56 protein-coding genes and 1 tRNA gene (2 of these 57 cut by a window edge) are annotated in these 57,671 nt (G+C 46.8%); 31 read left to right on the top strand and 26 right to left on the bottom strand.

Going from position 1 to position 57,671, the window contains the following annotated elements; translation table 11 throughout:
* The 7 genes from MF542_RS03950 to MF542_RS03920 form a co-directional block, all read right to left on the bottom strand.
* On the bottom strand, positions 1-310 hold the 5' portion of the coding sequence (locus MF542_RS03950) for a nuclear transport factor 2 family protein (protein WP_247016190.1). It extends 170 nt beyond the left edge of the window; 310 of the gene's 480 nt are visible here — the first part of the coding sequence; the start codon lies at positions 308-310; the stop codon falls past the left edge of the window.
* A gap of 50 nt (positions 311-360) precedes the next feature.
* Complete coding sequence (locus MF542_RS03945) at positions 361-1,863, bottom strand: alanine/glycine:cation symporter family protein (protein WP_370650596.1); 1,503 nt, start codon at positions 1,861-1,863, stop codon at positions 361-363.
* Between the two features lie 135 nt (positions 1,864-1,998).
* Positions 1,999-3,102, bottom strand: a complete 1,104-nt coding sequence (locus tag MF542_RS03940; RefSeq protein ID WP_247016186.1) for a hypothetical protein — start codon at positions 3,100-3,102, stop codon at positions 1,999-2,001.
* 117 nt (positions 3,103-3,219) lie between these two features.
* Complete coding sequence (locus tag MF542_RS03935) at positions 3,220-4,302, bottom strand: energy transducer TonB (protein ID WP_247016184.1); 1,083 nt, start codon at positions 4,300-4,302, stop codon at positions 3,220-3,222.
* Positions 4,303-4,544: 242 nt separating this feature from the next.
* Positions 4,545-5,075: a molybdenum cofactor biosynthesis protein B gene (gene moaB / locus MF542_RS03930; protein ID WP_343264844.1), complete on the bottom strand. Its 531-nt coding sequence runs from the start codon at positions 5,073-5,075 to the stop codon at positions 4,545-4,547.
* The gene (locus MF542_RS03925; protein WP_247016182.1) at positions 5,062-6,858 is read right to left on the bottom strand and encodes a lytic transglycosylase domain-containing protein; all 1,797 of its coding nucleotides are present in this window, start codon (positions 6,856-6,858) and stop codon (positions 5,062-5,064) included. Before MF542_RS03925 ends, moaB begins: the two co-directional genes overlap by 14 nt.
* Complete coding sequence (locus MF542_RS03920) at positions 6,858-7,661, bottom strand: uracil-DNA glycosylase (protein ID WP_247016180.1); 804 nt, start codon at positions 7,659-7,661, stop codon at positions 6,858-6,860. Before MF542_RS03920 ends, MF542_RS03925 begins: the two co-directional genes overlap by 1 nt.
* Before the next feature lie 285 nt (positions 7,662-7,946).
* Here MF542_RS03920 and MF542_RS03915 point away from each other — a divergent pair, with 285 nt between their 5' ends.
* Genes MF542_RS03915 through MF542_RS03905 form a run of 3 tightly spaced genes read left to right on the top strand, consistent with a single transcriptional unit; the run spans position 7,947 to position 12,254 of the window.
* Positions 7,947-9,605 carry an electron transfer flavoprotein-ubiquinone oxidoreductase gene (locus MF542_RS03915; protein ID WP_247016179.1) on the top strand — a complete coding sequence of 553 codons (1,659 nt, stop codon included), beginning with the start codon at positions 7,947-7,949 and terminating at the stop codon, positions 9,603-9,605.
* A 20-nt stretch (positions 9,606-9,625) separates the two neighbouring features.
* Positions 9,626-11,362: a tetratricopeptide repeat protein gene (locus MF542_RS03910; protein WP_247016177.1), complete on the top strand. Its 1,737-nt coding sequence runs from the start codon at positions 9,626-9,628 to the stop codon at positions 11,360-11,362.
* A gap of 10 nt (positions 11,363-11,372) precedes the next feature.
* The gene (locus MF542_RS03905; RefSeq protein ID WP_247016175.1) at positions 11,373-12,254 is read left to right on the top strand and encodes a 4-(cytidine 5'-diphospho)-2-C-methyl-D-erythritol kinase; all 882 of its coding nucleotides are present in this window, start codon (positions 11,373-11,375) and stop codon (positions 12,252-12,254) included.
* Here MF542_RS03905 and MF542_RS03900 read toward each other — a convergent pair.
* Positions 12,251-13,243, bottom strand: a complete 993-nt coding sequence (locus MF542_RS03900) for an NAD-dependent epimerase/dehydratase family protein (protein ID WP_247016173.1) — start codon at positions 13,241-13,243, stop codon at positions 12,251-12,253. The two genes, MF542_RS03905 and MF542_RS03900, sit on opposite strands and share 4 nt — an antisense overlap.
* Positions 13,244-13,408: 165 nt before the next feature.
* Between MF542_RS03900 and MF542_RS03895 the strand changes: the two genes are divergently transcribed.
* A tRNA-Gln gene (locus tag MF542_RS03895) sits at positions 13,409-13,483 on the top strand.
* A gap of 128 nt (positions 13,484-13,611) precedes the next feature.
* On the opposite strand, the gene MF542_RS03890 is transcribed toward MF542_RS03895, so the two are convergent.
* On the bottom strand, positions 13,612-15,684 hold the full coding sequence (locus MF542_RS03890) for a M13 family metallopeptidase (protein ID WP_247016170.1): 2,073 nt from the start codon (positions 15,682-15,684) through the stop codon (positions 13,612-13,614).
* A 244-nt stretch (positions 15,685-15,928) separates the two neighbouring features.
* On the opposite strand from MF542_RS03890, the gene MF542_RS03885 reads away from it, so the two are divergent.
* Positions 15,929-16,885 carry a DUF1835 domain-containing protein gene (locus tag MF542_RS03885; protein WP_247016168.1) on the top strand — a complete coding sequence of 319 codons (957 nt, stop codon included), beginning with the start codon at positions 15,929-15,931 and terminating at the stop codon, positions 16,883-16,885.
* Here MF542_RS03885 and kynB read toward each other — a convergent pair.
* Positions 16,882-17,508, bottom strand: coding sequence for an arylformamidase (gene kynB / locus MF542_RS03880; protein ID WP_247016166.1), 627 nt, complete (start codon positions 17,506-17,508; stop codon positions 16,882-16,884). The two genes, MF542_RS03885 and kynB, sit on opposite strands and share 4 nt — an antisense overlap.
* Positions 17,505-17,708: an NF038104 family lipoprotein gene (locus MF542_RS03875; RefSeq protein ID WP_247016165.1), complete on the bottom strand. Its 204-nt coding sequence runs from the start codon at positions 17,706-17,708 to the stop codon at positions 17,505-17,507. Before MF542_RS03875 ends, kynB begins: the two co-directional genes overlap by 4 nt.
* Before the next feature lie 120 nt (positions 17,709-17,828).
* On the opposite strand from MF542_RS03875, the gene MF542_RS03870 reads away from it, so the two are divergent.
* Together MF542_RS03870 and MF542_RS03865 are read left to right on the top strand one after the other, a co-directional pair.
* Positions 17,829-18,485: an MBL fold metallo-hydrolase gene (locus tag MF542_RS03870; RefSeq protein ID WP_247016163.1), complete on the top strand. Its 657-nt coding sequence runs from the start codon at positions 17,829-17,831 to the stop codon at positions 18,483-18,485.
* Positions 18,486-18,562: 77 nt separating this feature from the next.
* The gene (locus MF542_RS03865) at positions 18,563-20,020 is read left to right on the top strand and encodes a DUF3667 domain-containing protein (protein WP_247016161.1); all 1,458 of its coding nucleotides are present in this window, start codon (positions 18,563-18,565) and stop codon (positions 20,018-20,020) included.
* A gap of 61 nt (positions 20,021-20,081) precedes the next feature.
* On the opposite strand, the gene MF542_RS03860 is transcribed toward MF542_RS03865, so the two are convergent.
* The 3 genes from MF542_RS03860 to sppA form a co-directional block, all read right to left on the bottom strand.
* A complete protein-coding gene (locus MF542_RS03860) occupies positions 20,082-20,669 on the bottom strand; it encodes an FMN-dependent NADH-azoreductase (protein ID WP_247016159.1) in 588 nt (195 codons plus the stop codon).
* Between the two features lie 104 nt (positions 20,670-20,773).
* A complete protein-coding gene (gene msrB / locus MF542_RS03855) occupies positions 20,774-21,172 on the bottom strand; it encodes a peptide-methionine (R)-S-oxide reductase MsrB (RefSeq protein WP_247016157.1) in 399 nt (132 codons plus the stop codon).
* Complete coding sequence (gene sppA / locus MF542_RS03850) at positions 21,169-23,007, bottom strand: signal peptide peptidase SppA (protein ID WP_247016155.1); 1,839 nt, start codon at positions 23,005-23,007, stop codon at positions 21,169-21,171. Before sppA ends, msrB begins: the two co-directional genes overlap by 4 nt.
* Positions 23,008-23,133: 126 nt before the next feature.
* On the opposite strand from sppA, the gene MF542_RS03845 reads away from it, so the two are divergent.
* Positions 23,134-23,985, top strand: a complete 852-nt coding sequence (locus tag MF542_RS03845) for a TIGR00266 family protein (protein ID WP_247016153.1) — start codon at positions 23,134-23,136, stop codon at positions 23,983-23,985.
* Positions 23,986-24,065: 80 nt separating this feature from the next.
* Positions 24,066-24,491 (top strand): PaaI family thioesterase, encoded by a 426-nt coding sequence (locus tag MF542_RS03840; RefSeq protein ID WP_247016151.1) that lies wholly within the window; start codon positions 24,066-24,068, stop codon positions 24,489-24,491.
* Between the two features lie 45 nt (positions 24,492-24,536).
* On the opposite strand, the gene MF542_RS03835 is transcribed toward MF542_RS03840, so the two are convergent.
* On the bottom strand, positions 24,537-25,304 hold the full coding sequence (locus MF542_RS03835) for a peptidase associated/transthyretin-like domain-containing protein (RefSeq protein ID WP_247016149.1): 768 nt from the start codon (positions 25,302-25,304) through the stop codon (positions 24,537-24,539).
* Between the two features lie 124 nt (positions 25,305-25,428).
* Here MF542_RS03835 and MF542_RS03830 point away from each other — a divergent pair, with 124 nt between their 5' ends.
* A complete protein-coding gene (locus MF542_RS03830; RefSeq protein WP_247016147.1) occupies positions 25,429-26,073 on the top strand; it encodes a hypothetical protein in 645 nt (214 codons plus the stop codon).
* Positions 26,074-26,075: 2 nt separating this feature from the next.
* Here MF542_RS03830 and MF542_RS03825 read toward each other — a convergent pair whose 3' ends face one another.
* Entirely contained in the window at positions 26,076-27,389 is a 1,314-nt protein-coding gene (locus tag MF542_RS03825) for an FAD-dependent oxidoreductase (protein WP_247016145.1), read from the bottom strand.
* A 241-nt stretch (positions 27,390-27,630) separates the two neighbouring features.
* Here MF542_RS03825 and MF542_RS03820 point away from each other — a divergent pair, with 241 nt between their 5' ends.
* The 10 genes from MF542_RS03820 (at position 27,631) to MF542_RS03775 (ending at position 38,372) form a co-directional block, all read left to right on the top strand.
* Positions 27,631-30,141, top strand: coding sequence for a TonB-dependent receptor plug domain-containing protein (locus tag MF542_RS03820; RefSeq protein WP_247016143.1), 2,511 nt, complete (start codon positions 27,631-27,633; stop codon positions 30,139-30,141).
* 384 nt (positions 30,142-30,525) lie between these two features.
* On the top strand, positions 30,526-30,813 hold the full coding sequence (groES, locus tag MF542_RS03815) for a co-chaperone GroES (protein ID WP_247016141.1): 288 nt from the start codon (positions 30,526-30,528) through the stop codon (positions 30,811-30,813).
* A gap of 57 nt (positions 30,814-30,870) precedes the next feature.
* Positions 30,871-32,523 carry a chaperonin GroEL gene (groL, locus tag MF542_RS03810; protein WP_247016139.1) on the top strand — a complete coding sequence of 551 codons (1,653 nt, stop codon included), beginning with the start codon at positions 30,871-30,873 and terminating at the stop codon, positions 32,521-32,523.
* 159 nt (positions 32,524-32,682) lie between these two features.
* Positions 32,683-33,627, top strand: coding sequence for a M20/M25/M40 family metallo-hydrolase (locus MF542_RS03805; RefSeq protein ID WP_247016137.1), 945 nt, complete (start codon positions 32,683-32,685; stop codon positions 33,625-33,627).
* A gap of 119 nt (positions 33,628-33,746) precedes the next feature.
* A complete protein-coding gene (locus tag MF542_RS03800) occupies positions 33,747-34,871 on the top strand; it encodes an OprO/OprP family phosphate-selective porin (protein ID WP_247016135.1) in 1,125 nt (374 codons plus the stop codon).
* Between the two features lie 200 nt (positions 34,872-35,071).
* On the top strand, positions 35,072-35,632 hold the full coding sequence (locus MF542_RS03795) for a GNAT family N-acetyltransferase (RefSeq protein WP_247016133.1): 561 nt from the start codon (positions 35,072-35,074) through the stop codon (positions 35,630-35,632).
* Positions 35,633-35,690: 58 nt separating this feature from the next.
* Positions 35,691-36,260 (top strand): DUF1285 domain-containing protein, encoded by a 570-nt coding sequence (locus MF542_RS03790; protein ID WP_247016131.1) that lies wholly within the window; start codon positions 35,691-35,693, stop codon positions 36,258-36,260.
* Positions 36,261-36,878, top strand: coding sequence for a CoA pyrophosphatase (locus tag MF542_RS03785; RefSeq protein WP_247016129.1), 618 nt, complete (start codon positions 36,261-36,263; stop codon positions 36,876-36,878).
* Between the two features lie 2 nt (positions 36,879-36,880).
* Complete coding sequence (locus MF542_RS03780; protein WP_247016128.1) at positions 36,881-37,228, top strand: hypothetical protein; 348 nt, start codon at positions 36,881-36,883, stop codon at positions 37,226-37,228.
* Complete coding sequence (locus MF542_RS03775; RefSeq protein ID WP_247016126.1) at positions 37,200-38,372, top strand: CCA tRNA nucleotidyltransferase; 1,173 nt, start codon at positions 37,200-37,202, stop codon at positions 38,370-38,372. Before MF542_RS03780 ends, MF542_RS03775 begins: the two co-directional genes overlap by 29 nt.
* Here MF542_RS03775 and MF542_RS03770 read toward each other — a convergent pair.
* The 4 genes from MF542_RS03770 to MF542_RS03755 are packed head-to-tail and all read right to left on the bottom strand — an operon-like array spanning position 38,356 to position 40,768.
* Positions 38,356-38,928 (bottom strand): lipid-binding SYLF domain-containing protein, encoded by a 573-nt coding sequence (locus MF542_RS03770; RefSeq protein ID WP_247016124.1) that lies wholly within the window; start codon positions 38,926-38,928, stop codon positions 38,356-38,358. The two genes, MF542_RS03775 and MF542_RS03770, sit on opposite strands and share 17 nt — an antisense overlap.
* A gap of 56 nt (positions 38,929-38,984) precedes the next feature.
* On the bottom strand, positions 38,985-39,422 hold the full coding sequence (locus MF542_RS03765) for a YqaA family protein (RefSeq protein WP_247016122.1): 438 nt from the start codon (positions 39,420-39,422) through the stop codon (positions 38,985-38,987).
* A gap of 6 nt (positions 39,423-39,428) precedes the next feature.
* Entirely contained in the window at positions 39,429-40,295 is an 867-nt protein-coding gene (gene hemF / locus MF542_RS03760) for an oxygen-dependent coproporphyrinogen oxidase (RefSeq protein WP_247016120.1), read from the bottom strand.
* Positions 40,296-40,309: 14 nt separating this feature from the next.
* Positions 40,310-40,768 (bottom strand): tRNA (cytidine(34)-2'-O)-methyltransferase, encoded by a 459-nt coding sequence (locus tag MF542_RS03755; protein ID WP_247016118.1) that lies wholly within the window; start codon positions 40,766-40,768, stop codon positions 40,310-40,312.
* Positions 40,769-41,056: 288 nt separating this feature from the next.
* On the opposite strand from MF542_RS03755, the gene petA reads away from it, so the two are divergent.
* From petA to MF542_RS03730, 5 genes are all read left to right on the top strand, one after another.
* Positions 41,057-41,608, top strand: coding sequence for a ubiquinol-cytochrome c reductase iron-sulfur subunit (petA, locus tag MF542_RS03750; RefSeq protein WP_247016116.1), 552 nt, complete (start codon positions 41,057-41,059; stop codon positions 41,606-41,608).
* A gap of 10 nt (positions 41,609-41,618) precedes the next feature.
* Entirely contained in the window at positions 41,619-42,899 is a 1,281-nt protein-coding gene (locus MF542_RS03745; protein WP_247016114.1) for a cytochrome b, read from the top strand.
* Between the two features lie 13 nt (positions 42,900-42,912).
* Positions 42,913-43,707, top strand: a complete 795-nt coding sequence (locus tag MF542_RS03740) for a cytochrome c1 (protein WP_247016111.1) — start codon at positions 42,913-42,915, stop codon at positions 43,705-43,707.
* Between the two features lie 228 nt (positions 43,708-43,935).
* Positions 43,936-44,370 (top strand): glyoxalase superfamily protein, encoded by a 435-nt coding sequence (locus MF542_RS03735; protein ID WP_247016109.1) that lies wholly within the window; start codon positions 43,936-43,938, stop codon positions 44,368-44,370.
* A 115-nt stretch (positions 44,371-44,485) separates the two neighbouring features.
* Entirely contained in the window at positions 44,486-45,253 is a 768-nt protein-coding gene (locus tag MF542_RS03730; RefSeq protein WP_247016107.1) for a glutathione S-transferase family protein, read from the top strand.
* On the opposite strand, the gene MF542_RS03725 is transcribed toward MF542_RS03730, so the two are convergent.
* A complete protein-coding gene (locus MF542_RS03725; protein WP_247016105.1) occupies positions 45,254-45,559 on the bottom strand; it encodes a dATP/dGTP pyrophosphohydrolase domain-containing protein in 306 nt (101 codons plus the stop codon).
* Between the two features lie 2 nt (positions 45,560-45,561).
* Positions 45,562-46,050 carry a MarR family winged helix-turn-helix transcriptional regulator gene (locus MF542_RS03720; RefSeq protein WP_247016103.1) on the bottom strand — a complete coding sequence of 163 codons (489 nt, stop codon included), beginning with the start codon at positions 46,048-46,050 and terminating at the stop codon, positions 45,562-45,564.
* Positions 46,051-46,161: 111 nt separating this feature from the next.
* Here MF542_RS03720 and MF542_RS03715 point away from each other — a divergent pair, with 111 nt between their 5' ends.
* A complete protein-coding gene (locus MF542_RS03715) occupies positions 46,162-47,040 on the top strand; it encodes a branched-chain amino acid aminotransferase (RefSeq protein ID WP_247016101.1) in 879 nt (292 codons plus the stop codon).
* Between the two features lie 52 nt (positions 47,041-47,092).
* Here MF542_RS03715 and MF542_RS03710 read toward each other — a convergent pair whose 3' ends face one another.
* Positions 47,093-47,500, bottom strand: coding sequence for a helix-turn-helix domain-containing protein (locus tag MF542_RS03710; RefSeq protein ID WP_247016099.1), 408 nt, complete (start codon positions 47,498-47,500; stop codon positions 47,093-47,095).
* Between the two features lie 201 nt (positions 47,501-47,701).
* Between MF542_RS03710 and MF542_RS03705 the strand changes: the two genes are divergently transcribed.
* The 5 genes from MF542_RS03705 to MF542_RS03685 all read left to right on the top strand — a co-directional run bounded on the left by MF542_RS03705 (position 47,702) and on the right by MF542_RS03685 (position 54,093).
* Complete coding sequence (locus tag MF542_RS03705; protein WP_247016097.1) at positions 47,702-48,511, top strand: outer membrane protein assembly factor BamD; 810 nt, start codon at positions 47,702-47,704, stop codon at positions 48,509-48,511.
* Between the two features lie 26 nt (positions 48,512-48,537).
* Entirely contained in the window at positions 48,538-50,208 is a 1,671-nt protein-coding gene (recN, locus tag MF542_RS03700) for a DNA repair protein RecN (protein ID WP_247016094.1), read from the top strand.
* A 3-nt stretch (positions 50,209-50,211) separates the two neighbouring features.
* On the top strand, positions 50,212-52,563 hold the full coding sequence (ligA, locus tag MF542_RS03695; RefSeq protein ID WP_247016092.1) for an NAD-dependent DNA ligase LigA: 2,352 nt from the start codon (positions 50,212-50,214) through the stop codon (positions 52,561-52,563).
* A gap of 75 nt (positions 52,564-52,638) precedes the next feature.
* A complete protein-coding gene (locus tag MF542_RS03690; RefSeq protein WP_247016090.1) occupies positions 52,639-53,652 on the top strand; it encodes a TIGR00341 family protein in 1,014 nt (337 codons plus the stop codon).
* Between the two features lie 132 nt (positions 53,653-53,784).
* Entirely contained in the window at positions 53,785-54,093 is a 309-nt protein-coding gene (locus MF542_RS03685) for a hypothetical protein (RefSeq protein ID WP_247016088.1), read from the top strand.
* 43 nt (positions 54,094-54,136) lie between these two features.
* On the opposite strand, the gene MF542_RS03680 is transcribed toward MF542_RS03685, so the two are convergent.
* The 3 genes from MF542_RS03680 to MF542_RS03670 all read right to left on the bottom strand — a co-directional run.
* Complete coding sequence (locus MF542_RS03680; RefSeq protein WP_247016086.1) at positions 54,137-55,051, bottom strand: 50S ribosomal protein L11 methyltransferase; 915 nt, start codon at positions 55,049-55,051, stop codon at positions 54,137-54,139.
* 17 nt (positions 55,052-55,068) lie between these two features.
* The gene (locus MF542_RS03675) at positions 55,069-57,417 is read right to left on the bottom strand and encodes an ATP-dependent helicase (RefSeq protein ID WP_247016084.1); all 2,349 of its coding nucleotides are present in this window, start codon (positions 57,415-57,417) and stop codon (positions 55,069-55,071) included.
* Positions 57,418-57,508: 91 nt separating this feature from the next.
* On the bottom strand, positions 57,509-57,671 hold the 3' end of the coding sequence (locus tag MF542_RS03670) for a chloride channel protein (protein ID WP_247016083.1). 1,622 nt of this gene lie beyond the right edge of the window; 163 of the gene's 1,785 nt are visible here — the last part of the coding sequence; the start codon falls outside the window, past its right edge; the stop codon is at positions 57,509-57,511.

Genomic DNA, 57,671 nt, shown 5'->3' with positions numbered 1-57,671 from the left:
GAATTTCATCAAACCAAGCGGTGTTACCGCCTGCTGCGATATAGATGAAGCGGTTCTCTTTGGTATATGTCCAGCCGCGTGTTTTTGAAGCGTATGATTGGAATTCAGCTTTGCTCCAACGCTCAGAAGCATCGGTTCCCATAAAGACACTATCCTCGGTCAGCAGGCCGAAATATGTGTCCCAATCAGCTTTGGATGCTGCTGTGTGGAAGCTGGTAAGCGCAGTATTTACATCTTCTTTGGCGTCACGGGCAACTGCTGAACTGAATGCAATACAGGCGACCGCTACAGCGATTAATAGATTTCTCATTGTTCCCTCCCAGAAAAAAGGCAGCCTCAGAAGGCTGCCAATTCAATTTATTATGCGTTTGTTTCGCGAATTTCCCCCGAACGAAGCCTCGCCAGATAACTGGTAAGATCCCGCTTCAATTCAGGCGCCATGATATAAATACCAATCACGTTTGGTACCGCCATCAGGAAGAACATACTGTCCATAAGGGCATATACTTCCCCGGCTGAGAATACGGCACCAGGAATAAGGGCTGCGCAGAAGATCACTTTGAAGATCATCATAGAACGGCTGCTGCCGCCGAAAACAAATTCCCAAACTTTGCCGGAATAATAGCCCCAGCTGATGATTGTAGAATATCCAAACAGGAAGGCTGCGATAGCAAGAACCCAAGGGAACCATGCAATCACACTACCAAACGCCTGCGATGTAAGGGAAATACCAGCTACATCGGTGCCGCCCACGTAAACACCTGTAATCACAATCACAAGCGCTGTCATCGTGGAAACGACCACTGTATCAATGAATGGTTCCATAAGGGCAACCATGCCTTCAGATACAGGTTCGTTTGTTTTCGCAGCCGCATGAGCCATCGTTGCAGAGCCAAGGCCGGCCTCTGTTGAATATACAGCACGCTGCATAGCAATGATGATGGTACCGATGATGCCGCCAATACCAGCTTCAAGCGAGAAGGCAGATGAGAAAATAGTACCAAAAGCCGCTGGAACGGCTGACACGTTCCCAAGGATGATAACAAGAGCACCGAGGATATAAATCCCTGCCATTGCAGGCACGAGGCGCGCTGTTACTTTCGCGATGGATTTAATACCGCCGATGATCACAACAGCAGTAGCCGCTGCGATAAAGACACCAAAGCCCCACTTTGTTGCCTCTGACGTGAAGCCCGTTACAACGGAGATAGCTTCGAAAGACTGGTTTACCTGTGCTACCTGCAACAACGTTGGGACCGCAAGGATCGCGTAGGTCCAGGCGAGAGCCTTACCAACTTTACCCCAGCCGCGCGCTTTAAGGCCGCGCTCCAGATAATACATCGGGCCACCAGCTACTGTGCCATCTTCGCGTACATCGCGGTATTTCACACCGAGCGTACATTCCGCGAATTTGAGTGACATGGCGCAGAAACCAATCAGGATCATCCAGAAAGTGGCGCCCGGTCCGCCTGTGGAGATTGCAACTGCAACACCCGCGATATTGCCAAGGCCAACAGTACCGGAAAGGGCGGTGGATAATGCCTGAAACTGCGTAACCTCCCCAGGGGCAGTTTCATCATGGTAATCCCCGCGTACAATTTTCCAGGCACGTTTGAAGCTGGTGACATTGATGAACATAAAATATCCGGTCAAAATCAGCATCGGCAGTGCGAGGAATGCAACAATCCATGCGATTTCAAAACCAAATACGGTGATATTGCTGAATACAAATGCCTCAAGCGCATAAATCGCGTCGGACACCGTGTTGACAAAACCGCTTCTGTCTTCGGTTGTTTCCTGAGCTATTGCCCCGGCGCTGGAAAAGATGCCCACAAGCGCTGCAACAGCGAGACGTTTAAATATACCCACGTCTACTCCCCATTATTCTGTTTTTCGAGAGATTAGGCGACAGGTGGCCTTGAGGAAAGGAGAAATTACCAATTCGTTAAAATTTTACATCTCGAGTGGTGAGGATGAAGCTAGCGATAGCCCTTTGGTTTAATAGCGAACATGGAATTGGCATTCCTCGCATCCTCGCCCGGTAACGGGCTTTCCATTCTCTAATTTGGGTACATAATATGATTGTTCGAACTGGAGCTGTACTTCTTTTGCCGAGATGTTTTTTGCTATGTGAATCTCAATATTTTTTCTGCGGCCAGCAGCGGTCATTTCATAGGAAGCTATATATCCGGCGGCTTGTTTTTCTTTTTTAGCGGATAGGCTTTCAGATAACCAAAAGGGTATTTTTTCAGTTGGATTGTAAATCAAATAACCAGCTTCCCAGTATCTGGTGTAGGCAAATTCAAGCGCCGCGGCTTCTGCGCCAGCAGTGTCGCCTTGATTGTGATATGCCGCGACAAGCCGTTTCAGAATGTAGGCAGCTGTTACGTTGTGCTCACCATTAAGTTTGGTGAAATTCAGGCTGTCAGTTTTGTAAATATTGTAGGCGGTTTCAAAATGGGGAATAGCTTGAGCCCAATTTTGTTGGCGAAGATGGATATCGCCTTGCAATAGTTCAGCATACGCCAGCTGTAGCGGGCTAATTTCAGATCGTCCATCTGTTAAAACTGTGTAGGCTTGATCAATAAATCTTGCTGCTCTTGCAATATCGCCCTTTTCGAAATGAAGATAGCTGAATTCCAGATCAATTAACGCTCCCAGTGTTTGGGCCTCTGAATGATTGGCTACGGCAAGTTTTTTTGCTTTGTCGAGAAATTCATATGCCTTTTTCGGTCTGCCTCGTTGCCGAGCCTCGGACGCAGCGAGTATCAATAATCTACCGTGAATATCATCGGAGTAGGAGCTATTTTCTTTATGTAAGTTCAGCACCTCCTGAAGGAGAGACAGCGCTGATTTCTCTTTGAATTTAAGAGCGGCTATTGCATATCGGTGCAGGTAGGGGAAAAGGTCATCTTCCTTCAATTTCATATGGTGTTTAGCAATGAAATGAGCTTTTTGAGCGTTCACGAGTGCTGAGGTATAGTTGTGAAGAGCCATAGCATCAGCATAGGCCTGTGAATGTTGTGCGAGTTGGGCTTCATGGTCTGTTGCTGACACAGAAAAAGACCACAAAGCCAAAGCTATTATCGCATCCTTTATCATTATTCTTCATACCTGCTTGTTGAATACGAATATGAGATTGTTCCCGCCCGCTTTGGAAGGTTGGCCTGCGGTGGATTAAAGCAGGCGATAAACATATTAAATAGCGCCTGAATTATATTAGTTTCTCATTTTGTAAGAGAACTTATAGGTAACGTTATTTGTTTCTACAGGTTTTCCATCTTCAAAGCGCGGAATGTACCGAAATTCATTGATCGCTCGGAGGCTGGCAGTTTCAAAATATTTACCGCCTTCTGATTCAAGAATCATAGGGTTTTTCACAAAACCTTCTTCATCCACCGTAAGCTCAACAATTGCATAACCTTCCTGAGCGCGGTCAAGAGCTACGCGAGGGTATGTTGGTTGTTTCCCAAACACTGGAAGATAATCTTGATCATCAGCCTGCGGTTGCGCCCGGCCAATTGCCTGACAGTGAGCTGTCGCCTCATTGCGAAGATTTCTTTGCTCATAGGCTTCAATTAAATGCGCATGATTTGTTAGAGTGATCTCTGCATTGGGAGATGTTTCTTCAAATACGCTCAAGGAATAAAGCAGTGCGTCTGTGGCTTTAATAAAGTTCTCATCTGCAAGGTAATATTTACCCTGCCACAGTTTCGAAAGAGCATGGTCCTCTTTATTTGCATTGTTTGCATCCATGCTAAAAATCGCTTCAGCACGATTTAGATATTTGATTGCTGAACGGTCTTGGTGTCTGTATGCCGTTTTACCGATTTCCAGATTGAAACGGGCGTATTCTGTAGAATTTGCACCATATGTGTTCTTTACAACTTTTCCTGCGCGGGCAAATTCGCTGTAGAAATCAAAGCGACGATCTCTTCTTGCTTTAGCATTACCAATGTAGATCAAAAGAGGGGCGAGTTCGGGAGAGTTTTCTCCGTAAATATCCTCTCTCAATTTATAGGCATGTTTCAATGCCGTAATGGCTTTATGAGGCTGATCTTCCGTTAGACCATAGTTGATGGCTAGTTTAGCCAAAGTTTCAGGGTCATTTTGATAGACAGTTTTTCCAAGCTTATACGCCTTTAGAGCCGTGGAAATTTTATCTTCTTTGGTACCTGTTTTAACGGCAGTTTGATAAGCTGCATAAGCTTGTTTAAAGGTGCCTTTCTCTTCGCTGTGATTATCAGCCACTGCCGGTGCCGTAAAGGCGATGCAAATGGCGACAATTGATGTTAACCGCATAATTTAACCTCCCATTCGTTTGAATGTAGTATGTTATATTATACTAATCTTTAGTTTGCAATGAATGCATTCATAGATGGTATTTATCGCTGGATGGCTGATTGTTGAACTGAAGTGCGCAGAAACTAAGGGAAAACCGCTATAGTTGTTTAATTGCAGTTTTCCCTGATAACAAAAATTTTATATCTCTATAGTCGTATTTTAAAGACTGTTTCAGGCGGTTTTGAATGATCTTATATTGGCTATTGTTCACCAAAACGGGGCATCAATTCAACAAAGTTACAAGGGCGGAAGCGATTGTCTAACTGCGTTACCAGAATTTTATCCCAGCCGTCTTTAACAGCACCCGTTGAACCAGGTAGCGCGAACAGAAGAGTGGTTTTAGCGATGCCGCCCGTTGCTCTGCTTTGAATGGTACTTGTGCCGATCAGGTCATAAGAGAGCATTCGGAACAGTTCACCGAAGCCTGGAATAGCTTTGGTGTATTGCGCTTCAAAACATTCTGGAGTGATATCTCGGCCAGTAATACCAGTGCCGCCAGTTGAAATCACCACATCCACATCTTCGCTTTCAATCCATATTTCAAGCTGCTTGGTGATGGACGCTTTATCGTCTTTCACAATCACTCGGTCCGCGACATTATGACCTGCGCCTTTTACACGGTCCGCAAGCGTATCGCCTGATTTATCATCTTCAAAGGTACGCGTGTCAGAGACAGTCATTACAGCGATATTAACGGGAATGAATGGGCGACTTTCATCAATTTTCGGCACGGAGAGTTTGTCCTTCAGCAGTTAAGGTTACAGCGCGCTGGAGAGCTTCAACAGTTTCTGGTGTGTCCAGTGCATCAAAGGCAGGCCATGCACCACTCGCTACAGCATCCAGGCTTGGCGTTTCCTGCCCAAGGCGCATACGGTAGAGCCACAGGTTGGCCATCACCCGTTCGATATAGTCACGCGTCTCATAAAATCCAATAGATTCGATGAAAAGAAGGGGGTCTTGCTGGTAAGGTACTTCTTTACGCCATTCAAGAAGACTACCCGGCCCGCCATTATATGCAGCGAGTGCCATAAAGAGGTTTCCGTCCACATATTCCATATCGAGAAGGTGTGAAATATACTGTTGGCCCAGTGCCATATTGAATTCTGGCTCAAACAGGCGGTGGCGGTTTCTGCGCAAAAGCTTTGAACCTTTACGGCTGATAAAGCGGGCTGTGGCTGGCATCACTTGCATCAAGCCGCCAGCACCAGCACGGCTTTTTGCCCGGCTACGGAAGTCACTTTCTTTACGCACCATCGCAAACAGGAGTGCGCGGTCGATACTAAAGCCCCCGGCAGGTTGCCAATCTGGTAACGGATAGCGTGTTGAGGTTGGGGCGAGTTTACCCGTACCACTTGCACGAGCTAAGCGAGTTTGAATAGCTGGAAGGTTTAAATTGGCAGCGAGTGCGAGAAGATCATCTTGTACAGCAGTACCTTTCCGGCCCCACAGTAGGCGTAGTTCTTCATCGGCTACATCATTCCGACTTACTTCCATCAGAGCAAGCGCGCGGCGAGTTGCTGGATGTTGCAGTAAGTTTGCCATTGCAGTGTTTGAAAGAGTTGGAACAGTCCAATCAATCTCAGGCTTAATACCAAGTTGTCGACCAGCTATAAGGCCGTAAAAGGTTTCAGAATAATCACTTGCATTTTTCAGATGTATTGTGCCGCCATATGAATCCCCCATTCGAAAAGCGGTGCGGCCTGCCCAGAACTGCCCTGCAGATAAAAGCCAATCAGAAGCTCTTTCCGATTCACCTAGTATAGAAAAGTGCTCATAAGCTTGGTCATAGTTTCCTAATCGCCAGTTAGAAAGGCCTGCGATCCAGTCAGTTGTAGGTTCAATCTCTCGGGCAAGGTTTGCGCCCAATGTTGAAAGTTTCAGAGCTTTAAAGTCATTGCCCTTATAATAATAACTGGCAGAAATGCGCTCAAGCGCTGCGGCTAGTTCGTGAGGTGCAGCAAGGCCACGTTTTTCCATCGCCCAGAAACGCTTCTCGGCACGTTCTGGGTTTCCGCGTCTTACTTGCTTGCGTACGTTTGCGAGGAATTTGCTTACAGCACGGCGTTCAAGACGTGTGCGGCGTGGTACTGGTGGTTTTGCCTTAGCAGATTGTCCTGTTACACCGGGGTAGCGTGTTTCAACTGGTCTGCGCGGCGCGCGTGCTCTGCCCTGGCGTTTTTTGGCAAGGCGATAAACAGCCCATGCTTTAGGATGATCCGCATAACGCTTCAACCATCCAGCCAGTTCACCATAACGACTGCGATATTTTCGTGGATGCATATAGCGCTGATACTGCACGTGCCCCATTAGAATATCATTGTCGAGGCCTTTGATAAGCCTATCGGCTTTTTTCCATTGCCCTTGTTCTTGAAGTTCAAAAATACGCTGGTAGCGGCTGATATCTTCGTTACTAAGAACTTTTGGAATTGTGGTGTTTTCAGCGGCATATACGGTACCAGCTATGAACACGTTTAGTGTAAGGGCGAGAGAAAAGGCTAGTTTAAACATACGCATTAGGATTCTAGTCGCTCCTTAACAGCAAGCAGGTCGCGCCATGTGGCGCCTTTCATTTGTGGTTGTGCCATAAGATAGGACGGGTGATATGTCGCCATTGCGGCAAAAGTCTGACCGCCAATCTCAATATCTTTCCATTTTCCGCGCAGGCGGGAAATGCCATCTTTTGTCCCCAACACAGCTTGGGCGGAAACAACACCCATCAGCAAGAGATACTTAGGTTTAGCAAGTTCAATATGCTTTTTCAGGAACGGCAGGCACATGGCAATGGTTGCATCATCTGGTTTGGTATTCCCAAGGGGACGCCATGGCAATACATCTGACAAATAAACATGTTCATCACGCTTAAGGCCAATTGCTGTAAGCATTTTCTCAAGCATATCACCATTAGGGCCAATGAAGGGCTTGCCGTCCCGATCTTCATAGGCGCCGGGAGCTTCGCCGATAATCATCAAGTCAGCCCCTAACTTGCCGTCAGCAAATACGGTATTTTTCGACGAGCGTTTGAGCATGCCACCATCAAAGGCTTTCAGGGTTGCTTCCAGTTCTTCCACGTTAGTGCAAGCCGCGGCGGCTTTTTCAGCCGCTTCAATGCCAGCTCCAATCGCGGGTTTGGCTGGGCGTGCCTGAATAGGTGTTGGACGGGACCGTTCCTGTTGCTGGCCCTTTTGAGGCTTCGCTACAGGTTCCGGAATAACGAAACGATCAACCGGTTCGAGATCAGCGGCTTCATCTGCGCCCATGGCTATATACCATGCAAGCAGTGCGCTTAGCTCTCTTGTATCTGCAGTTTCAATATTCATAAGTGCCCAACTGATTTGTTCGTGCCTGAGTATAGCTTCGAAAAAAAAGTAAATGCATCGAATTTTTTTACTAAATTGAAAATGTTTTTGTGCGGTGCAATATTAACGGGGCGTAACGGTTTTGTTTTCCTCAAGTATTTGACCTTTTTAAGGGGGCAGGGCATAACACTTGAAAAGGTTCAGAAGCGGTCCAGATTAGGGTCAGGCCTGATGGATAGGAACCGAAAGAATTAAGCCCCATGGCAATCAAGTGGGCTTTGCATAGGAAGTTTGAAGGAGTGTCGCATGGAACGCGAATCCATGGAATTTGATGTAGTGATTGTTGGTGGTGGCCCGGCGGGTCTTTCTGCCGCTATTCGCTTGATGCAGCTGGCTCAGGAAAAAGATCAGGAGCTCATGGTCTGTGTGATCGAAAAGGGTTCTGAAATTGGCGCTCATATCCTTTCTGGTGCGGTGGTTGATCCTGTCGCGCTTAATGAACTTATTCCTGATTGGAAGGAAAAGGGCGCACCGCTTAATGTTCCTGTAACAGATAACCAGCATTGGGTTCTGTCTGAAAATGGCAAAACATCTATGCCGCACTTCATCATGCCGCCACTACTTTCAAACAATGGCATGTATACCGTTTCTCTTGGTAATGTAACACGCTGGCTTGCAGAGCAAGCTGAAGCAATGGGTGTAGAAATTTACCCGGGCTTTGCAGGTGCTGAGGTGCTTTACCATGAAGATGGCCGGGTTAAAGGTGTGGCAACAGGTGATATGGGTATTGGCCGCGATGGTGAACCAAAAGCCAGCCATGAACCGGGTATGGAACTTCATGCGAAATATACACTGTTTGCGGAAGGTTGCCGTGGTTCTCTTTCAAAGCAACTTGAAGAGAAATTTAACCTCCGCGAAGATTGCCAGTTCCAGACATATGGTATCGGTATCAAAGAGCTTTGGGATATCAAGCCAGAGAACCATGTTGAGGGCCGCGTGATCCACTCACAGGGCTGGCCGCTTGATAACACCACAGCTGGCGGTGGTTTCATTTACCATCAGGAAAACAACCAGATCGCTATCGGTTTTGTTGTAACGCTTGATTATGAAAACCCACATCTGTCACCGTTTGATGAGATGCAGCGCTTCAAAACGCACCCTGAGGTACGTAAAATCCTTGAGGGTGGACGTCGTGTAGCATACGGCGCGCGTGCCATTAACGAAGGTGGCTTGCAGTCTGTGCCGAAGCTCTTCTTCCCGGGTGGCGCACTTATTGGCTGTGCCGCAGGTTTTGTGAACGTACCACGTATTAAAGGCAGCCATAACGCTATGAAATCTGGCATGCTGGCGGCTGAAAATGCATTTGAAGCAATCGTTGGTGGTTCCGAAGGTGAAAAGCTGCTTGAAGGTTACGAAGAAGATTTCAACAACAGCTGGATTTATAAAGATCTCTATAAAGTGCGGAATGCGCGTCCGGCACTTGGTAAGTTCGGTGTGAAAATCGGTACACTTTATTCCGGCTTCGATATGTGGATGAATACGCTGGGGCTTGGTGGTTTGATGCCAACATTGAAGCATAAGCACAAAGATAATGAAGCAACGGGTAAAGCGAAGGATTTCGCACCAATCGATTATCCGAAGCCAGATGGTGAAATTTCATTTGATAAACTTTCTTCTGTATTCCTCTCATCTACAAACCATGAAGAAGATCAGCCTATTCACCTTCAGCTAAAGGATGAGACTGTACCAGTTTCTATTAACCTGAAAGACTATAATGGCCCAGAACAGCGTTTCTGTCCGGCAGGTGTTTATGAATATGTTGGTGATAACGATGCTGAGATGAAGCTTCAAATCAACGCGCAAAACTGTGTACATTGTAAAACTTGTGATATTAAAGATATTACACAGAATATTAACTGGGTTGTTCCAGAAGGCGGCGGGGGGCCAAACTACCCGAATATGTAAGAGTAAGGTACCTTCATAGAATGAGATTGCAGCCACTTTTAGCCATCAGTTTAGCTCTAGCCATTGGTGGCTGCGTAACAACGACGGAAACCGGTGTTAATTCTGAAAATAATGCACCGGTTCCTTCCAATCTCCGCAGCGAATTTGAAGATACGTCGCCTGACGGTAATTTCTACGGCCCTTTTCTGGCAGCCATTCAATCGCAAACAGATTTGCAGCATAGAGATGCTGCCAAACATTATCTCTCCGCTTTAGAAAATGACCCAGACAGCCGTTATGTTGCGGAGCGTGCTTTCTTTCAGCTTTTATATTCTGGCCAGCTTGAGGATGCCGTTGAAGTATCGAACCGTATGATGTCGGATGAAGAGATTGTACAGGATCATTTAATCAAGCTTTTACATATACTGGCGGTTTATCAGGAAGAGGATTGGCCCAGAGTTCGAGCCTTGCTTGATGAACATCTTGATACAGGGTTTGGTTTTCTGATCACGCCAATTTTGAAGGCATGGACGTTCGCCGCCGAAGGTGACTTGGAGCAAGCTGAAAAAGCACTCGAAGTGCTCAAGACCAGACGATTTGATAACTTAGCCAATGAGCATTTGGCTTATATGGCTGATTATTTGGGTGAAAAAGAACGTGCTGAAACACTGTATAATGAAATAATATCAAGTGATCGCCTTACCTCCGTTCAGCCTATTATTTCGTATGCATATATGCTGATTAAGCAAGCGAGATTTAAAGAAGCTGTTCAGTTGCTGGCTGAGCAAAACAAACGATTTAAGAACCAACCTTATTTATTGCGTGAGGGACAAAACATTGTACGCGGTGGCATCCCTTCGCAGATAGTGAGCAGACCGCAAAGCGCAGCAGGCCTTATTTTCTTCCGTTTAGGAACTGAACTTGCACAAAATAATGCTTTGCAATCTTCAATAATATATATGCGTATCGCCTCTTTTATGGCGCCTGAAGTGGAAGATACATATTTTGTACTTGGGTCACTGTTTGAACGTGCTGAAAATATTGAAGAAGCTATCGCCGCCTATAATATGGTGCCACTTGATAGCCCGAGAAGGGCTATAGCGGAGGCGCGAAAAATTGAAGCTTACCGATATGGAGGTAAAGCTGAATTAGCGGAAGCTTTCCTCCGAAAAGAGCTGTTAAAGCATCCGGGCAACAGCAAGTTGTCGGTTGATCTTGCAGATATATTGCAGGGCCGTCAGGATTATGATGGAGCAATCCTCTATTACAGCCGTGCTATTTTAGCAATTAAGACACCTACAGCGAATGATTGGTATCCATATTTTGCTCGTGGGGCTTCTTTCGAAAGTAGAGGCGATTGGGAGGCCGCTGAAGCAGATATGATTGAGGCATTGAATATTGCACCTGATGAACCTGTAGTGCTTAACCATCTTGGGTATAGCTGGATTGATCGCGGTAAGAATATTGAGCAAGCGAAGGATATGATTGCGCGCGCTGTAAAGGCTCGTCCTAATGACGGTTTTATTGTGGATAGTATGGGATGGGCTTTATATCTCACTGGTGAGTATATGAAGGCGATTGAGTATCTGGAACAGGCTGTTAAGCTGGAGCCTGATGAGGCAACGCTTAACGATCATTTAGGTGATGCATACTGGCGTGTTGGCCGTAAGATTGAAGCTCGTTTCCAGTGGAAGCATGCACTTGATAGCAATCCAACCGATGAAGAGCGGTTAAAGCTTGTTGAAAAACTCGCTGACGGCTTACCTAATAATTCTTGAAAGAACATGCATGCGGGAAATGATTGAGGTTTCTGCACCTGCAAAAATTAACCTGTTTTTGCATATTGTTGGGCGGCGGGATGATGGATATCATCTGCTGGAGAGTTTGTTTGCTTTCACGCAGCAAGGTGATGTGATCCGTATCTCAGAAGCTGAACATTTAAGCTTTAAAATAACGGGCCCGTTTGCAGGTGTGCTTACGAGCGCAGGCGGTGATCAAGAGAATCTGGTGGTTCGGGCCGCACGGGCTTTTGCTAAAGAAGTCGGGCTCGAGGCTAACCTTGAGATTGAATTAGAAAAGAACCTTCCTGTAGCGGCTGGAATAGGTGGCGGCTCAGCAGATGCCGCAGCAACACTTATTGCCTTGAATGAATATTGGAAATGTGGGTTTGAGCGCAAACATCTGGAAGATATAGCGCTTACTCTCGGGGCTGATGTACCAGCATGTTTATATCCGCATCCTCTTTATGTTACAGGTATTGGCGAGAATGTGGAACAGGTTTCACTACCGAAACCTTATACTGTTCTCCTCGTAAATCCGGGTGTGGGAGTGTCCACACCTGAAATCTTTAAAGCATTTCATGCCTCTGGTGATGATTTTGATACGTCCATTGGAAGTAGTGGTGTGTTCGAAGGCGAGAAGTTTGAGCCCTTCCTGTTTGAACAGTCTCAAAACACCCTGCAAAAGCCTGCTGAAAAATTGTGTGTGGAAGTTTCAAGAGTGTTGGAAAAGCTAACCTCGCTGAATACAGCTGACTATGTAGCAATGTCTGGTAGCGGTGCTACCTGCTTTGCTCTATTCAGTGATTTAAATGTGGCGAAAGATGCTGAACAAATTATTCGGATGTACGACCGCAATTGGTGGACCATGGTAGACCAACTTCACTCCTAAAGTTGGTGATACCCCTTATACCAATCAACAAAGTTTGGAATGCCTACGCTGATGGGGGTTGAAGCTTTGAAACCAACATCTGCTTCAAGGGCAGATGTATCAGCAAATGTTTCTTTCACATCACCAGCCTGCATTGGTTCAAACTGTTTTTCTGCCTTTGTGCCCAAGGCTTCTTCAAGCACGCTAATCATATCTAGTAGCGGCTCAGGTTTATTGTTGCCGATATTGTATATTTTATGGGGTGCGCTGCCGCCAAAAGCATTTTGACTGCCTGCCACTGGTGGTTTTTCTAAGGTACTTAAAATTCCACCAACAATATCATCAATATAGGTGAAGTCGCGGGCCATATCGCCGTGATTAAACACTCTGATAGGCTTGCCGTTCAGGATTGCTTCTGTGAATAACCATAGTGCCATATCCGGGCGCCCCCAAGGGCCGTATACAGTGAAGAAACGTAAGCCGGTTTGCGGCAGGCCATAGAGGTGCGCGTAGCTTTGGCTTAAAATCTCATCGGCGCGTTTTGTAGCAGCGTACAGGGAAACAGGTGTATCAACGGGATCATCAACCGAGAAGGGCAGTTTGGTATTGCCGCCATAGACGCTGCTGGAACTTGCATATACCAGATGATCAAGGCTGTCTGAATGTCGGCATACTTCAAGGATGTTGGCATGTCCAACGAGGTTGGACTGGATATAAGCTGCCGGATTATCAATAGAATAACGAACACCAGCTTGTGCGCCTAAGTGGATAACAGCTTTTAATTTTACGTCTGATGTCGCCTCTATTAAACGTTCATTATTCGCGAAATCGCAGTATTTAAAGGTAAAGGCTGGATAGTCATCAAGCTGCTGAAGACGGGCGTTTTTAAGGGCGGGGTCGTAATAATCATTGAGGTTATCGATTCCCAATACGCTTTCCCCTTTATCTAAAAGGGCTTTTGCTACATGCATGCCAATAAAGCCTGCTACGCCTGTAACCAGAATTGTCATTTTCTGCTCCAGCAAAGGAATTTATCTCCTAAATAATTGCCACAATGGCGATGTTTTTACCAGCAATAATAAGGCCCTATATGGTTTTGTAAGAAAAATTAAAAAAAGTGCAAAAAGGTCTTTACAGGTAGGTAGGGTTTCTATAAAACCCGCGTCACACCCTGATGGGGCGTCGCCAAGCGGTAAGGCACCGGTTTTTGGTATCGGCATGCGCAGGTTCGAATCCTGCCGCCCCAGCCAGTTAAAGGCTCAGTAGTTCGCTACTGAGCCTTTTTTGTTTTTGGAGTGCAGCGCTTCTGTTCTTCGACATAAAAAATGCCCCATATGTATATTATACGAGGCATTCTTTGCTGATTATAAAACCGGATTTACCAAATTTTCACGCGGTCCTCAGGGGCCAGCCACATCTTATCTCCGGGCTTGACGCCGAAGGCTTCATGGAACTCATCCATGTTGCGCGCCATGCCGTTCACCCTCAGGTACATTGGGCTATGAGGCGCTGACAGGAGGCGCTGTCTCAAGCTTTCTTCGGTACGTTTATAGCGGCGTCCTTGCGCGCGGCCCATAAAGAAACGTTGTGGTCCGGTAAAGCCATCTAGCACCGCTGGGTCCTTGCCATCCAGCGAACGTTCCCAGGCATGATACGCAACGATCATACCTGCGAGATCACCTATGTTTTCCCCAAGTGTTTGGCGGCCGTTTACATGCAGTCCTTCAATAGGCTCATACTGGCTGAACTGTTCTGCAAAACCATCACCGAGTGTGTTAAATGCTGCACGGTCTTCTTCAGACCACCAAGCCTGCAGTACGCCGTCACCATCATACTTAGAGCCCTGATCATCAAAACCGTGTCCAATTTCATGACCAATGATACTGCCCAGAGCACCATAGTTCAGCGCTGGGTCCGCGTTAGGGTCGAACAATGGGGATTGGATATAACCCGCCGGAATAAAGGCTTCATTTCGGGATGGGCTGTAGAATGCATTTACAGTTTGCGGACCGCTAAACCATTCGCGTTTGTCTACAGTTTTACCAAGGCGCGCAATGTCCTGTTCATGGTCAAACTGCCGGTAAGCCTGAATATCGCCAAATAGATTTGCTGGAGATACTGTCCATGCGCTGTAATCACGCCAAACTTCTGGATACGCGATTTTCGCGTTCATTTTGGCAAGTTTTGTACGTGCCGCGGCTTTGGTGTCATCTGTCATCCATGTAAGATTATCAATGCGTTCGCCAAGCTCAAGGCGGATGTTTTCGAACATTTCGCGCACAAGCGCTTTAGATTCTTCAGGGAAGAAACGCTCAATATAGATTTTCCCAACAGCCTGGTTGAGGAAGTTGTTCACAAAGGCAATGGCTCTTTCATCCCGTGGGCGCTGCGCTTTCTGGCCTCTGAGTACCGTTCCGAAAAAAGCAAATCTTTCGTCAGCAATTTCGTCAGATAAATACTGTGCATTTGATGCTACGAGATGGAAGCGTAGATAATCTTTCCACAGATCTACTGTCGTAGCAGCAAAAAGCTCTGCCATCGGTGGAAATGCTTCTTTTTCCCGAACAACAATTTTATTCGTGTTGCCAACACCGTAGCTGTCGACAGCAACCTGCCATGGGAAACCCGGGGCATATGCAGCTAGTTCATCAATAGTGAAAGGGTTATAGGTACGGTCAGCATTGCGGCGCTCTGCGCGAGACCAGTGGTTCGAGGCAATCGCTTTTTCCAGATTGAAAACTGCTTCGGCTTTTGCGCGAGGGTCAGCGTCGCCAAGACGGGTGAAAACCTTTTCCATATAGTCGACGTAAGACGCACGCAAAGCGGTTAGGCGTTCGCTATCACGTTCATAGTAACTTTTGTCAGGTAAGGCCGTTCCAGCATGACTGGCGCTTACCGTATAGTTATTAGGGTCTTTGCTATCAATGCCTACGAAAATACCAAACAATGACCGAGCACCAAGCGCTGGCGCCATCATTGCCCGAGCGATATCGTCATGGTTTGTTGCAGCTTCGATTTCGCCAAGCAGAGGTAATAGTGGTTTCATGCCCGCAGCATTGATTGCCGCGATATCCATATAGGCGGCGTATAGGTCACGAATCTTTTGGCCATCGCTACCTGCCGCAACTTCTGCACTTTGGAAATCAGCGATGATTGATTTAATGCGTTCATCGTTCCGGTCGCGCATGATCTGGGAAAAACCAACGCCGCTGCGGTCACCTGGAATTTCTGTCGATGCAAGCCATCCACCGTTTGCAAATTGATATAAATCGTCTTGCGGGCGGGTGCTTTTATCCAGAGCATTAAGCGGATAACCCCAAGGCTCAATAACTGGTTTAGCTGCCACCTCAACCGTTTCGGTCTCTGGTGACTTTTCTTTTTGTTCTGGTGCGTCGCATGCTGCCAGCAGTGCTGTGATGGCAGTTAGCATCCCCATTGTTTGGAATTTCATTTGGTCCCTCTCCCCCTGATGCAGACATAACCAATATATATCTGCGCCGATATGGTTAGTTATAGCTATAGTCAGGCATAAACCTATCACGGATTTCAAGCAACAATACTTCAGATTAGAGGCTACAATTCAAGGAAACTTGATTGAAAAGCGTTTGTGTATGCTTATCTCCCTTAAAAGCTTCTAAGCGGTTTACACTATTGGGCATTTTTGTTCTTATGCCTTGAACACAAGGGGAAAATATATGCTCGACAGCGAAAAGACACTTCATATCCGGTGTGGCTCAGATATTAAGCAAGGCCTTGAGAAAGCTGGTTTTGTTGGGGCTTTTCTTGAGTTTTCCGATCCTCTCTGCCAGGGACCTGTACTGGATGCTGGTGAAGATAAGTTCCTCAATGCGCGGGCAGGCTTCATTAAAGAGGCGTTTGGCGTGGATACGGAGCAAGCGCTTAAGCAGCTTAAAGGCCAATATCATGCACTGAATGATCTTTCGAAGTATGAAGAGATTATCCTTTGGTTTGAGCATGATAGCTATGACCAGCTTATTCTGGCTAAGCTTCTTTCTACCTTGAATGGACGAGCTATTCCGCCTGTACAGCTTATTCTTGTGAGTGAGTATGACATAAAGCCTCGTTTCATTGGCCTTGGTCAGCTTTCACCGGATGACCTGAAAGCTGTCTGGCAGGAACGCAAGCAGGTGCGTACGGCGCAGTTTGAATATGGAAGCAGGGTTTGGAACGCTGTAATGCAGTCTGCCCCAGCTGTTTTGGAAGACATTATTGGGGAAGAGGCCGCGATCATTCCTGAAATGCAAGGGGCCTTGAAGCGTCACCTGCAACAACTTCCAGATAAAACCCGTCTGCTGAGCTTAACGGAGGAACTTAGTTTACAGATTTTGCAGGAAGAGCCTGCTTCGGTCGGGAATGTGTTCCGCAAGCTGATGCTTGAGGTGGAACCATTACCGTATCTTGGGGATATGATGTTCTGGTATGAGTTCCAGTCTCTTATTGCCGGCGGTCTTGTAGAAGAAACGGAAGCAGCAAAAGATTGGCCTGCAAAACGGTTCAAGCTTTCTGAAAAAGGCGAGAAGCTTTTAGAGGAGGGTGCTGAAGTCGCTGGCTGGACTATTCCTCTTGAACGCTGGGTTGGGGGGATCAAGATTTCGGCGGAGAGTACCCTATATTACCGAAGAGATGCTTAAAGGGTTCTAAGGATAGCTCTTACAGGGCTGCCGTCTGCTCCTTCAATTTTAAGCGGCAAGGCAATCAGTTCATAAAGACCTTCTGGCACATCGTCTAACACCAAACCTTCAAGGATTGCCATACCAGTTTTATCAACAGCAAAGTGAGCATCCAGTGTTTTGCTTTCCTGTGGATCAAGCGAGGGCACATCGGTACCAATGAGCTGACAGCCTTTTTCGGCGAGTAAGGCAATTGCGTCTGGGCTGATTGCTGGAAAATCTGGTTTCCAACCGTCGTGAGGGAACTCTTTAAACAGTTTTACTAGAACGCGGTCCACAGTTTTAGGAAGCGCCTGAAGATGCTCTGGTTCTACTCGGCTGTTTATTTTGTCAGACAGATCAAGAACGTAAGCTGGGCCAAGATAAGGCGCTAGGTTGGTGTCCGCACAGTCCGCCCCATTATCATCAAAATGAAGCCGGGCATCGGCATGTGTGCCCGTGTGTGTTGACAGGGTTATCTCGCTCACGTTCACCGGGCTTTCTGAATCGATGTTCCAGGTGCGCGTTAATGAGAATTCACGATCTCCGGGCCAAACAGGAATACCAGGCCTGATGCGTTGGCTGATATCGTATATGCGGCTCATGGGCGAAGGTGCTCTTGAGATTTACCTTCTTTGTCTTCTTTATCATCATCATCGTCGCCATCAGGTGTGATGATATCAACTGTTGTAGCTGTAACGTCTACGGCCGTTTCAACAGTTTTGGTAGCAACCTTAATTGGCAGTGTAACGACACTGCAGCTTGCCAGTAAAAACACAGCGATGAATGCAAAAAGACGATTCATAAATTTCCCTTAACCTATATATCAACCTGTGTATCATCGAGATTTTTATCAGCAAGGCTTTTCTTTTTTACATCAGGCTTTATTTTAGCCACCAAGGCCAACAGTTTATTAAGGTATGTCATGCTTAAAGCTCAGATTATTCCCGTAACGTCTTTCTCACAGAATTGCAGCATTATCTGGTGCGATGAAACCATGGAAGGCGCACTCGTGGACCCGGGTGGAGATCACGAAAAACTGCTGGCACATGTTGAAAAATTGGGTGTGAAACTTACCAAGCTGCTACTTACCCATGGGCACCTGGACCACGCTGGCGGTGCGGCTGACATCAAGGAAAAGCTTAATTTGCCGATCATTGGGCCGCATAAGGAAGATAAATTCTGGCTTGATCAGATTGAAGAACATGCTGCCAATTACGGCATGGCGGGCTTGCGCTGCTGTACACCGGATCAGTGGCTTGATGACGGAGAAGAAATTCAGGTTGGCAACCAAACTCTGAAAGTTATTTTCACGCCAGGGCATACACCAGGGCATGTGGTTTTCTATAATGAAGCCCACAAAGTTGCCTTCGTTGGCGATGTGTTGTTCCAAGGGTCGATCGGCCGCACAGATTTCCCTCGTGGCGATTTGCAGACCTTGATCACAGCAATTACAACCAAGCTTTGGCCGCTTGGTAACGACGTTACATTTGTACCGGGGCATGGCCCGCTTTCCACATTTGGAGCAGAGCGACAAAGCAACCCGTTTGTATCTGATCAGGCGCTTGGGCGTGCTGGTTAAGCATAGCACCCAAGCAGTTTGAAATGCTGGACCTCTCTTTTTCTTATGATATATAAGGCTTTAGAGGGGTATCAGCGATGTTTTCTATTTTTCGAAAATGGTCCATTGAGTTAAGACGTAAACGCTTGCGCAGCGAACGTGATACACAGCAGTCATACCGTGTTATCGAAGAAGATAAAAAAGGTGCAGGCCAAAGCTGTATGAACTGTAAGGTTCCGCTCACGGGGCCGTTTTGCCATATATGCGGGCAAAAGGATGATGATCTTCGTCGCCCTATCTGGACCTTTTTCCGTGAGCTTCTGGATAATGTTTTCTCTGCTGATAGCAGGTTGATCAAAAGTATCTTCCTTATCCTTCTGGTGCCGGGGGGATTAACGCGTGCCTACAGTATGGGGCGAAGGGCGCGTTTTGTGCCGCCGCTTCGGCTCTACCTTTCCGTTTCGATCATGTTTTTCGCCATTCTTTGGCTGTTTGATATTCTGATCCTCGATATCAAGTTGACGGCAAAAGATGCCCCGCCTGAAACGCCCGTAGTTTCTGAAAACTCCGAAGGAAACACGCCCGATACACCACCGCCGCCTACAGTGCAGGATGATGGGAAGAACAGATCTGCGATCGATGATCTGGTGACAGGCTTTAATAATTACGAGCCAAAAAGTGAGGAAGGCGAAAAAAGTAAAACTGTACCTGCGAAAACTGAGCCTGAGGCTGCTTCAACTAAGCCTGAAGACGAAGAAAGCCAGACGATGGTTGGTGAATTCCTTCAGGGTTTCAAGGAGGGAGTTAAGGGGCAGAGCCGCAGAGATCAGAAATTTGATGAAACTCTGAACGATATTGAACGGCAGATAGCCGATTTGCCGGTGGAAATGTCTGATGAGGATAAAGCCAAGGTGCGCGAAGCCCTGTTGGGAGCTAAAGATCAAATTGAAGAAGCGGAAGAACGTGTTCGCGTTGCGCAAGGTGAAAGCGATCTGGATATTTTTGGGGATAAGTTTCCCTATTATGTATCTGTACGCATGTTTGTGCACAAGCCGGATGAGGAATATGAAGGCATTAAGCAGGAAGATTTGGATAAATTCCTGAGTAGTGATGATAATTCCGATACCGCAAAAGAGGTAGTGAGGGGGCTGGCTCGTGCACTAAAAGAACCAAGACGGTTTAATGATCTGTTTAACGAATGGCTGCCAAAGACCCTATTTGTGATGGTGCCGCTTTTCGCGCTGATCCTTCGTTTTTTCCACTGGGGCAAAAAGCGGGTCTATATTCACCAGCTTGTTTTCTCTTTGCATTTCCACAGCTTCCTTTTCCTACTGTTCTCAGCCTTAATTGTGGTGGTCCCTGTTTTTGGTGGCGAATCTGGTTTTATGCTCTTCTGGTGGGGGGCGTCGCTTTATCTGATTATTTCATTGAAGGTAGGGCAGAACCAAGGCTGGTTACGCGCCTTTTTTAAAGCGGGCTTTATATGGGTGAGTTATACCCTACTGATGATGGTGGGGCTGAGCGCAGCTATTTTTGAAGGTTTAAAAGATCTATAGAGACAGGCAGCAGCTCTAAGGAGGAGAATAGGGGAAAGCTACTGCCCGGTGTAAGATAGGATTACGCTGTTATCTCTGTGATTGTTTTCATAGCGGCTTCAATTTTCTCGTCTGCGTTCTGACCAAGTTGGTCAGCGGCGACGATGGTTACATCATAAATACCGATGAAACCCATAATGTGCTTCAGGTATGATGTTGCATAATCATAATCCGCACCAGCAGGCGTGCCGCCAGATGCAAACACGATATAAGCTTTCTTGCCTTGTTCCAGAAGGCCTTCAGGGCCGTTTTCCGTATAACGAAATGTAACGCCTGCACGGCATACCAGATCAATCCATGCCTTCAGGCTTGCTGGAACGCTGAAATTATAAGCTGGAGATGAAATAACGATGGTATCAGCAGCTTTCAATTCCGAGATGAGTTCATCGGAGAAAGTCAGTCTTTCCTTCTGCTCATCTGTACGGTCTTCAGGGGGAGTGAAGTTTGCGCCAACCCAGCTTTCATCAATGAAGGGCATTGTGCCTGCCACATCTCTGCTGATTACGGTTGCTGGTGAAAGGTGATCGATCAGCTTATCTGCAAGCATACGGCTTATGGATGCCTCAGTACGGGCGCTGCTATCGATGCGTAGAAGTTTAGTGTGTGTCATGATCTTTGCCTCTTAGCTTTTGTTCGCTTGAGGCAAAGATAGGTGTTTGATTTTAATCTCTGTAGAGAACTAAATCGGGAACCTGTGTTCGAATTTGTGAAACGCTACGATTTTGGTTTCAAATTTAAAGATGCGGAATTCGTACAGTAACGAAGGCCTGTGGGCTGGGGACCATCAGGAAAAACATGGCCTAAATGACTATCACATTTAGCACATGTAATTTCCGTACGGATCATGCCGTGGCTTGTATCTCGTTTCTCTGTAATCGCACCGCTTTCAATACCAGCCCAAAAGCTTGGCCAGCCAGAGCCGCTATCATACTTGGTCTCGCTATCAAAAAGTGGGGCATCACATGCAGTGCAGTGATAGATGCCATCATCCTTCGTGTTCCAGTATTTGCCAGAGAAGGGGGGCTCTGTGCCCCCGCATCTGCAAACCTGATACTCTTCCGGTGTTAGCTCTTCACGCCACTCTTCATCAGTTTTAGTTACGTCGGATGTCATTGGCGTACCTCACATGTCATACAAACTACATAACGGTTTTGCGGATCGTTGAGTGTTGTCAGGAATTCAACGCTTTCCTGAAGGCCTTCGGTTTTCTGAAGAAGCTTGGTGATGGTAGATGTTTGCCCATTACCAATGCCGTCAATACCAACCGTTGAATTCAGCATATCGAGAAGCAGTTGATCGAATGGATCGATTTTCTCCCGGTAGAAAGCAACTTCATAATCATCAACGCCAGCAGCTGCCGCAGCTGCTTTAACAGCATCATCAAAACCACCAAGATGGTCAACCAGACCGAGTTCCTTGGCTGTTTCACCAATCCATACACGGCCTTGGGCGATCTTATCTACATCTTCTTTGCTCATGTTACGGCCACGAGCCACAAGGCTTAAGAATTCGTCATAACCATTTTCAATAGAACCCTGAATAAGCATTTTCGTTGTATCGTTCAAAGCACGGGTTGGGCTAAAGCCGCTTGCAAGTGGTGTTGTGCCAACGCCGTCTGAGTGAACGCCGATTTTATCCAGTGTGTTTTCATAAGTTGGCAGCATGCCGAAAATACCGATTGAACCAGTAATTGTGCTCGGTGCCGCCCAGATTTCATCTGCTGTTGCCGAAATCCAGTAACCACCAGAGGCCGCAACCGGACCCATTGAGGCAATAACCTTGATACCTTGCTCTTGCGCTACCGCTAGTTCCTGACGAATAAGCTCGGAAGCAAACGCAGAGCCTCCAGGGCTGTCTACACGAAGAACTATAGCTTTGGTGTTGCTGTTCTCACGGGCAGAGCGGATGTAATCAACAATCGTTTCAGCCGCTGCAACTTGTACAGGGCCTTCGCCCATAACGATGTTGCCTTGAGCTGTAATCACAGCGATTTTGTTTTTGGAGGTTTCTCTCATGCCTTGAGTGGCAGAAAGATAGCTACGGTAATGGATCTGGTTAAAGCTGGAACCATTATCATTATAGCCAAACTCTTCAGCCAGCGCATCACGCCATGTGATGCGTGCAGCGAGTTCATCAACGAGGTTTTGCTGTTTTGCGTATTCACCAAAGTTACCATTTACAGCAGCAAAATCTGTTGCAAGGTTTTCAAAACTTGCCTGAATAGCACCAGCTTCCATGTTGCGAGCATTTTCAACAGAAGATGTATATTGGTCCCAGAGACCACCAAGGAACGCGAGATTAGCTTCTTTAGCAGCAGGTGACATATCATCACGGATAAATGGTTCAACTGCCGCTTTATATGTACCCACACGGAATACATTCACTGTAGCACCAATTTTATCCAGCATGCTCTTGAAGTATATTGGGTAAGAACCGTAACCGGAGAGCAGCACGTTGCCCGCTGGATTCAGGTAAACTTTATCAGCTTGAGCAGCGAGTAGGTAGGCCGATTGGCTGTAAGCGGTGGAAATAGCATAAACCTTCTTGCCGCTTTCTTTGAAATCACCAATAGCGCCAGCAATTGTATGTAAGTGGCTTGGGCCAGCACCCCAAAGTGAATCTGTTAATATTGCAAGAGCGGCAATACGGTCATCGCTTTTGGCACGTTTTAGCGCTGTTGTAATATCGTGGATACTTACCTGTGGCGGTTGGTTGTTGTATTGTGGAAGTGCCGCGGCAAATGGGTCTGGTAGTGCGGTTTGCTCTACAATAACACCACTTGGTGCAAGTACCAGAACAGCGCCGTCAGGGACGTTAGGGAGTTTTTCTGGTTGGTTCACTCCAATTGCTACAGCAAGAATAATTAATACAAACAGGCCTACAGCAAGTGAGCCCAGCCCCTGAATAAATTTACCAATAGATTTAATTAGCGCCCAAATGCCTTTCATGGCAGGTTGCTCCACTCTTGAAATTTCAAATTTAGTTACTTCTTTATATAAGGGTGCGCGTGATTAAATGTAAGGTCAAGCGCTTCAACAATAATTTGAAGATTACGCCAGCATGAGGGGAAAATTATGAGCATGCATGTTCCAGAAGTTCGAGTTTCACGCCACGCCAGGAATACTAGTGTTTCCGATGACATTGATTTTGAAATCAAAGGCTCGGAAATGCAGTTTGTGGAAATTGAACTTGATCCGGGCGAATCTGCAATCGCGGAAGCAGGGGCCATGATGTTCAAGGACCAATATATTGGCATGAGCGCTGTGTTTGGTGATGGCTCTGGCCAAGAAGGTGGCTTTATGGGCAAGCTTCTTGGTGCAGGTAAGCGCCTCCTTACCGGAGAAAGCCTGTTTACCACTGTATTCACTCATGAAGGTGCGGGGAAAGCGCGTGTGGCATTTGCTTCTCCCTATCCCGGTAGTATTCTTCCCATTAAGCTTGACGAATATGGTGGGCGCTTAATTTGCCAAAAAGATGCGTTTCTTGCTGCTGCACGTGGTGTTCAAGTAGGTATCCATTTCCAGCAAAAAATTATGACAGGCCTGTTTGGCGGTGAAGGCTTTATCATGCAGCGTCTTGATGGCGATGGTTGGGCGTTTGTGCATGTGGGTGGCACTGTTATTGAACGCGAGTTGAAGCCGGGTGAAGTTCTGCATGTTGATACTGGCTGCCTTGCGGCTATGACAGCGGACGTAGATATGGATATTGAGCGCGTAGGCGGTATTAAATCCATGATCTTTGGTGGTGAAGGGGTGTTCTTCGCGCGTCTTCAGGGACCAGGAAAAGTCTGGTTGCAGAGTTTGCCGTTTAGCCGTCTTGCAGGTCGCATCTGGGCATCAGCGCCGCAAATGGGCGGTCAGGACCGTGGTGAGGGCTCACTTCTTGGCGGTATTGGTAATATTCTTGATGGCGATAACCGTTTTTAGTTTCACTGGACAGCCGAAAAGCAAAAGCTATATGAAAAGAGCAGGGGCATAAGTCCCTGTTTTTTATTGGGAAGATAGGCATGTATAACGAAAAGAATAAAGAGCTTGAGGCCGCAGGGTATCATATTTGGGGGGATACAGATCCTTATGAAAATATGCTTGGCCCATTCTTTATGAAAGAAAAGGAAGACGGTACCCATAAATCTGCTTATTGGACCAGCCCTTGCCATGCCAACAGCGGTGGTGCACTCCATGGCGGTTTCCTTATGAGTTTTGCAGACTTTGCACTGTTCGCTATCGCCAAGAAAGATTTGACTGAGGCAGGCGGTGTTACCGTTGGTTTTAACAGTGAATTTATATCAGCAGGAAAGCCGGGAGCCCTTATCGAAGCCGATGGCGAGATACTGAGAGCAGCAAAATCTCTCATTTTTGTGCGCGGCATGATCACTTCAGATGGTGAGCCGATCATGTCTTTTAGCGGTGTTCTGAAAAAACTGAGAAAATAGATAAAGAGGCGCTCAATCGAGCGCCTTGTTTATTTCCTGAAAGGTTTAGAAGCCGAGATTTTTGCTGTTACTCGTGAAATGGGTAATGCCTTCACCAATGTTGCCTGTTTCTGCATCGGTGAGCCTGATTTTGAAGGTATGCTGGCCTGCGGCCATCTGTGGTTTTTCAAACTGAGCTATGATCATGGGCATGTAGCAACCATTTTCCGTGGAAATATCATCTGGCGCACCGCTGCAATTGGCAACCTTTTCGTAAGTCCAGTTATAGTTCACTAGTTTTAAAGGGGTATCATCAATGGACCCTGCAATTGAATGCATATCAACCGATGGCGTAATATCCATTACCGCAATTGTTTTGCCGTTTAGCTCCAGGTTTCTATAAACAGGCTTCTTGAGAGACATAGGCCGGAAAGAACCAAAGACGGAGTTCGACCCACCGTTTGATGCCCATGTGGACAGGCTGTAAACCTCAAGTGTGTCAAAGGCAGCATCAAGCGTTTGGTTTTTGGTGAAATTGAGGTTCCATCCCCAGAACTCAAGAGCTGTTTTGCCGTATTCTTCTTCATCGCATACATAGAAGCTATTATAGTGCCCTGCCTTTATTTCTGCTGAGTAGCGGCCGTTTTTGTCGCACTGAACGTGAACGCTATCATCTGTAATCCATGCTTCCTTATTGAAAAAGACATCACATTTGGAAACCGGCTGCCCTTCTTTATCTGTGATGGTGCCTGAAATGGTGATGGTGTCTGCTGAAACGGCATTGGGCGCCAGTGTTGCTATAACGAATATACTGCCGATAATCAGTTTTTTCATTGATGGTATCCCCCGCTGGTTTGTTGTTTCACGAATTGTTGGTTATTGTTGATCCGTGACCTGCTTATTCATAGGTATGGTGAAGGCAGAAAAAATGAATAGTTCATTAGTTTAGGTATTTGATTTGAATAGACTTCTAGAAGCTTCTTCTGATCCACTTGTTGTGTTTTTGGCATTTGTTTTAAGCACGTCCATTGCCCATTATTTCTGGGTGTTTAAGCGACCACTATCGCTCAAGAAATGGCGACTTGTAGATTATATGTGGCTATCTCTTGCCGCGATTTCGATCTACGGCTTTGTTGAAGAAGCGCGTTTTTTCCAGTCTCAAATGGCGCAGGAAACATCACGCATGACCTCAGAGCGCACCCAGAGTGCGCTGGAAAACTGGTTTGAGGTTTATAACGAGTATGCTTGTGGTGAAGGAGCCGGGCACGGAGGGGATGTTCAGTTTTGCCGCTGGACAAAGGTGAAAATCTCCGCTCTTGATCTTATTAATGAAAATGAGGAATTCCCCGTTGATATCCCGGCAAATTTCCTTCTGGGCCTGGATGAGGTAGCAGCAGGTATTAGCGCTCAGGAACGTGAAGATGTGGCGGAGTATCTGTCAGCTTACAGGCTTGAGCGGGAACATTATCTGGAAGCCAGTAAAAATGTGCGGCGTTCAGAGATATCAGCTCTTATTGTTGCGCTTGCGCCGCTGTTGTTTGCTCTGGCGATTGGCATAAAGTTCGCCAAGGTGACTGGGGAGTACCGTTTGACCAAGCGCTGATGTCAGCTTTCAGCGATTTTAATCATTTTATCAATGTTGGTGAATTTACGCCGAGGGGCATTGCCCTCGGTTGCTTCTTGTTCAGCGGTCTCTATTTTTTTCCAATTGGCAAACGAAACGGTATGCAAGGCTCTTGTTTGGATAAGCGCATCAAGGCCCTGCCTACCAGCTTTGCCAGATGGTGTGATTTCGCTGAGAATTTTATCAGCTATGCCAACGCCGTCAGGCCTGTTTGTGCCAATGGTCCCTGTCGGGCCACGTCTTGCCCATCCAACACAGTAGAGATTGTCGCTTATATGCCCATCACTGCTAACATAAACACCTGATCGAGTGTCATACGGTATTCCTTCTATAGGCGAAGCTTTATAACCGATGCAGGACACAAGAAGACCGCATTTGAGTTCCGCGGTATGCCCAGTACCTTCCACACCGTTTGGCATCAGTTTTGTTTTTTCCAGTAGAATATTGGTGAGGCTTTGATTCCCCTCAATTGCTAAGGGGCGCTGGAAGAAGGAAAGGTGTAATCTGATTTTATCTTTTTCTGGTTTGTTGGCTGCTATGTCGCGCAGGATTGCGAAGTTCTTTTTTTGGACCACGGTCAGATCAGTATTTTCTTCGAAAGCTTCAAGAAGTGCAGGATCAAATAAAGGGATACAATTTTCCAGCTTATTGAGTTCGCCGAGTTCTTTGGGGGTGAAAGCAGCTTCGACCGGGCCTCTGCGACCGATGATGTAGATATCTTTCAAGATAGATGTATGGATTTCAGAAGCTGCATAAGGTGCAAGATCAGTTTCTGCCATTTCTTGAGCTGTTTTTGCGAGGATGCGCGCCACATCAATTGCAACATTGCCATTGCCAATGATGACTGCGGTTGGTGTTTTCAGATTAGGGTTTAGGTCTCTGTAATCAGGGTGGCTGTTATACCAGCCAACAAAGGCTCCCGAGCCGTACACCCCTTGTAGCTGTTCACCTTCAAGACCAAGCGCCCGATCCTTAGGAGCACCAGTCGCCAGAATGACTACATCATAAAGCTGTTGTAGTTCTTCAATTGAAACATCCCGGTCTAGCTCAAGATTACCAATGAAATGGACATTATCTTTTTCGTTGGTGGCGGCGTACCGAAGGGCAACATTTTTGATAGATTGATGATCTGGCGCTACGCCAGCCCGGATCAACCCATATGGTGTGGGCAGACGATCAATGATGTCTACGTGCACATTGTCATGCTTAGCGGCAAATGCTTCCGCTGTATAATAACCGGCTGGCCCTGCGCCAATAATCGCAACATACAGAGTGCCTGATCCATTCAGTATCATGGTGCTCTCCAGGATTGCATAAGTAGAATGCCATAAACGAAAGAAATTGAAAAGCCACAGGGTGTGCTATTAATGCAACGGATGTTGAAACTTTGGTCAGGAACGTAGTTTTATTACGTTACGGTTCCTTGATTTATAATAATATTACATTATTTTCCTGCTGTAGGAAATTAACATACAAATAATAATTGCCTCGTAGTAAAAAATACTATTAAAAGAGTAAAGTGGAGGAAAACTTTCCATGGTTAAGCAGAAAGTTAACGGCTATAGCGCATTGCTCGCTGGTGCATCGCTCGTATCTATAGCAATGACAGCAGCGCCAGCAGCTTTGGCGCAGGATGGTCCAGCGGTAAGCGATATTGAAGAAGTGGTAGTTACGGGTACACGCCGTAAAGACCGTACTATTGCAGACAGCAGTGTGCCAATTGATGTATTGAATGCGCAAGCGCTTACAGCAACTGGTCTTACAGAAACAAACCAAATTCTGGCAAATTTGCTGCCGAGCTTTAACTTTCCGCAGCCAGCTGTAACAGATGGTACAGACCATGTGCGTCCTGCTCAGCTTCGTGGCCTGGCGCCAGACCATACTCTTGTTCTTGTGAACGGTAAACGCCGTCATACAAGTGCACTTCTGAACCTTAATGGTTCTGTTGGACGTGGTTCTTCCGCGGTTGATTTGAACGCTATTCCAGCTAATGCGATCAAGCGTATTGAAGTACTGCGTGATGGTGCGGCAGCTCAGTATGGCTCTGATGCGATTGCGGGTGTAATTAATGTTGTACTTAAAGACGCCAACGAAGGCGGCATTATGTCTGCGACATACGGCGCGAATGTCACAACGCTTGACGGTGTACCGCAGCTCGAAGATGTATCTGTTGATGCAGACGGTAACCTTCAGTTCACAACTGGCGATGACCGCACGCGTACAGACGGTGAAACACTAACACTACGTGGTAATATTGGTTTTGGTCTTGGCGAAGAAGGTTTCTTCAACGTTTCTGTTGAATACCGTGACCGTAACGCAACTAATCGTTCTGATTTTGATGACCGTGAAGCGTATGACCGCATTGACGGAAACCTTGATCCACGTGAACTAACATACGACCGTTACAACACACGTTTTGGTAATGCAAACGTTGAAGATGTGAATATCTTCTATAACGCAGCAGTGCCTTTAGGTGAGCACGAAGTATATAGCTTTGGTAGCTACAGCAAGCGTACTGGTGATAGCGCGGGCTTTAACCGTTTGCCGGGTAACAGCCGTAACGTGCCTGAGATTTACCCAGATGGCTTCCTGCCGCTTATCACATCAGATATCGATGATTTCTCTATTGCTGCTGGTGTTCGCGGCCAGATTTCCGAGTGGGATTATGATGTATCTGCTGTGTACGGTGAAGATGATTTCAACTTCGGTGTAGCCAACTCTCTTAACACATCACTTGGTCCGGTTAGCCCAACAGAATTTGATGCAGGTCACCTGATCAATGCCCAGTTTACACTGAATGCTGATTTCAGCCGTTTGGTGGATGTAGACTTCCTGGCAAACCCTGTAAACGTTGCGTTCGGTGCTGAGTTCCGCAATGAAAATTATAAAATTGAAGCTGGTGAAGTAGCTTCCTTTATTCAAGGTACATTCCCGGGTGCTGCTGGTTCGCAGGTATTCCCTGGTTTTGGTCCTGCGTCAGAAGTTGATAATGGCCGTGACAGTATTGGTCTTTACCTTGAGTTTGATACAGACCTGACAGACCGCTGGAATGTTGCAGTAGCAGGCCGTTTTGAAGATTATTCTGATTTCGGTTCTACCTTTAACTGGAAAGTAGCAACACGCTACTCAATTACTGAAACATTCGCACTTCGCGGTTCTGTTTCTACTGGTTTCCGTGCGCCGTCTCTTGCGCAGCAGAACTTCACATCTATCGCAACTGTGTTCGTAGACGGTGAGCCGACAGAAACTGGTACATTCCGTCCATCAAGCGATGTAGCGCAAGCGCTCGGCTCTCCTGGCCTTGAAGAAGAAACATCTTTCAGCTTCAGCGGCGGTTTCTCTTGGACACCAACAAATGGCCTGAGCCTGACTGTTGATTATTACAACATTAAAATTGAAGACCGTATTGTACTGTCATCTAACCTATCTGGTGATGGTGTGGAGGCGCTTCTTGCCGGCACAGGCGCTAACCGTGCTCGCTTCTTCCTGAACGGTATTGATAGCCGTACACAGGGTGTTGATGTTGTAGCAAACTATTCGTTTGATTTGGGTGATAGCGGTCGTCTTGATTTGAATGCTGGCTTTAACTACAGCGACAACAAGGTAACAGATGTTATCGACCCACCTGCGGTTCTGCAGGAGATTGGTATCGAACAGTCTAACCTCTTTGATGCGAACGAATTCCGCCGCTTTGAGCTAGGTAGCCCAGAGACGAAGCTGAACCTCGGCGCAACATACTTCTGGAACAAGCTAACACTAACGGCGCGTGCAACTCGCTACGGCGAAGTGGTTGAGCCAAGCAATAACCCAGAGCGTGAAGAAGTGCTGGATTCAGCGTGGATCACTGATCTGGATATCAGATATGATGTGACAGAAAGCGTTGCGGTTTCTATTGGTGCAAACAACCTGTTTGATGTGTACCCTGAAGCGACACGCAACAACGTTGCTGACGTAACACGTTTCTCTCGTATTTTCCCATATTCTGGCTTCTCGCCATACGGCTTTAACGGCCGTTACCTATACGGTAAGATCAGCGTAACATTCTAAATCGCTGAGAGAGTTTAGAATTAGAGCCGGGCAGGGAAACTTGCCCGGCTTTTTTATTTCTAGAGCTAGGGAATCATAGAGGCAGGATATGGATTCTCTTTTGATTGGAATAGTGCTTAGGGAAAGTCACCTAAAAATACCTTGTTTTCCTAAGGGAATAAATAATCAACAGGTATCGCGGTGTATTTAATTTTTGCATATAAATTAAATAGTTAATCGATATGGAGGTTGTTGATTTTGAACTGCTCTTCAGGAAACCAAAAAAAATGAGATTCAATCCTTGAAAGCCAGCCTCCAGAAACTTAAATAGTTCTGCACGTTAGCACTCCATTTAACTGAGTGCTAACAACAGAATTTAAAGGTTTATCAATTAGGAGACAAACCATGGCTCTTCGTCCGCTCCATGACCGTGTATTGGTCAAGCGTCTTGAAAGCGAAGCTAAAACTGCTGGCGGCATTATTCTGCCTGATACAGCACAAGAAAAGCCTTCTGAAGGTGAAGTTATTGCAGCTGGTGCTGGTACAAAAGCTGAAGACGGCAAAGTAACACCACTAGACGTTAAAGCTGGCGACAAAATCCTTTTCGGCAAATGGTCTGGCACAGAAGTTAAAGTTGACGGCCAAGATCTGCTGATCATGAAAGAATCTGACATTATGGGCATCATCGAGTAATCACTCGGTCCCCATTATAGTCCTTATTTGAATTTACTTTATATTTAGGAGGCCTCCATGGCTGCTAAAGACGTAAAACTCGGTGGTGAAGCGCGCGCCAAAATCCTTGCTGGTGTTGATACACTTGCAAACGCTGTAAAAGTTACACTTGGTCCTAAAGGCCGTAACGTTGTTCTTGATAAGTCTTTCGGTGCACCACGCATCACGAAAGATGGCGTATCTGTAGCGAAAGAAATCGAACTTGCTGACAAGTTTGAAAACATGGGCGCACAGATGGTTAAAGAAGTTGCTTCTCGCACAAATGATGTAGCGGGTGACGGTACAACAACTGCAACTGTTCTTGCTCAGGCTATCGTACGCGAAGGCATGAAATCTGTTGCGGCTGGCATGAACCCAATGGACCTTAAGCGTGGTATCGACCTTGCGACTGCTAAAGTAGTTGAAGGCCTTAAGGCGCGTACAAAAACAATCACAACAACTGAAGAAATCGAGCAGGTTGGTACTATTTCTGCGAACGGTGAAGCTCAGGTTGGTGTTGATATCGCTGCTGCTATGGAAAAAGTTGGCAAAGAAGGCGTTATCACAGTTGAAGAAGCTAAAGGCCTTGAGAGCGAGCTTGACGTTGTTGAAGGTATGCAGTTTGACCGTGGTTACCTATCTCCGTACTTCATCACAAACGCTGAGAAGATGACTGTAGATATGGAAACTCCGCTTATTCTTCTTCACGAGAAAAAGCTTTCCAACCTTCAGCCAATGCTGCCACTTCTAGAAGCTGTAGTTCAGTCTGGTAAGCCACTTCTTATCATCGCTGAAGATATCGAAGGTGAAGCGCTTGCAACACTTGTTGTGAACAAGCTTCGCGGTGGTCTGAAAATCGCTGCTGTTAAAGCTCCTGGTTTCGGTGATCGCCGTAAAGCAATGCTTGAAGATATCGCTATCCTAACTGGTGGTCAGGTTGTTTCTGAAGATCTTGGCATTAAGCTTGAGAACGTGACACTTGATATGCTTGGTACTGCTAAGCGTGTGAACATCACGAAAGAAGACACAACTATCGTAGACGGCGTTGGCGCTGATGACGATATCAAAGCACGTTGCGAGCAAATCAAAGCGCAAATCGAAGTAACTACTTCTGATTACGACAAAGAAAAGCTTCAAGAGCGTCTTGCTAAGCTTTCTGGTGGTGTAGCTGTGATTAAAGTTGGCGGTGCTACTGAAGTTGAAGTGAAAGAGCGTAAAGACCGCGTTGATGATGCGCTTCACGCGACACGTGCTGCTGTTGAAGAAGGTGTTATCGCTGGTGGTGGTACTGGTCTTCTTTACTCTGTGAAAACACTTGAGGGTGTTGAAGGCGCGAACGATGACCAGAGCAAAGGTATCGACATTATCCGCCGCGCGCTTCAAGCTCCTGTTCGTCAGATTGCTGAAAACGCTGGTGTTGACGGTGCGGTTGTTTCTGGCAAGCTTCTTGAGCAAGACGATGTAAACTACGGTTTCGACGCTCAGAACGAAGAGTACACAGACCTTGTTGCTAAAGGTATTATCGACCCAACTAAAGTTGTTCGTACTGCTCTGCAGGACGCAGCATCTGTTGCTGGTCTGATGATCACTACTGAAGCTATGGTTGCTGATCTTCCAGAAGATAAAGCTGCTGCAGCACCTGCAATGCCTGACATGGGCGGCATGGGCGGTATGGGCGGCATGGGCTTCTAAGCCACGCTTCCATATAGCGACTGCATTTATGCAAACAGAACCCTCGGGCAGTGATGCTCGGGGGTTTTTGTTTTTCTGTGAAATACGACGAAGGTTTATTGTGTTTGCAGGGCTAATCTGTAGGATACAGGCAAACAAAATGACATCGGGGGATGAACGTTGAAATCCAGATTTATGAAAACAACTTCGGTACTAGCTTTTGTGGCAGCCTTAAGCTTATCGGCCCAAGCTGGTGAAAAGGCGGAGTTCAGTAAAGAAAACGCTGTTGAAGTGATTAAAACGCTATCTGCGGATGATATGCAGGGCCGGGGGACGGGCACCGAAGGAAACGCGAAGGCACGTGCCTATCTGATGGACAAACTCAAAGCCATGAAGCTGGAGCCACTGGACGGTACTTATGAATATCCTTTTGATTTCACGGTAAAGCGCCGAAACGGTGATGAACTTTCCCTGAGTGCTGTCAACCTGCTGTTTCGAATTAAGGGAAGCGACAGTGGGGGTAAGTCTATCGTGATTTCTGCACATTATGATCATGTGGGTGTTCGCGGTGGTGAAATATTTAATGGTGCAGATGATAATGCCTCTGGTGTTGCAGGCCTTTTGGCGGCCGCGGAACATTTCCAGAAGCACCCACCAAAGCATGACGTGATTTTTGCCCTTTTTGATGCAGAGGAAGTGGGTCTTCAGGGCGCACGTGCTTTTGTGAAGGAAATCCCGGAAGCCGCTGGTGACGTGGCCTTTAATATCAACTTCGATATGCTCAGCCGCAGCGACAAGAATGAGCTTTATGCTGCAGGCGCTTATCACACTGCTGCGTTGAAGCCTGTGATTGAAAAAGTTGCTGCCGCAGCACCAGTGAAGCTGTTGATGGGGCATGATGATCCTAAATTGGGCTCTAATGATTGGACGCTTCAATCAGACCATGGTCCATTCCACAGGGAAGGTATCCCGTTTCTCTATTTCGGCGTTGAAGATCATCCGCATTACCACCGTCCATCAGACGATTTTGAAACGGTTCCTATAGATTTCTTCATGCGGTCCATCGAAACCGTAGTGATGGCGGCTGAAGCCATTGATGACGATCTAGGCCAGATTACAAAATAAGATAAATAGAAAAAACGCTGAACCACGAAGGTTTGGCGTTTTTTCGTAATAAACCATCTATACTCTCTATGATGCCGGTGAATTTGATATTGTCATAAAAGTGTAATATTGTGGCGAATATGCAGTTTACGAGTATCCAGAAATTATTGTGTTCTTTTGTAGTGATGGGGACAGTTGCTTTGCCTGTTGCGGCAAATGACACAGATGAACCTACCTATAATTTACAGCTTCGTTCTATTACCGATTTCACTCATTTCAACACTTCCGATTTAGGTAGATCTGAAGAGGATTTTGATTTCCGATCAGTGCGGGCAACCTTGAATGGGAGGTTGACTTCAGGCTTTGAATTTAAACTCAGCACCGAATTTGCGGGCGATGACGTAACGTTTGAAGATGCTTTTCTAAAGTATCAATTATCAGACGCTTTTTCATTAACGGTAGGGCGACACCGTGTACCTGTTTCGCTCGAAGAACAAACATCCATCATGGATATCAGCTTTGCAGAGCGAGCAGCATTTACCGATGCGTTTAACCTGGGGCGTGCGATCGGTGTATCTGCCGCTTATCACCAAAGCGGTTTTACGTTTACATCCGGTATTTACGGTGAAGAAAGAGATATCGATTTCTCTCCTGAAATTTGGTCCTACGCCGTACGTGCGACTTTTGGAAAAAATAAAGGAAATACCAGTTGGCTGGTTGGGGCAGCGTTCTGGGATAAATCCTATGATGATGCGGTAAACCGTAGTTATCGAGGACAATTAAATGCAATTGCTGTTTCGTCCGTAATCAGCGCAGGTCTACTGGTAACAGATGAAGAGTATCTAGGCTTTGAAGGCGCAGTTCAGTATGAACGCTTTCATCTGGCAGCCGAATATGGTGTGCAGCGATCAACGCTGGATAACCAACAGCCAGCCGCTAAGTTCGGTGGCGGTTACGCAGAAATTGGGTATTTCCTGACAGACCATGTGCGCGCCATCGATATCAAGGCCGGTAAGTGGACAAGTTATCAGGACCTGAAGCATAGTGATTTGGCAGTGCAATTGGTTGCTAGAGCGGATTTCCTCAGCCTGAATGATGATGCGTTTCGTTTTGGCAATCAGGAAACCTATCTCTTTGGTGCCAACCTTTACCTAAACCGCCATATACGTTTCTTACTGAATATAGCATTTCAGGAGTTTCAAACCGCTGATGCAGCCAGTGTTGATGCTCATACGATTACAACGCGCCTGCAATTGGTGTGGTAATCTTAAAAATCAGAAAAACTTGCTGGTATTTTTTCTATTACAGTTTTATGGTCCGGGCAGTTTGAACATAAAAGCGTAATACTCCTTATGGTAAAGAGCACCCATATCAACCGGATTAACCGGCTCCGACGACGATAAGATACTGAATCTTATAACGTTTGTTGTGTTTGGCGCGTGCGCCGCGATATGGGAAATTGCTGATGATCACCATTGATCAGGAACAGCCGTTTGACAGCAACCAGATTGATATTCTGCTGGATACGGTTTTTGGGGATGAGAGATTCTCCAAATCTTCACATGCTCTTAGAGTAGATAATCCAATTCTTTCGAATTTGTCTCTTGTTGCCCGAGATGGGGACAAGGTTGTGGGAACTGTTCGATTTTGCGCGGCTCATATCCACGATATGCTTCTTGGCAAAAACGCGAATGCTGTATTCCTTGGGCCTCTTGCTATCCACCCGGAATATCAGGGTAGTGGTCTTGGTTCCAAGATTATGAGAACCGCGATGGCTGGCGTGAAAGCCACTGGTCATAAGCGGGTTTTGCTTGTTGGCGATGCTGCTTATTACCAGCGTTTTGGTTTTGAAAGCGTGCTTCCAAGTTTTATCACTCTTCCGACAGGGAAAGAGCGGCGGCTTTTGATTGCAAAGCCAGCGACTGTTAGGGCGTTGCCCGCCGTTGGTAAAATTCTGCCGGGGTTTGCATCACTTGAAGCTAGTTCCGGTGAACCACGTTTTGGTGAACTGGCACCCGCTGCGTAAGAAACATTTCCATCCTGAAATTTCGCGCCATATAGTGAGGTAAAGGAGCGTTCATTATATGGCCGAAAACAAACAACATGCGTCTTTTTCCCTTGAAGGGCTGTTAAAGCAGGTTGAAGGGCAAAAATACCCGCCAGTTGATAAATGGAACCCGGATTTTTGTGGTGATATTGATATGCGTATCGCCAGTGATGGAACCTGGTTTTATATGGGTACGCCTATTACCCGTAGCCGTATGGTGAAACTGTTTTCTTCCGTGCTTCGTAAGGATAGTGACGGAAAAACCTATTTGGTTACGCCGGTTGAAAAGATCGGTATTACGGTTGATGACGCGCATTTTACGGCCATACGGGTTGATGTAGAAGATGATACGCTCGTTTTCACTACGAATGTGGGGGATAAGGTCGCAGTGGATGCAGAACACCCTATTTCTGTTCATGTCGATGAAACCACAGAGGAACCAAGGCCTTATGTTCGGGTTCGAGGTAATTTGGATGCACTTGTCGCAAGATCTGTTTTTTATGAATTGGTTGAAATGGCAAACGAAGTGAAAAACGGTGCAAAAACTGAACTTATGGTATCGTCAGCAGGGTGTGAATTCAGTCTTGGTCAGTGGAGTACTGAGTAGATGCAAAACTGGTTAGCGGAAGCGCTTAAGGCGGATAACCCTGCCGCGCGCGGTAATCGCAGTGATTATGATCTTAACAGCCATATCAAGCTTAAAGAACTGGTTAATGTTGTGCCGAGGCCAGCAGCGGTACTTGTGCCGATTATTGATCATACCAGTGGGCCAACTATTCTTCTTACCAAAAGGTCTGAAACTCTTACCAAGCATGCAGGGCAGGTAAGTTTCCCTGGTGGCCGTGTGGATGATACGGATGCTGATGAAGTGGCGGCAGCACTTAGGGAAACAGAAGAAGAGGTGGGCCTTAATCGTTCCTATGTGAATGTTTCCGGTTTCCTTGATACTTATAGAACGGGTACAGGATTTGAGATAACGCCTGTGGTTGGTTTGGTGAAGCTCGGTTTTGATCTTGTTCTTGAGGAAGGTGAGGTAACCGATGTTTTCGAGGTGCCGCTTTCTTTCGTTCTTGATAGGGATAATCACAAACGAGAATCAGCAGTTTGGCAAGGTATCGAAAGGCACTATTATCATTTGCCTTATAATGGGTATAAGATATGGGGCGCTACAGCTGCCATGCTGGTGAATTTATGCGATGTGCTTGAAACAACAAAACGGGGGTAACAATGGCAATTTTTATTCGTATTCTACTTCTTATACTCCCTGTTGTGCTGGTTCTCTTGTGGGTGCGGTGGCGCATTAAGAAGAATAGCGAAGAGGGCCTTTCAGATAAGGATGCAAAGCAACTTCGTATTGGCTTGATCTCGGTTATTATTGGTTTGGTTGTAGCGGGTATTGGCCTTCGCTTTACTGATGATAGCGGTGATGTTGATAAGGTTTATGTACCTGCCTATATGGAAAATGGTAAATTAGTGCCAGGTGGCTTCCTGCCTGCTGATCACCCCGAGGCGATCAAGCATCTAGAACGTACGAAAAAGAAAAAAGATGACGCAGGCGATACATCTGAAGGCTGATTGGCTTTGTTCGCAGGGTGTTGAGCGTGTTGTTGAAGCGCTGGGGGCTGAGGCTATTAAATTTGTGGGCGGTGCTGTTCGGGATACACTCGCTGGGCGCCATGTATCTGATATTGATGCAGCCACAACCCACAAGCCTGAAATCACGATGGCTCTACTTGAGGAAGCAGGTATCAAGGTTATTCCAACAGGGCTTAAACACGGTACTGTCACGGCTGTTTCTTCAGGAACTCATATTGAAATCACCACGTTGCGGGTGGATGTGGAAACGGACGGCAGGCACGCAGAAGTAGCCTTCACGGAAAGCTGGCTTGAGGATGCCAAGCGCAGAGATTTCACCATTAACTCTCTATATTGTGCGCCAGACGGTGAACTGTTTGACCCTTTTGGCGGGATAGAAGATTTAAAGATAGGCCGAGTACGCTTTATTGGCGACGCTGAAGAGCGGATCAAAGAAGATGCGCTCAGAATTATGCGTTTCTTCCGTTTTACCGCGCGGTACGGGCAAGGTGAGCCTGATAAAGCGGGGATGAAAGCATGTAGCTCACTCCGTTATCTGCTGGATGCTCTTTCTATTGAGCGGATACGTGATGAACTTATGAAAATGATGGCACTACCAAATTTTATACAGCCTGTTTTTTCAATGTGGAAAGCTGGGGTTTTGCAGCAAATTTATGGTGACGCTTTTCGTGGTAGTAACATGGAACTGTTATCAATGTGTGAAGCAAGCTCGGGCTTAGCTGCTGATGCGTTGGCACGTTTCTATATGCTTGGATCATCTGTATTTTCTGCTCAGAAGCTTGCAAAGAAATTCAAGCTTTCCAATGAACAACGGAAACAATTGATTGGGCTTGAAATCGCTGGAGAAAGTGAAGCTTCGTTCGAGCAGTTACTATATGAACTTGGGCCATGGGTTATGGAACAGCATGTGATTTGTTCAGGTAGTAAAGATTATGCAAGAGAACTGGAGATATGCCGGAACTGGGTTCAGCCCGTATTTCCTTTGCAAGGGAAGGATTTGCTGGATCGCGGTTTTGAGGCAGGACCAGATCTTGGAAGGCGAATGAGAGAGCTAGAACAAATTTGGATCGATAGTGGGTTCAAGCTCTCAAAAGAAGATTTGCTTGCTACCTTGAACGGTTAAGCTTCTTGTCTTTCCAGTATTTTGTACCGTGGAGAGACGCCTGAAGCGCAAGGCCTGCCTTAGTGAACTGGTAAACACTTACCTTCTTGCGGAAGGAAGCGGCCTCGCCAATTTCACCGCCTTTTTCATTAGAGCGTGCTGCGGCATCTGCTTCACCAGAGAAATCCCAACCTTTTTGAACGAAGCTATCTAGTGCTTCTTCATCATGGAATACAAACACGGCTCTGAAGTCTTTAATGCCAAGGCCAAGGCCGACACTGGCGGTTGCCATTTTCATATATGTGTCTGTGTTTGAGCGGTTATCATGTACAACACCGCGACCGCCGCCGCCGCCGATCAGAAACACCTGTACACCAACGTTTGAGAAAACGGCATAGCCGTATGCCTCGTCAATTTCAGCTTGCGCCTGCGGACGGGCTTCAAAAAGTTCAACGAGCACTTCCTGCCTCATATCCTGAACTTTCTGGCGTTTCTTTTCATATTTGTCCGCAAACGCTGGAGCAGTTGCTAATAATAGTAGGCCTAAAAGCGTGAATGATAAAACTGATCTGAACATATTGATCCTCCTGTTGAGGCAGATATTAAAAGTGCTTCCTGACAATTTTGTGGCAGCTAAATTTGACTGATACCAAACCATATTACTACGTATCTGGTAGCTTTCCCAATTGATACAAGTGTTAGGAAGAATAACAGATTTGTGCGCAATATACCTGCTACGAGGGTTAAAGGATCGCCCACCACAGGAAGCCATGCAAACAGCAGAGACCATTTACCGTATCGTGCAAAATGATGCTCCGCTTTTGCGATTTGATTAGGGGAGAAAGGGAACCAACTACGGGATTGGAAATGAACAATCTTGCTTCCGATCCACCAGTTTAAGCAAGCGCCTAGAACGTTACCGCTAGTAACAGCGATAAAGAGAAATAAAGGAACGCCTGCATTTTCAGATAAGCTGGCGGCAAAGCTAAGTTCAGAAAAGGCGGGCAGCAGGGTAGCGGCAATAAATGCGCTTACAAACAACCCGCCATATATTGCTAAATCACCGAGCACTCGTATTTACGGCCATTTTGCTTCTGGTGGCAGTGACATAAGAATAGCTTCTACATTGCCGCCTGTTTTAAGGCCGAAGGTAGTGCCGCGGTCATACACCAGATTGAACTCTGCATAATAGCCACGATACTCGAGCTGCTTTTCACGTTCTTCCGGTGTCCAGCTTTCATTCATATGACGGCGCACAAGCTCAGGATAGATGTCATTAAATGTGCGACCTACGTCTTGGGTGAAGGCGAAGTCGTTTTCCCAGTCACCTGTGTTCAGTTGATCATAGAAAATACCGCCTTCACCGCGTGCCCGGTTGCGGTGTGGGATATAGAAATAGCGGTCACACCATTCTTTGTAGCGCGGGTAATAATCAGGGTCGTGCTTGTCGCAGCATTCCTTGAAAGCTGAATGAAAGGATGCGGTGTCATACGAATCTGGGAGAGGCGCGTTAAGATCAGCGCCGCCGCCAAACCAGCTTTTAGTGGTGCAAATGAAACGCGTGTTCATATGAACGGCAGGTACCTTTGGGCTGTTCATATGTGCAACGAGCGAAATGCCAGTGGCGAAAAAGCTCGGGTCTTCTTCCGCACCCGGAATGTTTTTCGCGAATTCTTCTGTAAAGGTGCCGTGCACGCTTGAAATATTTACACCGACTTTTTCAAAAACACGACCGCCGCGCATGATGGACATAGTGCCTCCACCACCTTCGGCGCCATCTGATTGGTTGGTACGGTCCCAGCTTTTGCGTTCAAAACGACCAGCTTCGCGACCAGCCATCGGGCCTTCATTGTCGTCTTCGATCTGTTCAAAGCTGGCGCAAATTTGATCACGTAGGTTTTGAAACCAATCAGCGGCTTTTTGTTTTTTTTCTTCGATATCCACTTGTGTGTCCTTTTCTATTCAGGCCAGCTATTTGTTTGTCTTAGCGCTTCACCAAGTACCATTGCCATTGAAACAGCTACATTTAAAGAGCGTACTTCTCGGCTCATAGGAACAGTGATGCGGGCATCTGCCGCATCATGCACTGATTCTGGTGCGCCTGTCGATTCACTGCCTACCAGAAGGATATCCTCAGAGGTAAATTCAAAATCACAGTAAGTCTGATCGCTTTTTGTCGTGAGCAGTACTAACCTGCGATTATTGTCTTTTGTCCACTGAAGAAAGGCATCCCAATCAAGGTGATGATGCAGATCAACAAGGTCTGCGTAATCCATTGCATAACGCCTGAGTGCGCGTTTCGAAAATGGAAAACCGCAGGGTTCTATTACATGTACAGCCGTTTTCATGCAGGCCCCAAGTCTTAAGAGCGTGCCTGTGTTTGGCGGTTGGTCTGGTTGGTAAAGTGCTATATCCATGGCGCGGAACTTAGTGGGCTTTGGGAAAAGGTTCAACGGTTTCAAGTGGTGAGAACATTTTTTTACCTTTTTTTTTACTTTTCAGACGCATAAAGGGTTGCCTCTTTTGACGTAGGCGACTAAACCAATCTCAACTCGCTAAGCTTAATTGCTTGGCGTTCGTGCTATTGGTACGAAAGATCTGCGACCCTGTGCCGCAGAGATTTTAAGCCAAGCAGGGGTAGAATAAGGTGACAAATTGTAATGATTGATCGCCTTGAGCATCAAATTCCTGTCAGGGAAAAATAGATGAGCAACATCACTAATACTATCGAAGGTGAAGAAGCTACACGTCGTGACTTTCTTCACATTGCCGCAGCCGGCGGAGCTGGTGTAGGCGCAGTAATGGCAGCATGGCCATTTATTGACCAAATGAACCCAGCGGCCGATACGCTCGCTCTTGCATCTGTTGAGGTTGACCTCAGTGCAATCGGCGAAGGTGAAGCTGTAATTGTTAAGTGGCGCGGTAAGCCAATTTTCATTCGCCACCGTACGCAAGCTGAAATCGAAGAAGCAAACGCAGTTGACGTTGCTGCACTTCCTGATCAGCAGTCAGACGCTGACCGTATTAAATCAGGTCACGAAAAATGGCTGGTTGTTACAGGTATTTGTACGCACCTTGGTTGTGTGCCTCTTGGCTCTAAGTCAGGCGATGAAAAAGGTGAATTCGGTGGTTGGTTCTGCCCATGTCACGGTTCGCACTATGATACATCCGGTCGTATTCGTAAGGGTCCGGCTCCGCTAAACCTAGCGGTTCCAGAGTATGCCTTCCTAAGCGACACAACTATTAAAATCGGATAGGGAAGATATCATGGCAAAATGGCAAACAATTAAGCCTGAAAATAAGGCTTTGGCGTGGGTAGAGGAACGTCTTCCTGTACTTGCTCTTGTTAGCAATGTTGTTGGACCAGATACTCCAACACCGCGTAACCTGAACTATTTCTGGAACTTTGGTTCCCTTGCTGGTTTGATGCTGGTTGTTCAGCTTATCTCTGGTATCGTACTAGCGATGCACTATACGCCTGATACATCTCTCGCTTTTGATAGCGTTGAGCGTATTATGCGCGACGTAAACTATGGCTGGCTTATCCGCTATATGCACGCAAACGGTGCTTCTTTCTTCTTTATTGCTGTTTATATCCACATCCTTCGTGGCCTTTACTATGGTTCTTATAAAGCACCACGTGAAGTACTATGGATGCTCGGTCTTGTTATCTTCCTATTGATGATGGCAACTGCGTTCATGGGTTATGTACTACCATGGGGCCAGATGTCTTTCTGGGGTGCAACAGTAATTACAAACCTATTCTCAGCAGTTCCTGTTGTTGGTGAAGACATTGTAACACTTCTTTGGGGCGGTTTCTCTGTAGATAACCCAACACTGAAGCGTTTCTTCAGCCTTCACTATCTGCTGCCATTTGTGATCACGGGCGTTGTTATTCTGCACATCTGGGCGAAGAAAGTTTCCGACAGTGGTAACCCACTAGGTGTGGAAGTTCAGTCTAGCGCTGACCAAATTCCATTCCACCCGTTCTACACAATTAAAGATGCGTTCGGTGTTGGTGTATTCTTCTTCGTGTTCGCTGCGTTTATCTTCTATGATCCAAACGCAATGGGCCACCCAGATAACTACATTCCGGCTGATCCGCTTGTAACTCCTGATTCAATCGTTCCGGAGTGGTACTTCCTGCCATTCTATGCGATCCTTCGTTCGATCACATTTGATATCGGTATTCCTTTCACTGATATTGTGATTATCCCGGCGAAGCTTCTTGGTGTTATCGCGATGTTTGCTGCGATCATTATCCTGTTCTTCCTACCATGGTTGGACACTTCTAAAGTTCGCTCAACACGTTTCCGCCCAACATACCGTTACTTCTTCTGGTTCCTGGTTGCTGACATGGTTCTTCTGACAATTGTTGGTGGTAAGAAACCTGAAGGTATCTGGCCTCTACTTGGCCTTATCGGTACAGCTTATTATTTCGCTCACTTCCTGGTAATTATGCCGCTTCTTGGCAAGATCGAGAAAACGCTACCACTACCAGAAAGCATTGCAAAAGCATGTGCTCCTAAAGCACAAGCAGCTGAGTAAGGGGACTATGACAATGAAATTCTTCAAAAACATTGCACTTGCTCTTACTGCTACTGCAGCGCTAACCGGCGCTGTGATGGCTGCTGGCGCTGCAAAGCACCCAATTCAACAGAAGTGGTCGTTCGACGGCGCTTTCGGTAAGTATGACCGTGCTTCTGCTCAGCGTGGCTGGCAGGTATACAAGCAGGTTTGTTCAGCGTGTCACAGCCTGAAGTACTTCCGCTTCCGTAACCTTGCTGAGCTGGGCTACAGCGAAGATATGATCAAAGCGTTTGCTGCTGAATATGAAGTGGCTGGTGAACCTGATGATGCTGGTGATGAAACAGTGCGTAATGCGCTTCCTCAGGATGCGTTCCCAGCACCGTTTGCTAACGAAAATGCAGCACGTGCATCAAACGGTGGCGCACTACCACCTGATCTATCTCTACTTGCTAAGGCACGCCACGATGGCTCGAACTATCTGTTCAGCGTCCTGACTGGTTATGAAGATGCTCCGGCAGACTTTGACCTAGCAGCTGGCAAGAACTACAACCCTTATTTCAAGGGTGGCCAGATCTCTATGGCTCCGCCACTTGCTGAAGGTATTGTTGAGTATGAAGACGGTACAGCAGCAACACCAGAGCAGATGGCACGTGATGTAACTATGTTCCTTACATATGTTGCTGAGCCAAAGCTTGAAGATCGTCACCGTATGGGCATGAACGTTCTTATCTTCCTGGGTATTCTTTCCATCATTCTTTATCTATCAATGAAGAAGATCTGGAAGCCTGTAAAAGAAGGTAAAAACTTCTACGACGACGCTGAATAAGTATCATAGAATATGAATAAAGAAGGGCTGCCGATTTTGGTGGCCCTTTTTTTGTGCCTTGACGAACGGCAGAGTAATTATTATTTAGCCTTCAGAGGCGCTGATACGCCTGCCGCTCGCAAGCATAGCTTTGGTGAAGTATCAGGTTTTCAACCAGCTTGTTTTACATATGCGGTTGTTTGGTAATGCGAGCCCCATTCACGTTCCGCTTAATATGTGAGAAAACAAATGAATGGTTTGAATGTTTTTCCAACGATAGCTGAACTTAAAGCTCGTGCAAAAGAACTGCGTTCAGCAGCTTTGGCAGCGGGTACGTCACTTTCACATTCTGAATCGCTTGAGGCTGTGGCCCATAAACATGGGTTTCGTGATTGGAATACGCTTCGTGCAAAGGCTTTGGCAAACAATACGCTGCGTATAGAAGAGGGTAGCTTGGTCTCCGGCTATTATCTTGGGCAACGTTTTAAAGCTGAAGTGTTGGCTTTTAATGAATGGAGCCAGGGGCGCTACAAAGTTAAGTTAGATTTGGTCGAGCCCGTAGATGTGGTGGCGTTTGATAGTTTCTCTGCTTTCAGAAAGCGGATTAACGCAGAAATTGGTGCAAACGGCAAAAGCTTTGCCCATACATCTGATGGTCGTGCGCACCTTGAACTTACACTATAGCTATCTGCGTTGAAGTTATTTCAGCGATAAATTTATTGTGTCCTGTCGGTGTTGGTTTGTGCCTCGCCGCAGGCGCTTCCCGCTCTATTGTTTATATGGAACAATGGAGCACACAATGACAGATATCACCTTATATGGTTATGTAACCAGCCCTTATGTACGCAAGGTTTCCGCGTATCTTTATTATAAAGACCTGGATTTTAAGTTCGTGCATGTAAGCCCCGTTGAGCCATATAAAACCATTGGGTTCACGGAGGGAACGCAAGTTCCTGTTTTGAAGGTTGGGAGCGAATGGCGCACTGACTCGTCAAAATTGGGGATATGGTTGGAAGAGCTGTTTCCAGAAAAATCGCTTCTTGGTGTGAATGCGGCAGAGCGTGAAACTATCCTAAAGATAGATAAATGGGCGAGCGAGCAGTTTATCCCGGGCATGGTATTCAGAAGCGCTGTTGAAGGGGAAGTAACCGAGGCTTTTAATAAGCGAGCATGGCGGCTAGCCGAGATAGTTTCCGCTGGTGCAAGTTTGCCGGAAGAAATTCAAAAAGCCTGGCCGCAATTACTGCGACAAGCACCATTCATTAAAGCCCTTGTTGCTCATCTTGATGGAGATGAGTCTCTTGAGGCTATGCAGATGCGGATATTTGGTGAATTGGTGAACCATCTGGGGGAAGGGCCTTTTCTGGGTGAGCTTGATCAGCCTTCGCTTGCAGATTTTGCAGTTTACCCACAGATGGCCTTTATGTATCAGGCTGGTATTGTGAAGGACCTGCCGCCATTGATGCATCCAACGGTGGGGCCGTGGCTGAGGCGTATGGCGAAACTGTTGCCGGAAAATCCCTGGTGTGTTGACGAAAAGTTTTTGGTGAACCGTATGCCTGCTTAGTTATACGGTTTTAATGTGTGTTCCAGTACCGTCCCCTGCCGGTTGCCATCTACGTAACCGGTTTTCCCGCATTTTGGCGTCTACTGCGGCTCCCAGATCAATATTATTAATCTCCGCTAGGCGCATTAAAAGAATAAGAACGTCAGCTGCTTCTTTGCCCATTTCATCGGTATCTGCGCCTGCAGTGGCTTCCAGAAGTTCTTCCATTTCAATTTGGGCGCGCTTCACCAGTGTAGTTTGATCACTCACCGGACCAAAGGTTTGTTCCGCCCAATCCATTATGGTTTTTTGTGTTTCTGAAGCCATAGCTATTTTTCCAGCTGGCGCATAACGATTTCACGTTCACTATCATCAACGATGTTAAGAAGAACTTCCCAAAATCCAGATACAGCTTCGGGGCCTGCCATTTTATAAGCTTGCGCAACCCTTTGACGTTGAGTGGCAAAAAGATCAGCTTCAAATTTTTCGCCTTTATCGGTTAGATATAAGAGACGTTGTCGGCGATCTTCGGTACCGGGCTTTTGCTCGATATATCCGTCATCAACTAATTGCCCTAATACCCGAGATAGGCTTTGTTTGGTAATTCGTAGCAAACTCAATAAGCCTGATACTGTGGTGCCTGGGTTCCGCTTCACGAAATAAAGCACCCGGTGATGGGCGCGACCAAAACCGGAATCTGCCAGAATTTCATCTGGGTCCCGGGTGAAGTCGCGGTATGCGAAGTAGAGAAGCTCAATGCCGCGGCGAAGTTCTTCTTCCCGCAGGTATAAATTGGATTGTGGTAATTTTCTTTGCATATTTTTATCTACTGATACGTCAGTGTTGTTGACATAATACAGACACAATGTTACGAATTTCAAGTGAAAACAGTTATATTATTATAGTTTTTAAGTTTTTGGAGAAATGAAATGACATCCTCGTCTTTTGCAGACCGTGATGGCACAATCTGGATGAATGGTGAGTATAAAGATTGGAAAGCCTGTGATGTCCATGTCCTTACACATGCTATGCATTATGGTAGCTCAGTATTTGAAGGGCAGCGAGCATATAATGGAAAAATCTTCAAATTAGAGGAACACACGGAGCGTCTTTTCGCTTCAGCTGATACTCTGGATATGACTGTCCCGTTCTCCCAGCAGGAAATTAACGATGCCTGTAACGAGCTTCTTGAGAAAAATAATCTGGTAGATGCTTATTGCCGCCCAGTTATTTGGCGTGGTAGCGAGATGATGGGTGTTTCCGCGCAACATAACCGTATTAATGCGGCTATAGCAGTATGGGAATGGCCGTCATACTTCTCTCCGGAAGCGCGACTTAAAGGTTTACGTCTTAATATTTCTGATTGGCGTCGTCCGGCACCTGATACCGCGCCTGTACATGCAAAAGCAGCTGGGCTTTATATGATTTGCACGCTTTCTAAGCATGCAGCTGAAGCTAAGGGCTATGACGATAGTCTGATGTTTGATTATCGGGGGCAGGTTGCAGAAGCGACCGGCGCAAATATCTTTTTTGTTAAAGATGGTGAAATTCATACCCCGACGCCAGATTGTTTCCTGGATGGTATAACACGCAGAACAGTAATGGACCTGGCAAAGCGCCGCGGTATTAAGGTTACAGAACGTGCGATTATGCCTGAAGAGATGGAAGGGTTTGAGCAAGCATTCCTTACAGGTACTGCGGCTGAAGTTTCCCCGCTGGCTGAAATTGGTCAGCATAACTTTGAAGTCGGTGAGATTACCAAACAGCTTATGTTTGATTATGACGCACTAGTACGCGGTGAACTTTAATAAAACTAGATTTCAGAGATTTTAACGGCGGGCCGCAACCCGCCGTTTTTTGTTACATGAGTTTAGAATCGCGAATTGCGCGAACTAAATCGTTTAAAGCGTTCTGGACATTGCCTGTAGGAATATTCTCTATACCTGAGGTAGTTATATCCAGATCATGAAGGCGCCCGCCGATTAGCTCATCAGCTGGAGGTAGACCTTCATAAAAATGCGACACATTCACCTGCATAATGTGCGCTAGAATATACATTCTACCCGCACTTATGCGGTTTAATCCGCATTCGTATTTCTGTACCTGTTGATAGGAAATACCTAAAATTTGGCCGATGTCTTGTTGTGATAAATCAAGTGCTCTTCGTCTGTCTCTCAGGCGTTGTCCCACATGTTTATCTATCAAATCGGCTTTGCGTGCCGAAAAATCGCCATTTTCTTGATGGTTACTCTCTGAGTAAAGCACCATTGACTATCCTTCCTTGGTTGCAGAAGGTTTTCTCCGTTGGCTAAGGCATAAAGCTGTGCTAGAAGTCTGCCTGAACCAAATACTGCCGGGACACCCTTCAGTGGATTGGCAAAAATAATACTAATGGTTGCAATGGTTGTAGGATATCCTCTTATAGGAATATTGCAAGATATTTTGAGTTTCGTCGGGGTGACAGGTTGTATGATTGGTAAAAAGTTAATTAAAACAAGCATGTTAGCTAGTACAGTGTTTTTGGCTGCTTGTAGTTCCGGTGATAGCGAAGATAAGTATGTCGCTCGCGATGTAGAGGTTTTGTACAACCTTGCACAGGATAATCTTAAGCGTGGTAGATATCAGTTATCAGCGTTTGCGTTTGATGAAGTAGAGCGCCAGCACCCTTATTCCGTATGGGCCCGTCGTGCACAGCTTATGTCTGCATATGCTCATTATATGAATAATGATTATGATGATTCCATTTTGTCCGCACAACGTTTTCTGCAGTTGCACCCCGGTAACAGCTCAGCTCCATACGCCTATTATCTAATCGCACTAAGTCACTATGAACAGATTTCTGATGTGGGACGCGACCAGGCGAAAACCCATGAAGCGGTTGCTGCGCTTACCGAAGTGATGCGCCGCTATCCCGATACGGATTACGCCCGTGATGCACAGCTGAAGCTATCTCTTACCCATGATCACCTCGCGGGTAAAGATATGGAAGTAGGTCGCTTCTATTTAGGGCGACAGGAATATCTTTCTGCCGCTATGCGTTTTCGCAATGTGATTGAGCAGTATCAGACAACAAGCCATGCGCCTGAAGCACTACACCGCCTTGTGGAAGTGTATCTCGCACTTGGAATTGTTGATGAAGCACAAATGGCAGGCGCTGTACTTGGAAACAACTATCCGGGTTCAAAATGGTACCGTTATAGCTATGCCCTCTTGACAGACAGTGACTTAGAGCCTGAAGTAAAAGAAGGGTCTTGGCTTGGTAAGCTGTGGCCATTTTAAGTTGGGCTTAGGTTAAGGGGGAAGGGATGCTGACCAGCCTCAGCATTCGAGATATTGTCCTGATTGATAAGTTGGACCTTGGGTTTGACCAAGGTCTTACTGTACTCACCGGGGAGACAGGCGCAGGGAAATCCATTTTGCTGGATAGCCTTGGCTTGGCAACAGGTGCACGTGCTGTACGGGCACTTGTACGACAAGGCCAAAAACAAGGCAGTGTTTCTGCTGAATTCACACTTTCTCAAGATCATGAAATCTGCATGCTGCTCGATGATCAGGGTGTGGATCATGGTGATGGAATTATTGTTGTCCGGCGGCAAATTACTACCGATGGCCGTAGTCGGGCTTGGCTCAATGATCAACCTGTTGGACAGGCACTTCTCTCTCAAATAGGTGAACAACTTCTCGAAGTTCACGGACAACATGATGACAGAAGCCTTCTGGAGCCGGGTGCACACCGTGCACTTCTCGATGCTTTTGGTGGTTATGATAAAGAACTGGGTGTAGTTAAGAAAGCACACAAAGCGCTTCAGGTTGCCAAGAAAAAATTAGCGCAAATGGAAGCGGACCTTGAAGCTGTTCAACAGGATGAAGAATATATCCTTCATGCACAGGAAGAGCTGGCAGCGCTTAATCCAGAAATTGGAGAAGAGGGCGAACTAAGCCAACAACGCACTTTGATGATGCAGGGCGAGAAACTTTCTGAAGATTTAGATTCCTATCATGCTGAGCTATCAGGCCGAAACGGCGTTGATTCAGTGCTTCGAGGTGTGTTGCGCCGTATGGAACGCACAGAAGGCGGGGCAGCTGAACTTGTAATGCCGGTTATTCAGGCGCTTGATCGGGCTTCTATTGAACTTGCGGAAGGGATTGAAACGCTTGAAGGTTTGATGCGGGATATTAATTTTGATCCGCAGGACCTTGAAGCGATCGAAGAACGGCTTTTTGAAATTCGTCGCCTTGCACGCAAACATAACTGTCAGCCTGATGACCTAGCATCTATCTCTCAGAAATTCGAAGGGCAGGCACAAGCGCTTTCCAAAGGCGAAGAACTGGTTGCCGAAGCAAGGCGAGAGCTCAAAGAAGCTGAAGCTGCGATGGAAGCCGCTGTTGAAAAGCTTAGTAAAAAGCGTGAGCAGGCTGCAAAGAAACTTGATAAACAGGTTACTGCTGAATTACCGCCGCTCAAGCTGGAAAAAGCTATTTTCCGCACGCTTATTGAACCACTGGATCGCTCAGAATGGACCCAGCTTGGCGGTGAACGTATTACCTTTGAGGTGAAAACTAACCCGAGTACGCCGTTTGGGCCTATGATAAAAGTGGCCTCCGGTGGTGAGCTTGCACGTTTTATTCTAGCGCTGAAGGTAGTTCTTGCTGAAGGTGGTGCTGCACCTGTGATGGTGTTTGACGAGGTGGATAAAGGCATCGGCGGTGCGACCGCCAGTGCTGTTGGCGAGCGCCTGAAACGCCTTTCAAAGAATGCACAAATCCTTGTGGTAACCCATAGCCCGCAGGTTGCCGCATGCGGGGATGTTCAATTCCAGATTTCTAAAGCCGATCAAAAGGGCGAAACTCGTACTTCTGTCGCTGAACTCACAAATAGCGAGCGCCGCGAGGAAATTGCGCGTATGCTGGCGGGCGCGGAAATCACCGATGCAGCACGAGCCGCTGCGGACCAACTTTTAAATACTGACGGATAAAGAATGTCATCACTATTCACTGTTTCTGTTGAAGGGCTTACTAAAACGGAAGCTCGGCTGGAGCTGGCGCGTCTGGCAACCGAGATTAAATTCCATGATCAGAAATATTATGCGGATGATGAACCAACCGTTTCTGACGCTGAATATGATGCACTAAGACAGCGCAATAGCGCTATCGAAGAACGTTTTCCTGAGCTTATTCGTAAGGATAGCCCTTCTGGCCGGGTGGGTGTTGCCGTTAAGCAGGATAAGTTTGGTAAAGTAACGCATGCGAGGCCAATGCTCTCGCTTGATAATGCATTTAATGATGATGATGTTGTTGAATTTGAAGGCAAGGTGCGCCGTTTCCTTGGTGTTGTAGAAACAATTCGTATGACGGCTGAGCCCAAGATTGATGGTCTCTCGCTAGCCGTACGCTACGAAAAAGGTGTGCTTGTTCAAGCGGCAACCCGTGGTGATGGCGCTGTTGGTGAAAATGTAACCGCCAATGCTAAAACCATTGAAAATATCCCTCACAAACTAGCCGGTGAGGGTTGGCCAGATGTGCTTGAAGTACGCGGTGAAGTCTACATGGGCAAAGAAGATTTTGCCAAACTGAACGCGGACAATGAAGCCAAAGGTGATAAGGTTTTCGCCAATCCAAGGAATGCAGCCGCGGGATCGCTCCGCCAATTGGATGTAAGTATCACTGCGAGCCGTCCACTCAAATTCTTTGCCTACGCGTGGGGGGAAGTGTCTGAACTTCCTGCTGATACGCAGATGGGTATGGTAGAACTCTTCAAGGCTTGGGGCTTTGATGTGAACCCGATGATGCAGGCATTTGACGGAGCTGCAGGCGTTATCAGCCAGTACCGCTTGATCGAAGAACAACGTGCATCTCTCGATTATGATATCGATGGCGTGGTTTATAAAGTTGATCGCCTTGATTACCAAGACCGTCTCGGTATGGTGGCGCGCGCACCGCGTTGGGCTATTGCACACAAGTTCCCGGCAGAGAAAGCAACAACGCTTCTGAAAGACATTGATATTCAGGTGGGCCGTACTGGCGCACTAACACCTGTTGCTAAATTAGAACCAGTTACGGTTGGCGGTGTGGTTGTCTCTAACGCAACACTTCATAACCGGGATGAGATTGAGCGTCTTGGCGTGCGTATCGGGGATACAGTGGTCATTCAGCGGGCTGGTGATGTTATCCCGCAAGTGGTTGAAGTGGTTGCCGATAAACGGCCTTCGGATGCTGCGCCGTTTGTATTCCCTTCTGAATGTCCTGTATGTGGTTCCCATGCCGCAGCTGAAGGGGATGATGTTGTTGTGCGCTGTTCTGGTGGGCTTATTTGTTCTGCACAGCGTATGGAACGCCTGAAGCATTTTGTTTCCCGTAATGCTTTTGATATCGAAGGCCTAGGTAACAAACAGATTGAAGCATTTGACGAATGGGGCTGGGTGAGGGAGCCCGCTGATATTTTCCATCTTTCAGAAAAGCAGGATGAGCTTTCAAGGAAAGAAGGTTGGGGCGAAAAGTCTGTAGAGAACTTAATCGCAGCTATTGAAGAGCGCCGGGAGATTGATTTCCACCGGATGTTGTTTGGCCTTGGTATTCCTTCTATTGGGCAAGGAACAGGGAAACTGCTAGCACGTCATTTCATTGATGCGGCTGGCTTAATTACCTATTTAAATCGGACAAAAGAAGTTTTAGGGCAGTTTGCTGTTGATCACAGCCCTCAGGAAATTTCATCTTTGCATTACTGCTTGCTTGCATTTGGGCATTTGAAAGAATTTGAGATTTCTTTGAAGCCTGACGAATTATTTGCCGCGAGCAATGCCTTTATTACTGTTGTTGCGGGTCGTTTGGAACGGATTGAAAGCGGCAAGCTCAAGGCTGAAAATATCAAGGTTCAACATCTACAGACTGTTGCCAACCTTGGAAACAAGGCGGATTACCGTTTTCCTCAGGATAGTGCTCGCGAACTATATGCACATGATCAGGAACTTGCTGCCATTGATGGCATAGGTTCGGATGTTATTCTGAACTTAGCTGATTTCTATTTTGAGGATCAAAACCGCACAGCGTTCCATAATTTGATTGAAGAACTCAACATCAACCCTGTTGAAGCACAAGCCGATGATAGCCCTGTTTCCGGAAAGACTGTGGTTTTCACTGGTACACTTGTGGAAATGACAAGAGCTGAAGCCAAAGCAAAGGCAGAAGCGTTGGGGGCAAAGGTGTCTGGCTCAGTATCTAAGAAAACAGATATATTGATAGCGGGCCCGGGCGCAGGATCCAAACTGAAGAAAGCAACTGATCTGGGCGTAAAAACCATGACAGAAGAAGAATGGCTTGCGTTAATTTCATGATAGTAAATTAGCCAAGATTTTTATTGAAAGCTGTGAACTGCTCTCTTACCCTCAGGCGTGGGGGAAGGAGCAGTTATGGCCTTAAAACTTTTACAAATCACCGCACCTATTTCAGCAGAAAATAACATCCGCAAGATGGCGGCCAGTGAAGGTGTTTTGTCCTTCACGCGCGGTACCGATGTGGAAGATGATCATGCTATGTTTTTTCTGCTAACAAGTGCAGAGAACAGGCAGCAAACCATTGATAAACTTCATAACTTAGTGAAAACCTCTGCCCAGGCACGTATTAATATATTACCTGTTGATGCGACACTCCCTGCGCCGGGGGGAATTCAAGGCCAGTCTGATACACGCGAAGAGTTATATCCAAAACTGGTTTCCAGCGTGCATATGGATTTAACCTACTTAATGCTTGCTGCTTTTTCTACAATCGTTGCGCTTGTTGGGCTTATTCAGGATAATATCGCGGTTGTTATCGGGGCTATGGTAATTGCTCCTTTCTTAGGGCCAAATCTGGCATTTGCTTTTGGTACTTCGCTCGGTGATCGTGGCCTTATGCGCAAAGCATTCTTAACAGGTATAACGGGCGTTTCTGTCGCGGTTCTTATGTCTATGTTTGTAGGTGTAATTTGGGGCTATATTCCTGATAGTGCTGAACTGATGGCGCGAACAGACGTAGATTTGAGCGGTGTCGCCCTTGCTGCTGCATCTGGTGTGGCTGGTGTGCTATCCCTTACTTCAGGCCTTTCCATGACACTTGTTGGCGTGATGGTAGCGGTAGCTTTATTGCCGCCTGCGGCCACGTTCGGATTTATGTTAGGTGCTGGAGAGTTAAGATTGGCATATGGAGCCATGCTTCTACTCTCTGTAAATATCGTTTGCGTAAATCTTTCAGGCCTCGTGGTGTTCTTAGCGAAAGGTATTAAACCAAGATTATGGTTTGAACGCCGTATGGCGAAGCCTTATGTGTTATGGGCTATCGCGTTCTGGTCTGCCGCACTAATCGGGTTGATGTGGGTGATGGGGACAAACCCCATGGCAGCACTCTATTATATTCTCAATCAGCTAGAACTCACGCTTCTGTCATAACCTGTGAAGCTATGCGTTTTACGCATAGCTAATTTGCAATCTTAATATCTTCTTAATCATGTTGCGTGCGCCTATCTAAGTGTCACGCCTCAAACGGAGGCGCGCATAACACACGATATACGAGATAATAAAATGGCACAGACACAAAGAACGACAGAACTTGCACCTTACAGCTTTATGGCCCTTATGGCTTCTGAAGGTCAGATCCCCCACACTATTAGCGCCCCTGCTAAGCCTTTGTCTGCGTCTGTTAGTATTGAAGATCGTGTACGCGGCCTTGCATCAGATATTACTGCTGAAGGCGATTTCCTCTCCCTGATGGTTGAGAAGAAGCAAATGCGCGCTCTTCCAAAAGCACGTCCGATCAGCATTAAGATTGTACGTCCTGCAAACCTTGGTGGTGACCTCCCGACCAACTTCCAAGGCGGCGCATACGCATAAGTTGATGGCCCGGTTTTATGCTGCCGGGCCTGGCGTTTTCTGGTTAGGGTTTCGTAAGCGATAACGCTAACCACTCCCCATTCTCAATTTTGCCCTGAGATACTAGTCCTCGCGTCAGATAGGCGTCGAGGACTTCTTTTTCCTGCGTTGCAAGCAGGCCTGAAAGAATAAGCTTTCCACCAGCTTTCAAGTTATCTGTGATATCGCCTGCCATATCCACAAGCGGGCCAGCCAGAATATTCGCTGTAATCAAATCAAACGGCGCATCATGTTTGAAAACCGGATCTTCAAGCCCGTCCGCTACAACTAGGCCAATACCGGGTAGATTACTGTCTGCCGGGCGTTCATCCCCTTTGTTGATCACGATGTTATCACGGCACACATCAATAGCGATTGGGTCAATATCACTAGCGATAACACGCGCATCTGACCATACTTTATGAGCAGCAAGTGCAAGCACACCTGAGCCCGTGCCCAAATCAAGAACTGTTTCAGGTGTGAAATCAGTATGTGCGATACCATCAATAGCGCTTAGGCAACCGGCCGTGGTTTCGTGTTTGCCTGTACCAAAAGCTTGTCCTGCATCGATTTGCAAGTTGATTGAACCTTCTTTCGCTTGATCTGCATCATGGCTGCCAAACACAAAGAAGCGGCCAGCTTCAACAGGTTGCAGAAGTTTTTGGCTTTCCGAAACCCAGTCTTTTTCTTCAATCGGTGCAATCTCGTGATCCCAATCAAGAAGGTTACCTGCGGCCAGCATTTTGGTAATGAAGCTATAATCAGGCTCCGTAGGGAAATAAATTTCGATACGCCAGTCGTTTTTGCCAGCTTGCTCGAAGTAGGAAAGAGTAGGGGGAAATTCACCTATTTCATCAGCAATTAGCTCGATCAGTGTCTCTAGCTTCTGTGCAGTAGCAAGTGGTAGCTCGCCGGAGAGGCACCATGATTGATCTGTCATTTCTTTGTCCTGTTCTTTTAGGCAGGGTCAACAAAACTATCTACAACGCGTTTTGAACCCGCTTTGTCGAAGTTTACCTCGAGCTTGTTGCCTTCAATATCTTCAATAATACCGTATCCGAATTTTTGGTGGAACACACGTTCTCCAATAGCGAAATCGCTTACGGGTTTTGATTCGATCTTTTTCTTACGTTTTGGCTTTGGTGCCAGCACTTCCTGGTATCTGCGATCACTATAGCCTTGGTTTTGCTCTTGCTTATGGGCTCTAGCTCGCTGCCATCCGGGGCCATATTTATCGCCGGAAGATGTGAAGTAGCCTTCATCAGAATAATCACTTTGTCCCCAACCACCTGAACGGTTTGGTTTGTTGGAATAAAGCCCTTGTTCTGATTCCATTTCTACATGGTCTGTTGGTAGTTCATCTACAAAGCGGCTAGGCAGGCTGGATTGCCACTGGCCAAATACCTGTCTGCTGCCTGCGAAATAGATGAAGGCTTTTTTCTTGGCGCGGGTGATGCCCACGTATGCCAGCCTTCGTTCTTCCTCCAACCCCTTTACACCTGTTTCATCAAGGGCGCGTTGGTTCGGGAATAAACCTTCCTCCCAACCGGGCAAAAATACAGTATCAAATTCAAGGCCTTTTGCAGCGTGAAGGGTCATCAATGATACTTTTTCGCGGCTATCGTTACTGTCATTTTCCATGACCAGTGAGATATGCTCAAGGAAACCGCCAAGGTTTTCAAATTCACCCATCGCAGAGACAAGCTCTTTCACGTTTTCAAGCTTGCCGGGCGCTTCTGGAGATTTATCGTTCTGCCACATCTCCATATAGCCAGATTCTTCCAGAAGAATTTCTGTTACCTCAGTGTGGCTGTGAGTGTGGAGCATTGCGCGCCAGCGGTCAAAATCATCCATCAGGCGTGTGAGGGATTTTCGTGCAGCAGGACGTAGTTCATTCAGACCTGTGATCTGCCGTGCCGCACGGGTCATGGAAATTTCATGGGCACGGGCCAGATGGTGGACCTTTTGAACTGTCGTCGTGCCAAGGCCACGTTTTGGTACATTTACAATGCGTTCAAATGCCAAATCATCGTCTGCTTGAGCAATTACTCGCAAATAAGCCATCACATCGCGGATTTCGGCGCGTTCATAGAAGCGTGGGCCGCCAACAACCCGGTAAGGCACACCGAGCGTGATCATGCGTTCCTCGAATTCCCGCATTTGGAAGCCAGTACGTACGAGGACGGCGATTTCGCTTAAGGCATGTTGTTTGCGCTGGAGGTTTTCAATTTCATCACCAATAGCGCGAGCTTCTTCAGGCCCATCCCATACGCCCTTAACCGTAACCTTTTCGCCTTCGCCTTTATCGGTCCAAAGCGTTTTACCAAGCCGGTTTTCATTGGCGGTGATCATTGCTGAAGCGGCGGCAAGAATATGGCCAGTTGAGCGGTAGTTCTGCTCAAGCCTGATTACTTTCGCACCCGGAAAATCATCTGAGAAACGAAGAATGTTACCAACCTCAGCGCCACGCCAACCGTAAATGGATTGGTCATCATCACCCACACAGCAGATGTTTTGTGTAGACTGGGCAAGGAGACGAAGCCACAGGTATTGGCAAACGTTTGTATCCTGATACTCATCAACGAGAATATAGCGGAACTGTTCATGGTACTGCTTCAGAACATCTGCATGGCTTTGAAAAATGGTGATTACATGCATTAAAAGATCACCAAAATCACAAGCATTTAGAACCTTAAGGCGTTCCTGATAGAGCTTGTAGAATTTGGCGCCCAAGCCATTTGCATAAGCCTGGCCTTCACCTTCAGGCACACGTTCTGGCGTGAGTGCACGGTTTTTCCAGCGGTCAATAAGACCAGCCAGTTGGCGCGCGGGCCAGCGCTTATCGTCAATACCTTCAGCCTGCGTGAGTTGCTTCAAGAGACGGATTTGATCATCTGTATCGAGGATGGTGAAGTTAGACTGAAGGCCAACCAGTTCGGCATGTCTGCGCAGGATTTTTACACAGATTGAGTGGAAAGTGCCGATCCACATACCTTCAACAGGACGGCCGAGTACACGGGCAACTCGTTCCTGCATTTCCTTTGCCGCTTTGTTGGTAAAGGTAACCGCAAGGATATTCCACGGCGCTGCTCTGCCTGTTTCCATAAGGTGGCCAAGACGTGTGGTTAGTACACGGGTTTTCCCGGTTCCTGCGCCCGCAAGCACAAGAACGGGGCCATCAACAGTCATCACAGCTTCATGCTGCGGTTCGTTGAGGCCTTCCAGGTAAGGTGGTGGTCCGTGCGGTGTGGGGGCAGCAGGCGCAGGCCCCATATCCAGATCGTCTAAATCAAAATCATCCATCATGGTGCTGCTTATAGCACTGGGTTTCATAAGAACGAAGCAAGAACTTTATGATTTTGAAATTAGTATGAAAATGCAGTTTTAGGCAGCAGATTTATCCGTGTTGACCCTGGGTTTCCAGCAGAGCCCGGTTATATTCGCTGATCACATCCCGGTGTCGAATAAGGCCCACCACAACCAGATTTTCCGTTGGTGAAACAACAGGCAGAATATCTTCACCGCTACTCTCCATGCGGTTCAGGGCGACTTGCATGGCA

This window comes from Kordiimonas laminariae, from assembly GCF_023008165.1.
In the GTDB taxonomy this organism is placed as follows: domain Bacteria; phylum Pseudomonadota; class Alphaproteobacteria; order Sphingomonadales; family Kordiimonadaceae; genus Kordiimonas; species Kordiimonas laminariae.
Note: the sequence above shows the minus strand (reverse complement) of the source record. Positions and strands in the feature narration are given on the sequence as shown.

Coding starts and splice junctions, on each gene's coding strand:
- MF542_RS03940 (WP_247016186.1), bottom strand. CDS start 3,102: ATGATAAAGGATGCGATAATAGCTTTGGCTTTGTGGTCTTTTTCTGTG.
- MF542_RS03935 (WP_247016184.1), bottom strand. CDS start 4,302: ATGCGGTTAACATCAATTGTCGCCATTTGCATCGCCTTTACGGCACCG.
- MF542_RS03925 (WP_247016182.1), bottom strand. CDS start 6,858: ATGCGTATGTTTAAACTAGCCTTTTCTCTCGCCCTTACACTAAACGTG.
- MF542_RS03920 (WP_247016180.1), bottom strand. CDS start 7,661: ATGAATATTGAAACTGCAGATACAAGAGAGCTAAGCGCACTGCTTGCA.
- MF542_RS03915 (WP_247016179.1), top strand. CDS start 7,947: ATGGAACGCGAATCCATGGAATTTGATGTAGTGATTGTTGGTGGTGGC.
- MF542_RS03910 (WP_247016177.1), top strand. CDS start 9,626: ATGAGATTGCAGCCACTTTTAGCCATCAGTTTAGCTCTAGCCATTGGT.
- MF542_RS03905 (WP_247016175.1), top strand. CDS start 11,373: ATGCGGGAAATGATTGAGGTTTCTGCACCTGCAAAAATTAACCTGTTT.
- MF542_RS03900 (WP_247016173.1), bottom strand. CDS start 13,243: ATGACAATTCTGGTTACAGGCGTAGCAGGCTTTATTGGCATGCATGTA.
- MF542_RS03890 (WP_247016170.1), bottom strand. CDS start 15,684: ATGAAATTCCAAACAATGGGGATGCTAACTGCCATCACAGCACTGCTG.
- MF542_RS03885 (WP_247016168.1), top strand. CDS start 15,929: ATGCTCGACAGCGAAAAGACACTTCATATCCGGTGTGGCTCAGATATT.
- kynB (WP_247016166.1), bottom strand. CDS start 17,508: ATGAGCCGCATATACGATATCAGCCAACGCATCAGGCCTGGTATTCCT.
- MF542_RS03875 (WP_247016165.1), bottom strand. CDS start 17,708: ATGAATCGTCTTTTTGCATTCATCGCTGTGTTTTTACTGGCAAGCTGC.
- MF542_RS03870 (WP_247016163.1), top strand. CDS start 17,829: ATGCTTAAAGCTCAGATTATTCCCGTAACGTCTTTCTCACAGAATTGC.
- MF542_RS03865 (WP_247016161.1), top strand. CDS start 18,563: ATGTTTTCTATTTTTCGAAAATGGTCCATTGAGTTAAGACGTAAACGC.
- MF542_RS03860 (WP_247016159.1), bottom strand. CDS start 20,669: ATGACACACACTAAACTTCTACGCATCGATAGCAGCGCCCGTACTGAG.
- msrB (WP_247016157.1), bottom strand. CDS start 21,172: ATGACATCCGACGTAACTAAAACTGATGAAGAGTGGCGTGAAGAGCTA.
- sppA (WP_247016155.1), bottom strand. CDS start 23,007: ATGAAAGGCATTTGGGCGCTAATTAAATCTATTGGTAAATTTATTCAG.
- MF542_RS03845 (WP_247016153.1), top strand. CDS start 23,134: ATGAGCATGCATGTTCCAGAAGTTCGAGTTTCACGCCACGCCAGGAAT.
- MF542_RS03840 (WP_247016151.1), top strand. CDS start 24,066: ATGTATAACGAAAAGAATAAAGAGCTTGAGGCCGCAGGGTATCATATT.
- MF542_RS03835 (WP_247016149.1), bottom strand. CDS start 25,304: ATGAAAAAACTGATTATCGGCAGTATATTCGTTATAGCAACACTGGCG.
- MF542_RS03825 (WP_247016145.1), bottom strand. CDS start 27,389: ATGATACTGAATGGATCAGGCACTCTGTATGTTGCGATTATTGGCGCA.
- MF542_RS03820 (WP_247016143.1), top strand. CDS start 27,631: ATGGTTAAGCAGAAAGTTAACGGCTATAGCGCATTGCTCGCTGGTGCA.
- groES (WP_247016141.1), top strand. CDS start 30,526: ATGGCTCTTCGTCCGCTCCATGACCGTGTATTGGTCAAGCGTCTTGAA.
- groL (WP_247016139.1), top strand. CDS start 30,871: ATGGCTGCTAAAGACGTAAAACTCGGTGGTGAAGCGCGCGCCAAAATC.
- MF542_RS03800 (WP_247016135.1), top strand. CDS start 33,747: ATGCAGTTTACGAGTATCCAGAAATTATTGTGTTCTTTTGTAGTGATG.
- MF542_RS03795 (WP_247016133.1), top strand. CDS start 35,072: ATGATCACCATTGATCAGGAACAGCCGTTTGACAGCAACCAGATTGAT.
- MF542_RS03790 (WP_247016131.1), top strand. CDS start 35,691: ATGGCCGAAAACAAACAACATGCGTCTTTTTCCCTTGAAGGGCTGTTA.
- MF542_RS03785 (WP_247016129.1), top strand. CDS start 36,261: ATGCAAAACTGGTTAGCGGAAGCGCTTAAGGCGGATAACCCTGCCGCG.
- MF542_RS03780 (WP_247016128.1), top strand. CDS start 36,881: ATGGCAATTTTTATTCGTATTCTACTTCTTATACTCCCTGTTGTGCTG.
- MF542_RS03775 (WP_247016126.1), top strand. CDS start 37,200: ATGACGCAGGCGATACATCTGAAGGCTGATTGGCTTTGTTCGCAGGGT.
- MF542_RS03770 (WP_247016124.1), bottom strand. CDS start 38,928: ATGTTCAGATCAGTTTTATCATTCACGCTTTTAGGCCTACTATTATTA.
- MF542_RS03755 (WP_247016118.1), bottom strand. CDS start 40,768: ATGGATATAGCACTTTACCAACCAGACCAACCGCCAAACACAGGCACG.
- petA (WP_247016116.1), top strand. CDS start 41,057: ATGAGCAACATCACTAATACTATCGAAGGTGAAGAAGCTACACGTCGT.
- MF542_RS03745 (WP_247016114.1), top strand. CDS start 41,619: ATGGCAAAATGGCAAACAATTAAGCCTGAAAATAAGGCTTTGGCGTGG.
- MF542_RS03740 (WP_247016111.1), top strand. CDS start 42,913: ATGAAATTCTTCAAAAACATTGCACTTGCTCTTACTGCTACTGCAGCG.
- MF542_RS03735 (WP_247016109.1), top strand. CDS start 43,936: ATGAATGGTTTGAATGTTTTTCCAACGATAGCTGAACTTAAAGCTCGT.
- MF542_RS03730 (WP_247016107.1), top strand. CDS start 44,486: ATGACAGATATCACCTTATATGGTTATGTAACCAGCCCTTATGTACGC.
- MF542_RS03725 (WP_247016105.1), bottom strand. CDS start 45,559: ATGGCTTCAGAAACACAAAAAACCATAATGGATTGGGCGGAACAAACC.
- MF542_RS03720 (WP_247016103.1), bottom strand. CDS start 46,050: ATGCAAAGAAAATTACCACAATCCAATTTATACCTGCGGGAAGAAGAA.
- MF542_RS03715 (WP_247016101.1), top strand. CDS start 46,162: ATGACATCCTCGTCTTTTGCAGACCGTGATGGCACAATCTGGATGAAT.
- MF542_RS03710 (WP_247016099.1), bottom strand. CDS start 47,500: ATGGTGCTTTACTCAGAGAGTAACCATCAAGAAAATGGCGATTTTTCG.
- MF542_RS03705 (WP_247016097.1), top strand. CDS start 47,702: ATGATTGGTAAAAAGTTAATTAAAACAAGCATGTTAGCTAGTACAGTG.
- recN (WP_247016094.1), top strand. CDS start 48,538: ATGCTGACCAGCCTCAGCATTCGAGATATTGTCCTGATTGATAAGTTG.
- ligA (WP_247016092.1), top strand. CDS start 50,212: ATGTCATCACTATTCACTGTTTCTGTTGAAGGGCTTACTAAAACGGAA.
- MF542_RS03690 (WP_247016090.1), top strand. CDS start 52,639: ATGGCCTTAAAACTTTTACAAATCACCGCACCTATTTCAGCAGAAAAT.
- MF542_RS03685 (WP_247016088.1), top strand. CDS start 53,785: ATGGCACAGACACAAAGAACGACAGAACTTGCACCTTACAGCTTTATG.
- MF542_RS03680 (WP_247016086.1), bottom strand. CDS start 55,051: ATGACAGATCAATCATGGTGCCTCTCCGGCGAGCTACCACTTGCTACT.
- MF542_RS03675 (WP_247016084.1), bottom strand. CDS start 57,417: ATGATGGATGATTTTGATTTAGACGATCTGGATATGGGGCCTGCGCCT.